Source organism: Arthrobacter phoenicis (assembly GCF_047238215.1).
Taxonomy (GTDB): domain Bacteria; phylum Actinomycetota; class Actinomycetes; order Actinomycetales; family Micrococcaceae; genus Arthrobacter.
The window spans coordinates 1-55,447 of the sequence record NZ_JBDFMK010000001.1 but is presented as its reverse complement, the minus strand read 5'-3'; the positions used below and the strand labels follow the sequence as shown (position 1 = coordinate 55,447).

Here is a 55,447-nt window from a genome sequence, read left to right as displayed (position 1 = left end):
CCGGGTCGATGTTCTTCAGCCGGTTGGCGAGGGTCAGCATGGTCGGGACCGAGGCGAGGCCGTCGTCGACGGTGAGGTTCTTGGTCATGGTGTCGGCAATGCTGAGCACCTTCTGCGGGTCGCTGAGCGTGCCGTCGGCCTTCAGCTTCCGGGTCAGGGAAGCCAGGAACGACTGCTGGGCCTTAATCCGGCCGAGGTCCCCGCCGTTGGCGAAGGCGTGCCGGGTGCGCAGGAAGGCCAGGGCCTGTTCGCCCTGGACCTGGGAGGTGCCCTTGGGCAGCTTCAGGCCGGAGTCGGGATCGTTGACGGCGGTGTCCACGCAGACGTCGACGCCGCCGACGGTGTTGGAGAGTTCTTTCACGGCGTTGAAGTCGGCCATCATGAAGTGGTCGATTTCCATGCCGGTGAGCTTGTTGACGGTGTCCACCGCGCAGCCGATGCCGGCCTCGGCCATGGCGGAGTTGATCATGACTCCGGAGCGGGCCGCGTGCTGTTCGTTGGTGGTGCTGTCCTTGCAGGCGGGGACGTCCACCAGGAGGTCGCGGGGGAAACTGACGACGTTGACGTGGCTGTTGTCCGCCGAGATGTCCAGCAGCATCATCACGTCCGACTGTCCGTAGCCGGAGGAGTCGGCCGTCGAGCCGTATTGGCCGTTCTTGCCGCTGCGGGTGTCGCTGCCCAGGACCAGGATCTGCAGCCGGTCCTTACTGTCGTTGACCGGGCCCTCGGTGCGGACCCCGCCGGCGCCGAGCGCAGAGGTGCTGATGTTGGACTGGAGCCGCCAGAGCCAGTAGCCGCCGAAGGCGATCACGCCCACCAGGAGCACGGCCGCGGTGATGCCGGTGATCTTGAGCCAGTGCGGCCGGCGGGCCCGACGGTAGTTGCTGCTGCCCTCCACCAGGGTGCCGTAGCCCGGGTAGGGCTCAGGGGTCCCCTTGCCCGGGGCGGACGATTCGTGACGCAATGGAGCAACCTCTCGACAGACTCTCGAACCCGGCCATGATACTGGCCGTCGCTGGAGATTTGCCCGGAAAACGCCAGCGGCACCGGCCGGGGCGAGATGTCCCTGCCGGTGCCGTTGTCAACGAGCGAGTGGTTTCTCAGTCCACCTGGGCGGTCAGGCCGGCCGCCCGGACGGCGGTTGCGGCTGCCGTCTCGTCGTTGTCCGAGGTGTCCCCGCTGATGCCCACGGCGCCCAGCAGTGCGCCGTCGCTGTCGCGGATCAGGACCCCGCCCGGGACCGGGATCAGCCGGCCGCCGATCGCCGCGGCGGCCGCGGCGATGAAGTACGCCTGCTGCTCGGCGCGCGCCATGATCGAGCGGGAGCCCATGCCCAGGGCCAGCGCCCCGTAGGCCTTGCCCTGGGCGATCTCGAAGCGGTTGTTCGACGCGCCGTCCTGGCGGGCGGCCGCGGTGACGTGGCCGCCGGCGTCCAGGACGACCACCGTAAGCGGCTTGAAGCCGTGTTCGGCGCCCGTGGCGAGGGCCTGGTCGATGATGGTGCGGGCGGTGTCCAGGGTCAGGGTCATGAGGCGTTCCTTGCGAGGTCGTTGGCGTGCTTGTGGGCGGCCCGGCGGCGGTGCAGCACGGGTTCGGTATAACCGGAGGGCTGGGCGGCCCCCTCGAGGACCAGTTCGCGGGCGGCGAGGAAGGCCTCGCCGTCGAACGCGGGGGACATCGGCCGGTAGCCGGGGTCGCCGTCGTTCTGCCCGTCGACGACGGCGGCCATCCGCCGCAGCGAGGCTTCCACCTCCTCCTGCGTCACGATGCCGTGGAGCAGCCAGTTGGCCACGTGCTGGGAACTGATCCGGCAGGTGGCGCGGTCCTCCATCAGGGCGGTGCCGTGGATGTCGGGGACCTTGGAGCAGCCCACGCCGTCGTTGACCCAGCGGACCACGTAGCCCAGGGTGCTTTGGATGTTGTTGTCCAGCTCGTTCCGGCGGTCCTCGGCGGACCAGCCGGCCGGGTCGCCCAGCGGGATGGTGAGCAGCTGGCGGAGGGTGGAACGGCGCTTGCCGGCGAGTTCGGCCTGCCGGGCGTCGACGTCCACCTGGTGGTAGTGGATGGCGTGCAGCGTCGCCGCGGTGGGGGACGGGACCCAGGCGCAGTCCGCGCCGGCCTGCGGGTGGCCGGCCTTCTGCGCCAGCATGTCCGCCATGTTGTCCGGGGCGGCCCACATGCCCTTGCCGATCTGGGCCCGTCCGGCGAAGCCGCAGGCCAGGCCCGTGTCCACGTTGGACTCCTCGTAGGCCTTGATCCAGCTGGAGTTGCGCATATCCGCCTTGCGGACCATGGGGCCGGCGAGCATGGAGGTGTGGATCTCGTCGCCGGTGCGGTCCAGGAAGCCGGTGTTGATGAAGGCCACGCGGTCCCGGGCCTCCTTGATGCAGGCCTTGAGGTTGGCCGAGGTGCGGCGTTCCTCGTCCATGATGCCGATCTTCAGGGTCAGCGGCTCGAGCTTCAGCACTTTCTCGGCGCCGGCCAGCAGCGCGCAGGCCACGGCGACCTCCTCGGGACCGTGCATCTTGGGCTTGACCACGTAGGCGGACCCGGCCCGGGAGTTCCGGCCGGCCGTAGCGCCGCGCAGGTCGTGCACCGAGCCCAGCCCGGTGAAGAGCGCGTCCAGGATCTCCTCGGGGACGGGCTGCCCGTCGGCGTCCAGGACGGCGTCGCTGGTCATTAGGTGGCCCACCTGGCGGATCAGCAGCAGGGAGCGGCCGGGCAGGACCAGCTCGGAACCGTCCGGGGCGGTGTAGCTGCGGTCCTCGTTCAGCCGGCGGGTGTAGCTGCGGCCGCCCTTGGACACCTCGGCGGTGAGCGTGCCCTGCATCAGCTTCAGCCAGTTGCGGTAGCCGTCCACCTTGTCGCCGCCGTCGACGGCGGCCACGGAGTCCTCGAGGTCCATGATGGTGGTCAACGCCGATTCGAGGACGATGTCCTTGACGCCGGCCGCGTCACCGGAGCCGATCGGGTGCCCGCGGTCCACCTGGATCTCGATGTGCAGCCCGTGGTGGACCAGCAGGATGGCTTCGGGCTGGTCTTCGCTGCCGCGGTAGCCGGCGAACTGGGCGGGATCGGCCAGGCCGGTGCTTCCGCCGGCGGTCTCGGCGGCGAGCGCGCCGTCGGTGATCCGGTAGGCCGTGACGTCGGCGTGGGAGCCGGAGGCCAAGGGCGTGTGCTCGTCCAGGAGCCGCCGGCCGAAGTCGACGACGGCGGCGCCGCGGACGGGGTTGTAGCCTTCCGTGTGCCCGCGGCCGTCGGCATCGTCGATGGCGTCGGTGCCGTAGAGCGCGTCGTAGAGCGAACCCCAGCGGGCGTTCGCGGCGTTGGCGGCGAACCGTGCGTTCAGCAGCGGGACCACCAGCTGCGGGCCGGAGACGCTGGCGATCTCGCTGTCCACGCCGTCGGTGCTGATGCTGAAGTCGGCCGGTTCCTCCACCAGGTAGCCGATCGAGCGCAGGAATTCCTCGTACGCCTCGGGATCGATCTCCGCGCCGGCCTGGGTGCGGTGGTACTCGTCGATCTGCTGCTGCAGCCGGTCGCGGACCTCGAGGAGTTCGCGGACGCGGGGGGAGAATTCGGCGATCAGGCCGGCCGCGCCGTCCCAGAACTCCCCGGCGTCGAGTCCGGTGCCGGGCAGCGCCTCGTCCCGTACGAAGGAGTACAGCTCCTCCGCGACGTGGAGTCCGTTGGTCTCCAGGTGATTCGACATTCCGGTCACGCTCCGTTCAGTTGCTGTGGTGCATTGCGGTGCCTCTGCGGTGTCCTTGCAGTTCCGTAATGCGGAAATAAAATATCAATAAGTAAAAACTATCCAGCCCCGCGGCGGGCTGTCAACGCCTGTCCGCGGACCGTCGGAGGTGGTCCGACCATTCTGCGGCAAGCTGTTGACTGTGATGTGGATCGCACATATGGTCTATCCACACAATAAGAGATTTATTTCGCCATGCGGAAAACTTTCTTGTCACCCGTGACGCCCGGGTCAGAGGCCCGCCACCACTCGTAAAACAAAGGAGTTTTTGTGAGTCCCAGGTTTGAGCCGTTTCAGCAGGTCGTAGACCCGATTGCCGGGTCCCTTGCTGTTTCCGCCGTGGTGGCCGCGCTGCCGCTGCTCCTCTTGTTCGTCCTCCTTGGCGTGTTCCGGGTCAGGGCGCCGAAGGCAGCCATCGCCAGCCTGCTGCTCTCGATTGTCCTGGCGATCGTGGGCTGGCATATGCCGATTGTCCAGGTCCTCAGCGCCACGGCCCAGGGCGCCTTCTACGCGATCTTCCCGATCCTCTGGATCCTCATCAACGCGCTGTGGGTCTACAAGCTGACCGTGGCCACCCCCTGGTTCGAGGCCCTGGGCCGGACCATCCGCTCCATCTCCAACGACCTGCGGATCCTGGCCATCCTGGTGGCGTTCTGCTTCGGCGCCCTGCTCGAGGCCCTCGCCGGCTTCGGCGCGCCGGTGGCCATCTCCGGCGCCATGCTGATGGCGGCCGGCATGAAGCCGCTGAAGTCGGCCATCGTCGCGCTGCTGGCCAATACCGCGCCCGTCGCGTTCGGGGCCATGGCCGCGCCGATCATCGCACTCAACGGCGTCACCAACATCCCGCTGCACGAGCTCAGCTCCATGGCCGGCCGGCAGACCCCGTTCGTCGCGGTCCTGGTCCCGCTGATCCTGGTCTTCATCGTCGACGGCAAGCGCGGCGTGCGCCAGACCTGGCCCGTCGCGCTGGTCTCGGGCGTCGTCTTCGGCGTGGCCCAGTTCCTGGCCTCGAACTTCCTGGTGGTGGAACTGACCGACGTGATCGCCGCGATCGCTACCGTGGCGGTCGTCCTGGTGATGCTCCGCTTCTGGCAGCCCGCCGAGATCGTCGGCATGCACAATGTCAAGGGCAGCGACGCCGCCGAAGCCGAGCTGGTGGGCGCCACGGCCACCGGCCGCACCGGCTACGGCACCTCCTCCGGCCTGGGCGGCGTCAGCCGCAACGGCCAGCCCGTTCCGGCTAACGCAGCCTCCTCCGGCGCCGCCGGATCGGACGCGGCAGGGACCGGCACGGACACGGTTGCCCGGCCGCCGGCCCGCGACGTGTGGATGGCGGTGGCCCCGTATCTGATCATCATGGCCGTCTTCTCCATCGCCCAGCTTCCCGGCGTCAAGAACTGGCTCACCGCCGTCGGCTCCGTCACCTTCGACTGGCCCGGCATCGACGCCGTCGACCCCTCCGGCCACCAGGTCTCCGCCCACAAGTTCAAGCTGGACCACCTCAAGGCCACCGGCACCCTGCTGCTGATCTCCGGCATCATCACCATGGTCCTGTACCGGCTCAAGCCGCTGCAGGGACTGCGGATCTACCGCGACACCCTCTTCCAGCTGCGCTGGACGATCGTCTCGGTGACCTCTGTCCTGGCCCTGGCGTTCGTCATGAACGTCTCCGGCCAGACCAACTCGCTCGGCTTCGCCCTCGCCTCCGCCGGCGGCTTCTTCGCCTTCCTCTCCCCGCTGCTGGGCTGGATCGGCGTGGCCCTCACCGGGTCCGACACCTCGTCCAACTCGCTCTTCGGCCAGCTCCAGGTCACCGCCGCGCAGCAGACCGGCCTCTCGCCGGTCCTGATGGCCGCGTCCAACTCCTCCGCCGGCGTGCTGGGCAAGATGCTCTCCCTCCAGAACCTCGCGGTGGCCTCCGCCGCCGTCGGCCTGGACGGGGCCGAGAGTGTCCTGTTCCGCAAGCTGCTCGGCTGGAGCCTCGGCCTGCTGGCCTTCATCACCATCCTCGTCCTGCTGCAGTCCACCCCGGTCCTGGGCTGGATGGTCCCCTAGGGACCCCGCCGCGCCGATCACCTCCTGCACCCGATAGAAAGCAGTCCCCGTGAGCACCACCGCCAATGACACCACCGCCATCCGTTCCGCCGCCGGCCTGATCGCCGCGGCACGGAACGGCTCCACCGAGGAGGCCGACCGCCGGAGCGTCAATACGGACCGCTCCGGCTACACGCCTGCGTCCCTGCCGGACGGCGTCGTGTACGCCACCGCCGTCGAGGACGTGGTGGACACCATGGTCCGGGCGACGGCGGACCGGATCCCCGTCGTCGCCCGGGGGGCGGGGACCGGCCTCGCCGCCGGCTCCTCCGCCCAGGCGGGGGAGATCGTCCTGGACCTCTCGCGGATGAACCGGATCCTGCGCATCGATCCGCTGGAGCAGCTGATCGTCGTCGAACCAGGGGTGCTCAACGCCGAGGTCAACGCCGCCGCGGCCGAGCACGGCCTCTTCTATGCGCCGGATCCGGCGAGCACGGCCATCTGCTCGATCGGCGGCAACATCGCCACCAACGCCGGCGGCATGCGCTGCGCCAAGTACGGGGTCACCCGCGAATCCGTGCTGGCGCTCAAGGTGGTGCTGCCGGACGGCCGGATCCTGGTCACCGGCCGCGAGACTATCAAGGGCGTCACCGGCTACGACCTGAACGCGCTGTTCATCGGCTCCGAGGGCACCCTGGGCGTGGTGGTGGAGGCGACGTTGCGGCTGCGGCCCATGCCGGTCTCCACCGCCACGGTGGCCGCCTACTTCCCGGACATCGTCGCCGCGGCCGAGGCGGCGTCGGCGATCATCGCCTCCCGCATCACGCCTTCGGTGCTGGAACTGATGGACGGGCCCACCCTCGCCGCCGTCGACGCCGCCCTCGGCACCGACTACCGCAGCCGGGGCGGAGCCTTCCTGCTCGCCCAGACCGACGGCTACGGCGCGTTCCTGGAACAGGACGTGCTGATCAAGGCGATCGAACCGTTCGCCACCTCGTACGAGAAGGCCACGGACCCGGACCACACCGCGGAGCTGCTCCGGGCCCGCCGCGAGGCCATCCCGTCCCTGGAACTGCTGGGCACCGTCTGCATCGGCGACGTCGGCGTTCCCCGCGGCCGGCTGGCCGAGATGGTCACCGGCATCGAGGAGATCTCCCGCCGCACCGGCGTGCGGATCTTCACGGTGGCGCACGCCGCCGACGGGAACCTGCACCCGATGATCGTCCTGGACGAGGGACAGCCCTCCACCGAGGGCCCGGCGAAGGCCGCGCTGGCTCAGATGTTCGAGCTGGCCCGGAGCCTGGGCGGAACCCTGACCGGAGAGCACGGGGTGGGACTGCTCAAGCGCGACTGGCTGGTGGACGAACTGGGCAACGATTCCCTCGGGCTGCAGCACGCCATCAAGGGCGTCTTCGATCCGCTGCGCATCCTCAACCCGGGCAAGGGCATCTAGGGGCATCGATACGGAGCTCCGGGGGCGGGCGCGTGGCCCTGCGGTATCGTGGGCATCGGAAACTTTCACGATGCGGATATTTCGCTCCGCGGGTGCATTCACGCGGCGCGACGGGTGTCCACTCAACGTAAGTACGGAGAAGGTGCCGGCCGGCGACGGCCGGCACCGTGGAGGAGGGGTGGCATGGCGGAACGGGCCGCGGGTGGCGTGCAGTCTGTGGAGCGCGTCTTCGAGCTGCTGGAGCTGATCGCCGACGCCGGGGGAGAGGTGATGCTCAGCGAGCTCTCCTCGGCCACCGAGTTGCCGTTGCCCACCATCCACCGGTTGCTGCGGACGCTGGTGACGCTGGGCTATGTCCGCCAGTTGCCCAACCGACGGTATTCCCTGGGGCCGCGGCTGATCCGGCTGGGCGAGGGGGCATCGAAGCAACTGGGTGTCCTCGCCCGGCCGCAGCTGAAGCCCCTGGTGGACCGGCTGGGTGAGACCGCCAACGTGGCCATGCTGGACGGGGACATGGTGGTCTATATCGGCCAGGTTCCCTCCCGGCATTCCATGCGGATGTTTACCGAGGTGGGCCGGCGCGCGCACCTGCACTCCACCGGTGTCGGCAAGGCGATCCTCGCCCAGCTCGACAACGAGCGCGTGCGGGCGATCGTGTCCCGGACCGGCATGCCGGCCGCGACGCCGAAGAGCATCGGCGACGTCGAGACCCTGCTGCAGGACCTGGACACCATCCGGCGCCGCGGCTACTCGATCGACGAGGAGGAACAGGAGCTCGGGGTGCGGTGCTTCGCCGCCGCGGTGACGGATGCCCCGACGCCGATGGCGATCTCCGTTTCCGGCCCGGTCTCCCGCGTGGATCAGGCGTTCGCCGACCGAGCCGTCCCCCTGCTGCAGGAGGCCGCCGCCGCGATCTCGGCGGAACTGAGCCTCGCCTAGGCCCCTCGCGGGCCTGCTTCCGGTCTACTCCGGACCGTCCCGACCTCCCGACTGACCTTCTACCTGCGGTCGGAGCGCCGCTGCGTAGGACTCGAGCCGGTGCTGCATGTCCCAGTACGGGGTGGCTGACGGGGCGGTGCGTCCGTCCCGCAGGGCCGCGACCGACGCGACGGCGGCGTCCACCGCCGCACGGTAGGGCAGTGACCCGGAACTGATGCGCCGCACCCCGAGCCTGCCAAGTTCCGCCACGGTCAGCGTGGGATGGGGCAGGACGTTCACCGGCAGCTCCAGGGCCCCGGTGATGGCCTCGATCTCGGCCGGGTCGGCCAGCCCCGGGACGAAGATGCAGTCCGCCCCGGCGTCGGCATAGCGCCTGGCCCGTGCCAGCACGGCATCCACGGTCGGGTCCTCCTTGAACCACAGGTTGTCCACCCGGGCGTTGATGAACACGCCGGGGCAACGCTGCCGGACGGCGGCGATCTTCGCGGCGGCGTCCTCCGGATCCACCAGATGCCCGTCGAGGCTGTCCTCCAGGTTGATGCCGGCCACGCCCGCCTCCACCAGGCCCGCGACGAAATCGGCCGCCTCGCCGGGATCCGTGGAGTAGCCGTCCTCGACGTCGGCCGTCACTAACACCGGCAGCCGGCACAGCAGCGGCACCAGCGCCGCCGTCGCCGCCTTGCTGGCCCGCCCGCCGTCGGGATACCCGGCGCTGGCCGCGACGCCGAAGCTGGTGGTGCCGATCGCCGGGTAGCCGTCCGCCACGAAAGCCACGGCGGAGCCCACGTCCCACGCGTTGGGCAGCAGCAACGGTGACCCGCCGTGGTGAAGCTCCCGAAAGGTGTCCATGTGTCCTCCCCGCCGTTGTCCCCGCCGGTGCCCGGCCCTGGTATGGGTCTACGCCGACGCCCGGAGTCCGTCAACGGCTGTCAGGGTGTGCGGCTAGCATGGCCGCATGAACGAGACGACGAAGAACACCACCCGCACCGTGGCCGTGCTCGGCCTGGGCATCATGGGCGCCGCGATGGCCCGCAACCTGCTCCGCGCCGGCCTCGACGTCCGGGTCTGGAACCGTGACCCGGCCAAGACCGGCCCCCTGGCCGAGGACGGTGCGCACGCGGCCGCGACCCCCGCCGAGGCTGTCGAGGGGGCCGACGTGGTCCTGACGATGCTCTACGACGCCGCTGCGGTGACGGAGGTGATCCGGCAGGCAGCCGCCGGCATCACGCCCGGCACGGCCTGGGTGCAGTCCACCACGGTGGGCGTCAACGACGCCGGTGCGCTGGCTGAGCTTGCCCGGGAGGTCGGGCTGGAGCTGGTGGAGGCGCCGGTCTCCGGCACCCGCGAACCCGCCGAGGCCGGCCAGTTGCTGGTCATCGCCGCCGGTGCGCCCACGGTCCGGGACACGGTGGCGCCGGTCCTGGACGCTATCGGGGCGCGCACCACCTGGACCGGCGAGGATGCCGCCGCCGGTACCGCCACCCGCCTGAAGCTGGTAGCCAACAGCTGGGTGATTGCGGCCTCCAACGCCACCGGCGAGATCCTGGCCTTGGCCGGGGCGCTCGGGGTGGAGCCGCAGCAGTTCCTCGACCTGATTGAGGGCGGCGGACTGGACCTGCCCTTCCTGCGGGGCAAGGCCGGCCTCATCCTCGGCGACAAGCTGGACCCGGCGTCGTTTGCCGTGGACACCTCGCTCAAGGACGCCCGGCTGATCCTCGCGGCGGCGGAGGAACAGGGTATCCGGCTCGACGGGACCGAGGCCGCGGCGGCCCGGCTGGAGCGGGTGGCCGCCCAAGGGCGGTCCAAGCAGGACATGGCCGCCGCGTACTACGCCAGCACGCCGGCGGACGGCGGGTCGGGGGACTGACGGTAACCGTCAGGACCTGCCGGCCCAGGGATCGTAGTCGGCCAGCAGTTCTTCCTGCGGCGGCCGCCGGTCTTCCGGGATGTGCTGGAGGTTGATCCGGACCCGGTACCAGAGCGAGCTGGAGCCGCGCATCCCGTCGACCATGACGTCGGCGGGGTGCAGGGCCGCCGCCGTCCCGGCATGGCCCGCCTTCCACACCTCGAGGGCCGCGAGCGCCTCCGCCTTGGTCTTGGTCCTCGCCACCTCGATCAGCGGCATCACGGACTGGCGCCGGCCGGAGCCGTCCTTTGCGGCGACTCGCGGCGCCTTCTCCGCAGGGCCCAGCGCCTCGGCCAGATCCAGCAGTGCCGCCAGGCTGCCGGCGGCCTCATCGATGCCCGCATGCGGGTCGCCGCCCCTCGCGTACCGGTCCGGAACGGTCAGCACGGTGAACTGTTCCGGACGGGCGGACGGCACCTCCTGCCATGTCAGCGGCGCTGACACCCGGGCGTCGGCCAGCGGCCGCACCGAGTAGGCGGAGGCCACGGTGCGGTCCTTGGCGTTCTGGTTGAAGTCGACGAAGACGCTCTCACCGCGTTCCTCCTTCCACCAGCGGGCGGTTGCCAGGCCCGGGGCCCGGTTCTCCACCTCCCGGGCCAGGGCCTCGGCGGCGAGGCGCACCTGCGGATAGGACCAGTCCGGCGTGATGCGAACCAGGATGTGCAGGCCGCGGGAGCCGCTGGTCTTCGGCCATCCCACCAGTCCGACGTCGTCGAGCACGCCCCGGGCGATCAGCGCGGTGTCGACGATCTGCTCCCACCCGACGCCCGGCATCGGGTCCAGGTCGATCCGCAGCTCGTCCGGGTGCTCGAGGTCCGTGGCCCGGACGGGGTGCGGGTTCAGGTCGAGGCAGCCGAGGTTGACCAGCCAGGCCAGCCCGGCGGCGTCCCGGATCACGGCCTCCTCCGCGGAGGTCCCGGAGGCGTAGTGCAGGGTGGCGGTATCGATGAAGTCCGGGTGGTTCTCCGGGACCCGCTTCTGGAAGAACGGCTCCGCGTCGATGCCCTTGGGGAACCGCTTGAGGACCATCGGCCGGCCGGCCGCGCCGCGGAGGGCGCCGTCGGCGACGGCGAGGTAATAGTGCACCAGGTCCAGCTTGGTCAGCCCCGGCCCGGGAAAGACCACCTTGTCCGGGCTGGAGATGCTCACCTCGTGCCCGGCCGCAGTGATGATCTCTGGCGGAGTCTTCGACGGGCTCATGCGGCCACGCTAGCAACGTTCCCGTGCCCCAACCAGAGGCCGCCGCGGCGGGCTGCCAGCCGGCCATCAGGTTCTGCCGGGATAATTCGCAGTCAGCAACGGTATACACCACGTCCGCCCGGTCCGCGGGCTGCGCCGGCGGTGACGAAGGAGGATTCCCCATGTCCGAGCAGGAAAACCCGAATCCGGCGCCGGAGCCCACCGCGCCCGCGAAGGGCCCGGCGGCCCTCTGGTCCGACGGGCTGGGCCGCGCCGGGACCCGGGCCGCCCAGGTGCTGCTGCTGGTGGGCCTGGCGTGGGTGGTGATCCGGGTCCTGACCCTGGTGCCGCTCGTGGTCATTCCGGTGCTCCTGGCGGTCATCCTGGCCGCCGCCATCTCCCCGTTGGTGCGCTGGCTCGCCGGCCACGGCTGGCCGCGGGCCCTGGCGGTCCTGACCTCCTTTGTCGCGGTCCTGGCCGTGTTCGGCGGCGTGGTCACCGCCGTCGTCGCCCTGGTACGGATGCAGTTCAAGGAGCTGGTGACCCGCGCACTGGCCGGAATCGACCAGCTGCACGCCTTCCTGAATAACGGGCCGGTCCCGGTCTCGGACCAGGAGCTCGCCAACGCCAAGGAGTCGGTGCAGAAGTTCTTCAGCAGCGGCAACCTGGGCTCCGACGCCCTCACCGGCCTGCGCACCGGTGGGGAGATCCTCGCGGGCATGGTCCTGATGGCCGTCATCCTGTTCTTCTTCCTCAAGGACGGCGCCGTGATCCGCGGCTTCCTCTTCGGATTCCTCCCGGCCCGGCACCGTGACCGGGCGCACCGCGCTGCCGCGGCCAGCACCCGCGTCCTCGGCGGCTACGTGCGGGGGACAGCGCTGATCGCCGCGATCGACGCCGCCATTGTCGCCGTCGCGCTGTTGATCCTCGGCGTCCCCCTGGCGGTGCCCCTGGCGGTCTTCGTCTTCATCGGCGGATTCATCCCGATCATCGGCGCCACCGCCGCCGGCAGCCTGGCCGTGCTGGTAGCCCTGGTCTCCAACGGCCCTGTGCCCGCCGTCGTGGTCCTCGCCGTGCTGGTGGGCGCCAACCAGCTCGAACACCACGTGCTGCAGCCGCTGCTGATGGGCAAGGTACTGAACATCCACGGGCTGGTGATCCTGCTGTCCCTGGCCGCCGGGACCATGCTCGCCGGGGTCATCGGGGCCCTGCTGGCGGTGCCGCTGGCCGCCGTCGGCTGGACCATCATCAAGGTCTGGACCGGCCGCGACGCAGTCGACCAGCGGGCAACCGGCCAGTTGTCACCCGGCCAGGCGGCGGCCGTTCAGTAGACCAGCCGTCCAGCGGGCCCGTTCAGGGACACTCCTCCGAACGCGCGTCAGTACGTCGCGGCGTTCGAGAGGATCAGCGGCGGCTGCGGTGCCTGGTTGAAGTCGAACGCCTTGGTCAGGTCGCCCAGCAGGGGGCTGTTCTCCCGCACGCTGGGCCTGCCGTCGGGGCGCCCGTCGGTGGCGGGGTCGATGCGCTGGCCGTGCAGGAAGTCGTCCTCGATGAACTTGATGTAGGCGTCGTGGCTGGCGGTCTGGTGGTCGATGTAACCCTTCCGGGCGTACGGGCTGATGATCAGCCCGGGCACCCGGAGCCCGTAGCCGTTCACGTCCGCCACGGGCGGAGCCACATGGTCGTAGAAGCCGCCCCAGTCGTCCCAGGTCAGGAAGATCGCGGTGCTGTCCCAGTCCGGGCCGGACATGACGGCGTTGATTAGGCCGGCCACGTAGGCCTGGCCGGCGGCGATGCTGTTGGGGGCGTGCTCGCTGACCTTGTCGGTCGGCGCCACCCAGCTGACGGCCGGCAGGGTGCCCTTCTTGGCGGCGTCGTAGAAGTTCCCCAGAGCCTGGATGTTCCCCAGCTCGCCGTCCTGCTTCACCGTGTCGAAGTACAGCAGTGGATTCCAGAGGCCCGGCGTCTTGGCGTCCTGTTTCACCGGGGCGCAGGTCGCGGCGTCGTCCCGGCAGTCCGGTTCGGTGCCGTTGAAAACGTAGTAGGCCCAGGGGACGTGCTGCTGGTGCAGCAGGTAGGTCAGGTCCGTCCAGGCGTAATCGGGGAGTTCGAGCTTCTTGGCGGCGTCGCTGAGTTTTTTCTTCAGCGCGTCCGGGACCTGGGCGGCGTCCACGGCGGCCTGGCAGCTGGGGTAGGAGTCGGTGGGCTTGCAGCTGGCGCTGATCAGCTGGTCGATTTCGGTGGCCAGGTCAGGGCTGATCCCGGCCGCCTTGAGCGCATCCTGGCACGGCTGCAGGTCCAGACCGGTCTGGCACTTGCCGATCAGGGTGTTGCGGATGATCTCCGGGTCGGGTCCGCTGTCCGGGTTTTGGAGTTCGTTGACGCACGACGACGGGTCCCCGGCCTTGCTGCACTTCGCTGACCACTCCGAGACCAGGTAGAGGTGGGCGGGCAGGCTCCAGGCGGACGCCGCGGCGAAGAGGTGGTCCTGCAGGGTGAAGTTCTGGGCGTAGGCCCAATAGTTCGGCAGGTCGCTGCCGTCGTGGTACCCCATGACGTCGGTGGCCTTGGAGTTGTACTGGCAGGCCGTGGCCGTGGCGGCGCAGCCGGAGAGCCCCTTCTCCGCCTGGGCCACGAAGCCGTCCATCGCGCCGCCGTTGACGTCGGCGAGCTCGTCGGAGTGGCTGTGCGGCGCCCCAGCGTTGTTGACCTCAGGGTTGTGGTACGGCCGGATGCAGCCGCCGCGGCCCGGATCCGGCAGGCAGACCGACGGCCTCCCGTCCTGCATGGGGATCCCGTCCGCCCCGGGGTAGGTGCCGAAGTAGCTGTCGAAGGACCGGTTCTCCTGGGTGATGATCACCACGTGCTTGATCTTGGCGATGCCCTGGGGCGGTGCCTGCAGCAGTTGAAGTCCGCCCACGACGTTTCCGATCAGCCCGGTGCCGCCCATTCCGGCGCCGGCGAGCACCGCTACCAGCACCAGCAGGGCCACGGTCGAGCCGGCGGCGATCACCAGGCGGCGCCGCCCGAACCGGCCGAGAGGGCCGTGGAGGGTGCGCCGGCTCATGGCTGCCCCTGGGATCCGGAGCGGTAGACGTCGCTGCCGAAGGCGTTGACCCCGGGCTCGGCCGCGCCGGCCAGGCGGGGCAGGCCGAAGATGTCTTCCATGCTGGCCAGCAGGCTGTAGTGGTTGTACGCCCGGTCCGAGCTGGCGCCCGGGACCGTGAACGGCGAGAGCACCAGGGCCCCGACCTTGCCTCCCGCCGTGCCGCCGGTGACGCCCGACGACGGTCCGACGGCGCCGCCGTCGGCCTCGTCGAATGTGATCACCAGCATCCCGTCCTGCTGGTAGGCGGGGGAGGCGAGGATGGCCGGGACCTGGCTCTTCAGCCAGGCGTCTGCGGTGCCGAGGCCGCCCGCGGTGCCGTCCACGCAGGGGCTGTCGTGGCCGTCGTGGCAGAGGTTTGGCGTGATGTAGGACAGGTTCGGGGTGGTGGCGGCGGAGGTGAGGTCATGCGCCAGCGACGAGTAGTTGACGACGTTCCGGCCGCAGCTGGAGCCGTCCGTGATGGAGCGGAAGTAGACGAACGGGTTGTGCCGGGTGGCGTACTGGTCGCCGGCGGAGGCGGCGACGTGGGTGTCCACGGCGCCCGTTTCAGGGTGTTCGCACGGGGAGGTCATGTCCTCCATGTAGCCGCGCCAGGTCTTGTGCGCCGCGTCCAGTTGGCCGGCGAGGGTGGGAACGTCGGCCGGGAAGAGGCACCCGTCGCCCAGCAGTTGGCCCTGGGAGTCCAGCCCCGTGCCGCTGAAGGGCGTGTAGGTGTGGCAGTCATGTTCGGTGCTGGTGTTTGGCGGCTGGCCGGAGATCTGGGCCAGGTAATTCGGCAGCGAGTTGTGGGAGATGCCGTAGTAGCTGTCCAGCAGGACGCCCTGGGAGCGCAGGGTACCGGCCAGGTAGGGGGCGGGGGAACCGCTGTCCCAGACCCGGTCGAAGCCCTTGTTCTCAAGGTTGATCACGAAGATGTGCCCGGGCGTCCCGGTCCGTTGCGGCGCGGCGGCGGGGGACTGGCAGGCCGTGACCGCGGTGAGGAGCAGGGCGAGCAGGAAGGCGGCCCGTGCAGTGCGGCGGTGCGCGCTCCGGTGCGGAAGCAGGGTCACGGTCAGCTCCTCTCGGGACCGCCGGGGAAGACGTTTCCGCGCCTCCGGGTGGAGGAGCAACGGGGTACCCGGTTCAAAAACTGTGCCATGCCGCGGAGGCTCCGCTCCCGCGTGAAGCCTGTGAGTTCCCCTTGAATTTCGGTAGCCCGAAAATTCCGGGTGCCTTCCCGGCTACTCGGCGCTGGGCCGGCGGCGCTGCTGCTTCGTCGCGGAGCGCAGTTTCTTCCCGGCCAGCCGCCGCCGGGTGGAGCCGCGGGTGGGGGAGGTTTTGCGCCGGGCAGCGGGCCCGGGCGCCAGCGCCTCCGCCAGCAGGTGCGCCAAGCGGGCCGCGGCGGCCTCCCGGTTGCGGAGCTGGGACCGGCGCTCGGAGGCGGCGACGGTCAGGACACCGCCGGTCAGCCGGCCCTCCAGCCGGCGCGCCAGCAGCTCCCGCTGGTCTTCCCGCAGCGAGGGCGATCCGGTGATATCCCAGGACAGTTCCACCCGGCTGTCCGAGGTGTTCACGTGCTGGCCGCCGGGGCCGGAGGAACGCGAGAACCGCCAGCGCAGTTCCGACGCCGGGATTGTCAGGGAATGGTTCACCTCCAGGTCCATGCCACCAGCGTGTCACAGAACAGCGGGCCGTCGGCGAAACGATTGGCGGGCGACCCGGAGCCGCACCCGCCGCCGTCGGGCTACTCAACCGGCCGTCCGCCCTGCGGTGCGGCGTGGCGCGGGGCCGGGTGCGGCGTGTAATCTCTGAACACGGCGATGGATCCCGCCGGAACGGCCTGCACTCCGCACCCCGTTCGAACCGCCTCCTGGCTGATGGTTCCTGCCTTTGCACCAACGAAGGTGGGTGACCCGTGCTGACAGCCGCGTCGCCGCGACGCCTCACACAGACGCCACAGGACAGGAGCATCATGACACCTACAGGACCCGTCCCCGGTCCGGCGGACCCCGCCGCCGGGCAGCATTCCGCTTCCGAACACACCTCCGGCCCCGTCGATCGCATCGCCGGGCCCGTCGTCATGGGCGCGGTCCCGGGACAGCCCCAGGCCGTCGCCCACCGGGCCGCCGAGCTTGCCCTCAGCCTGGGTGTTCCCCTGATCTGCGCCTACGTGGATGTCAGCAGCTACCTCGCCGACGACCAGGCCGGCCACGACGGGACCCGGCCGATCGATCCCGACGGCATCGACGACGACGTCGAGGGGATCGCCGCGGCGCTGAAGGACCGGCTGGGGGAGACCCTGGACGCCGGCGGCGTGCCCTGGTCCTTTGTCGCCCTGGCCGGGGACCCAGCGCGGGCACTCGGCCGGCTCGCCGAGGCCAGCGGCGCCTCGATCATCGTTGTCGGGACGCGGGAGCGCGGCCTCGGCGCCCGTTTCGAGGAGCTGTTGGTCGGCTCGGTGGCGGTGCACCTGACCCACCGCCAGCACCGCCCTGTCCTGGTGGTCCCGCTCGCCCCGCAGCCCCGGCACCACGCGCGGGAGGACCGGTAATGGAACCCCGCACCCCGGACACCGTTCCCGGCGCCCGGCCGGACGGCACCCACGCCGTCGCCCCCGGCACCGGACACTCCGCGCAGGAGCCGGCACGCAGCCGGCGCCCGCTGCACCTGCACCCGGGCTTCCTGCTGCTGGTGGTGGCCGGCGGGATCGCCGGAACGCTGGCCCGCTACGGGCTCGGTTCCATCCTGCCCGCCCCCGGCGGCTGGCCGCTGCCCACGCTCGTGATCAACCTGGCGGGGGCATTCCTGCTGGGCCTGCTGCTGGAGGCCCTGATCCGCCGGGGCCCCGACGCCGGACGGCTGCGCGTCATGCGGCTGCTCCTGGGTACCGGGTTCATGGGCGCCTTCACCACTTACAGCACCCTGGCCCTGGAAAGCAACGGACTGCTCGCCGCCGGCCGCTCCCTCGACGCGCTGGCGTACGTGGGAGCCTCCCTGGTGGGCGGTTTCCTCGCCACCTTCGCCGGCATCCGGCTGGCCTCCGCGCGGCAGGGGGCACCCGAATGAGCCTGGTCACCGTCGCCCTGCTGGGCCTGGCCGGCGGCCTCGGCGCAGCCTCCCGGTTCCTGCTGGACGGACTGATCCGCAGCCGGGTCCGCGCCGCCCTCCCCGTGGCCACCATCGTCGTCAACGTCACCGGCTCCTTCCTCCTCGGCCTGATCGCCGGGGCCGTCGGAGCCCACGCCGCACCGGCGGAACTCCAGCTGATCGCCGGGACCGGGTTCCTGGGCGGCTACACCACCTTCAGCACCGCCAGCTTCGAGACGGTGCGCCTGGTCCAGTCCGGCCGGTCCGGGCTGGCGCTGGTCAACGGCCTCGGCACGGCCCTCGCCGCGGTCGGTGCGGCCGCCGCCGGCCTTATCCTGGGCGGGCTGCTGTGAGCTCCTCCGACCAGCCGGCACAGGCCGCGCCGGCAACGGCCGCGCGCCGGGAAAACCGGTTCGGCCCGATGGGCTTCGTCCTGTCCTTTGGTGTGGTCAGCATGCTGGCCGACGTCGTCTACGAGGGCGCCCGCGCCATCACCGGACCGTATCTGGCCACCCTCGGCGCCAGCGCCGTGATGGTCGGCTTCATCACCGGCGTCGGCGAGGCCGTGGCGCTGGTCCTCCGGCTCGGAACCGGGCCGCTGGCGGACCGCACGCGCAAGTACTGGCCGCTGACCATCACCGGGTACGCCCTGACCGCCGTCGCCGTCCCGCTGCTGGCCCTCGCCGGGTCCCTCTGGCAGGCCTCCGCCCTGGTGATCACCGAACGCTTCGGCAAGGCCGTCCGGACCCCGGCGCGCGACACCATGCTCTCCCACGCCGGGGCGACGCTGGGCCGCGGCCGGGCCTTCGCGATCCACGAGGCGCTGGACCAGTCCGGCGCGCTGGTGGGCCCGCTCCTGGTAAGCCTGATGATCGCGGTTTCCGGCTACCAGCTCGGCTTCGGCATCCTGGCCATCCCGGGCGCGCTGGCCATCGCCGCGGTCGTCCTGCTCCGGCGCTTCGTCCCGGCCCCCGAGCGGTTCGACGCCGGCCTGGCCGGCGACGGCGAGGCCGCCAATGCAGCCGCCCGCGTGATAGTGCCCGCGGCATCGGCTGGCCGAACGCCGCTGCCGGCCCGGTTCTGGTGGTACAGCGGCTTCACTGCCGTGTCCATGTTCGGGTTCTCCACCTTCGGCGTGGTCTCCTACCACCTGGAGGTGGCGAAGGTGCTGGCGCCGGCGCTGATCCCCGTGACCTACGCCGTGTCGATGGGCGCGGCGGCCCTGGCGGCGCTGGCCTCGGGCGCGCTGTATGACCGGATCGGGTTGCGCGGGCTGCTGGTGGCCCTGCCGCTCACCGCCGCCGTGCCGTTCCTGTCCTTTTCGGACTCGCCAGCCCTGGTGTGGGCGGGGGCGGCGGTCTGGGGCGCGGCGCTCGGCATCCACGAATCCACGCTGCGCGCCGCCGTCGCGGACCTGGTCCCGGCCGCCCGGCGCGGCACCGGGTACGGGATTTTCACCGCCGTCTATGGCCTCGCCTGGCTCGCGGGCTCGACGATCATCGGCGCCCTGTACGCGACGTCCCCTGCGGGGCTGGCGTTCTTCACGATCGCCACCCAGGTGGCCGCCCTGCTGGTCTTCATCCCGCTGTTGCGTTCCGGCGCGGGACGGCCCGCCGCGCCGGCGTAGGCGCCTACCCTGCCGGGTCGGCGGCGAGTTCGCGCTTGAGGATCTTGCCGCTGGGACCCAGCGGCAGTTCATTCAGCAGCCGGATGATGCGCGGGTACTTGTAAGCGGCCAGCTGCGAGCTGGCGAACTCGACCAGTTCCGCCTCCGTCACCGTGGCCCCGGCGTCGAGCACGATCGCCGCGGCGACCTCCTGGCCGTGGACCTCGTGCGGGACACCGTAGACGGCGGCGCTGACAACCTGCGGGTGGGTCAGCAGCAGCTCCTCGACCTCCCGCGGGTAGACGTTGTAGCCGTTGCGGATGATCATGTCCTTTTTGCGGTCCACGATGGTGAGGTAGCCGTCGTCGTCCTTGGTGCCCAGGTCGCCGGTGCGGAACCAGCCGTCGACGACGGCGTCCGCGGTGGCCTCGGGACGGTTCAGGTAGCCCTTCATCAGCAGGTGGCCGCGGACCACCAGTTCGCCGAGCTCGCCGTTGGGCAGCAGCTCGATGCTCTCCACGGTCTCGGCCCGGGCGATTTCGATGTCCACGCCCCAGATCGGGATGCCGATGGTGCCCGGCCGCGGCGTCATGCCGACGTGGTTGAACGCCGCTACCGGGGAGGTCTCGGTCAGGCCGTAGCCCTCGTGGATCTCGATGCCGAACACGTCGCGGAACCGGTCCATCACCGCCAGCGGCAGCGACGCGCCGCCGGAGATGCCGTAGCGCAGGTCCGCCGGCCGCACCGACGTCGACTTCGCGGCCTCCAGCAGCGCCACGTACATGGTGGGCACCCCGACGAAGACGTTGACCTTGTGCTTGGCCACGAGCTCCAGGGCGCCCTGGCCGGTGAACCGCGGCAGCAGCACCACGGTGGCGCCGGCGCGCAGTCCGGCGTTGAGGACCACTGTCTGGCCGAAGGTGTGGAAGAGCGGCAGGCCGCCGAACAGCACGTCCCCGGGCTTGAAGTCCATCACGCTGGTCAGGATCACGGAGGTCTGCTCCACCAGTGCGAAGTGTGTCCCCAGCGCACCCTTGGGCTTGCCCGTGGTGCCGGAGGTGTAGAGGATCGTGGCGGTGTCCGAGGGGCGGCTGGGTTCGTAGCTGCGGATCGGTTCCGCCGCGGCGGCTTCCGCCTCGAGCCGGGGCAGGTCGCCGCCCTCGGGCGACATGACCGTCAGGACGTCGACGCCGCTGGCCGCGGCCCCGGCGGCGCCCTCGGCCAGGAGGGCATCGGCGCAGATCATCAGCCGCGCGCCGCTGTCCTGGAGGACGTACTCGATTTCGCGGGCCTTGAGCAGGGCGTGCACCGGCACCACGATCGCGCCGAGGGCCAGCACCGCGTAGTAGACGCGGGCGAAGTCCGGCACGTTCGGGATCAGCACGGCGACGGCGTCGCCCGGGCCGATGCCGCGGGCGCGCAGGGCGCCGGCGTACTCGCGGGTCTGCCGCCAGAGATCGCCGTAGCTGGTCCGGTCCTCCCCGACGATCAGGGCCGTGCGGTCCGGGGAGCGGCGGGCGGATTCCGCCAGGATCGCCGCGACGGAAATGGTGGCGAAACCGTCGCCGCTGGTGGTGTTGGTCATGTCCTGCTTCTTCGTCTGAGGGGGTGGTTAGGCTTTGAGGACCAGGGCGTCGCCCTGGCCGCCGCCGCCGCAGAGGGCGACGACGCCGGTGCCGCCGCCGCGGCGCTTTAGGGCGAGTGCCTGGTGCAGGACCAGGCGGGCCCCGGAGGCGCCGACGGGGTGGCCGAGGGCGATCGCGCCGCCTTCGGCGTTGACGACGTCGGTGTCGATGCCCAGGTCGTTGGCGGACTGGATCAGCACGGAGGCGAAGGCCTCGTTGATTTCCACCAGGTCCAGGTCCTTGGCGTGCAGCCCCTCCTGGGCGAGGGCGCGGTCGATGGCCCGGGCCGGCTGGGAGTGCAGGGAGCCGTCCGGACCGGCGGTCTGGCCGTGGGCGCCGATCTCGGCGATCCACTCGAGGCCGGCGGCGATCGCGGCTTCCTTGCTGGCGATGACGAGGGCCGCGGCACCGTCGGAGAGCGGCGAGGCGGAGCCGGCGGTGATGGTGGCGGCGGCGTCCTTGGAGAACGCCGGGCGCAGCTGCGCGAGGGACTCGGCGGTGGTGTCGGCGCGGATGCCCTCGTCGTGCTCCAGGGTCAGGGCCGGGCCCTTCCGCTGGGGTACCTCGATGGGGGCGATTTCCTCGGCGAGGATCCCGGCGGCGCGGGCGGCCTCGGCGCGCTGGTGCGAGCGGGCCGCGACGGCGTCCTGTTCCTCGCGGCTGATCTGCCGTTCGACGTTGCCGGCATCCGTGGCCTCGCCCATCAGCTTTCCGCTGACCGGGTCCTGCAGGCCGTCGTGGTTCAGGGAATCGAGCATGGGCGCGTCGCCGATCACGACGCCGGCGCGCAGTCCGGGGACCAGGTGCGGGGCGTTGGTCATGGATTCCTGGCCGGCGGCGACGATGAAATCGGCCTCCCCGGCGCGGATCATCCGGGCGGCGTCGATCACGGCCGTGAGGCCGGAGAGGCAGAGCTTGTTGATGGTGACGGTGGGGACGTCCCAGCCGATGCCGGCGGCGAGGCTTGCCTGCCGGGCGGGGCCCTGGCCTGCGCCGGCCTGGATGACCTGGCCGACGATCACGGCGCCGACCTGTTCGGGAGCGACGCCGGTGCGCTCCAGTGCGGCGCGGATGGCGTGGGAACCCAGTTCGCTGGAGGAGAAGGCGGACAGGCCGCCGCGGAAGCGGCCGAAGGGGGTGCGGGCGCCTCCGAGGATGACCGGGGTGATGGCGTTCTGGTTCATGGGTGGGTCCTTTGGTGGGTGGCGTCTGTCAGGGGACGGCGGATCAAGCGAAGAAATGGGCGGGTCAGGCGAACGCGGAGGTGCCGGTGATGCCGCGCCCGATGATGAGCGCCTGCATGGTCTCGGTGCCTTCGTAGGTGTGGATGGCCTCGATATCGGCCAGGTGCCGGGCGACGCGGTTGGCCAGCAGGATGCCGTTGCCGCCGAGCAGGTCGCGGGCGTTGGAGGCGATGCCGCGGGCCAGCCGGGTGCAGGTGTACTTGGCCAGCGCGGCCTGTTCGGCGGTCAGGGTGCCGGCCTCGTCCAGCCGGGTCATCTGCATGACCATCAGCTGCATGGTGGAGAGCTCGCTGAGCATGCGGGCCAGCCGTTCCTGCACGATCTGGGAGGAGGCCAGCGGCCGGCCGAACTGCTTGCGCTGCTTGGCGTACTGGACGGCGGTCTCGTAGCAGGCGGTGGCGTGGCCGACGGCGGACCAGGCGACACTCAGCCGGGTGGCCAGCAGGACGCGGGCGGTGTCCTTGAAGGTGCGGGCGCCGGGCAGGATGTTCTCCTCCGGAACGAAGACGTCCTCCAAGCGGATGTGGGCCTGCCAGATGGCGCGCAGGGCAAGCTTGCCCTCAATGGTGGTGCCGGTGTAGCCGGGGGAGTCCTGCGGGACGAGGTAGCCGTGGACCTGCCCGTCCTCGCCGCGGGCCCACACCACGCTGAGACCGCCGATGGAGCCGTTGCCGATCCACTTCTTCTCGCCGTTGAGCAGGACGCCGCCGTCGGTGGGGGTGGCGGTGGATTCCAGGCCCACGGAGTCGGAGCCGTGGGTGGGTTCGGTGAGGGCGAAGGCGGCGTACTCGGTGCCCTCGGCGATCGGGGCCAGCCAGCGCCGCTTCTGCTCCTCGGAGCCGCATTCGGCGACCGAGCGGAGGGCCAGGCCGCCCTGAACGGCGATCATCGTGGCCACAGAGCCGTCGCCGCGGCTGATCTCCATGGTGACCAGGCCCGCGGCCATGCTGCTCATCGGGGCGTGGCCCTCGACGTCGATGCCGTCGCGCAGGAGGTCCAGTTCGCCGAGGCGGCGCAGCAGGTGCACGGGGTATTCGGCGCGTTCCCAGTAACCGTCGATCACCGGGAGGACCTCGTCCTGGACGAAGCCGCGGGCGCGGTCCCAGTAGGCGCGGTCCTCATCCCTGATGCCGGTGAAGAGGGCGGCCGGGTCGGTTCCCAGCGCCTCGGTCAGGAGATAGTCCGGCTCCACGGTGCCGGCGGGGAAGCCGGCCGGGACGGTGCTGGAGTTTTCGGTGGCCGCGGAGGCGGGCGACGTCGTCGTCATGTGCGTGGTGGTCCTCGTCGATAGCGTCGGCGGCTGAGCGCCGCCCGTGGCGTGGCTCACACCACGTCGATCAAGGATGCAATGAAACGCAGTTCCACGTCAAGAAACTCCGTTCCAAGGATCCGGTACGTCCGGGGGGAACTCCTCAGGGGAGCGCGTCGCGGACCGCGCGGGCCACGGCGTCCTTGTCTGCGGCTCCTGCCAGCACGGTCACCACCACGGTGCTGGCGGTCGCTGCCGGGGCGGTGCCGAGCAGGACCGGCCGGAACAGGGCGGACAGGCCGCGGAGTTCCGCGGCGAGTTCGCGCATCCGCCGGGCGTCGGCGTCCTCCCGTTGGCCGGCGTCCTCGGTCGCTGGCGAGCGCAGCCATTGGCGGAGAAAAGCGTTGTGGACGGCGACGACGGCGGCCGCGTAGGCGACGGCGGTGTGCTCGCGGTGCTCCGCGGCCGGCCGGTCACCCGTTCCGGGGGCGGAGGCGAGGGTGGGCAGACGATCGAGCAGGTGCACCAGGAAAGCGCGTTCGTACCGGTGCGAGGTGACCAGTTCCCGGTCGCGGAGCGAGGGCACGGCCTGCATCAGTTCGTAGCGTGCCCGGGACGTTTCGCGGTGGCGCAGGTGGTGCTCGAACACCAGCAGGGCGGCGTCCTCGACGGCGGCGAGCGGATCCTGCCGGGAGTCGGCCAGCCGGCCGGTGACCTGCGCCAGGATCCGTTCGTGGTCGGCGAAGACCACATCCTCCTTCGACCCGAACTTGCGGAAGAAGGTGCTCCGGCTCATCCCGGCGGCCTCGGCGAGTTCCTCCACGGAGGTGGCGTCGAAGCCCTGCCGGGCCAGAAGCCCGATGGCGGCGGCCGCCGGGCTGTCGGCGTCGTGGGTCACGGGCTGGCTGGTCATGGCCCGAAAGTAGCACACCGCCGCGCACGGGAGCGGCCTAACGCTGCGTCAGCCGCGCTCCGCGGGGGCGCCGGATTCCTGGCTGTCCGCCTTTAGGCACTCCCCGGGACAAGGCGCCCCATCCTGGACCCGGCCCCGCTGCCCGGTGCCGGCGTGTAGACCACCAGGTGAAGGTCCGGCCGGTCCGAGGGGGAGAGCTGATGGTGCTCCAACTGCAGGATGCCGACGCCTGGGTGGTGGAAGACCCTCTCCCGCGATTCGAAGCCGAGAATGTCGTACCGGTCCCAGCCTTCCTTGAACTCCGGGCTGGCGGACTTGAGCCGTTCCACCAGGTTCCTGACGTCCACGTCGCCCAGGCGCTGCCCGGTTTCGGCACGGAACTCGGCCAGGAACCGCTGGCTGGTCACCTCCCAGTCCGGCAGGAGGTCCCGGACGTAGGGGTCGGTGAAGACGAGCCACAGCAGGTTGCGGTCGGCGGCGGGCACGGTGGCGATGTTGGGGAACAGGGCCGCGTAGGCGCTGTTCCAGCCCGCGATGCCCCAGTCCGGGAACAGGGCGAACGACGGGTTCGGGTCCAGGGCGTCGAGCAGGCGCTGGAGATGGGCGGGGGCGGTGGCCGCCGCGGCGGCTCCCGGCCCGACGGCGGCGTAGCCCCCGAGGGACAGGACGTAGTCCAGCCCGGCGTCCGAAAGATGCAGGGCCCGGCCGACCGCTTCGAGGACCTGGCGGGACGGATTGATGTCCCGTCCCTGTTCCAGCCAGGTGTACCAGGTCACGCTGACGCCGGAGAGGAAGGCTACCTCTTCGCGGCGCAGGCCCCGCTCGCGGGTGCGGGACAGGGGTGGGAGGCCGTAATCCACCCGGACGGCCTGGTTCCGGCGGGCGCGGAGGAAGAGCCCCAGTTCTTTGCGACGATCGGCGTGCTGCACCCGAAAATACTATTACTCTGGTACTCCTACTACTAGTATCAAGGCCGTCTTCACCCCGGCCGCGGCACGGTGCAGGATGATAGACATGCCTGCACTTCGCTCTAAAACAGTCACCCACGGCCGGAACATGGCCGGAGCCCGCGCACTGCTGCGCGCCTCCGGCGTCGCCAACTCGGACATCGGAAAGCCGATCATTGCCGTGGCCAACTCCTTCACCGAGTTCGTTCCCGGCCACACCCATCTTGCCCCCGTCGGGCGGATCGTCTCCGACGCGATCCTGGCCGCCGGAGCGGTTCCCCGCGAGTTCAACACCATCGCGGTGGATGACGGTATCGCCATGGGCCACGGCGGCATGCTGTACTCGCTGCCCTCCCGCGACCTGATCGCCGACTCGGTGGAGTACATGGTGAACGCCCACTGCGCCGACGCCCTGGTCTGCATCTCCAACTGCGACAAGATCACCCCCGGCATGCTGATGGCCGCGCTCCGCCTGAACATCCCCGTGGTGTTCGTCTCCGGCGGCCCCATGGAGGCCGGGCGCGTGACCCTGACCGATGGGTCTGTCCGCTCCCTGGACCTGGTGAACGCTATCTCCGACGCCGTCGACGAGTCCATTTCCGACGCCGACATCAACCTCATCGAAGAGAACGCCTGCCCCACCTGCGGATCCTGCTCCGGCATGTTCACCGCCAACTCGATGAACTGCCTCACCGAGGCCATCGGCCTGTCGCTGCCCGGCAACGGCTCCGTGCTCGCCACCCACACCGCGCGCAAGGCGCTGTACGAGAAGGCCGGGACCACCGTCGTCGAGCTCGTGAAGCGTTACTACGACGGCGACGACGAGTCGGTGCTGCCGCGCTCGATCGCCACCGCCAAGGCCTTCGACAACGCCATGGCGCTGGACATCTCCATGGGCGGATCCACCAACACCATCCTCCACCTGCTGGCCGCGGCCCAGGAGGCGGGCGTGGACTATGGCCTGGCCGAGATGGACGCCAAGTCCCGCCAGGTACCCTGCCTGGCCAAGGTGGCCCCGAACGTGGCCAAGGACCGGACCTACTACATGGAGGATGTGCACCGCGCCGGCGGCATCCCCGCGCTGCTGGGCGAGCTGAACCGCGGCGGCCTCCTGCACAAGGACGTCCACTCGGTGCACTCGGCAGACCTGGACGGCTGGCTGGACGACTGGGACATCCGCGGCGGCAAGGCCACGGAGGAAGCCAGCGCCCTGTGGCACGCGGCCCCCGGCGGTGTCCGGTCCTCCACGGCGTTTTCCCAGTCGAACGAGTGGACCTCGCTGGACACCGACGCCGCCGAAGGCTGCATCCGCTCCGTGGAGCACGCCTACTCCAAGGACGGCGGGCTGGCCGTGCTCCGCGGCAACGTGGCCGTGGACGGCGCCGTGGTGAAGACCGCCGGTGTGGATGAATCCATCTGGACCTTCTCCGGCCCGGCCGTGGTGTGCGAGTCCCAGGATGAGGCCGTGGAGAAGATCCTGAACAAGACCATCAAGGAAGGCGACGTGGTGGTCATCAGGTACGAGGGGCCCAAGGGCGGTCCGGGCATGCAGGAAATGCTGTACCCAACGTCGTTCCTCAAGGGCCGCGGCCTGGGCAAGAAGTGCGCCCTGATCACCGACGGCCGTTTCTCCGGCGGCACCTCCGGCCTGTCCATCGGGCACATCTCCCCGGAGGCTGCCTCCGGCGGGACCATCGCCCTGGTCGAAGACGGGGACATCATCAGCATCAACATCAGCCAGCGGTCCCTGCAGCTGGAAGTCAGCGAAGAACTGCTGGCCGAGCGGCGGGAGAAGCTGCTGATCAACGGCGGCTACAAGCCCAAGGACCGGGAGCGCCAGGTCTCGGCCGCACTGCGCGCGTACGCCGCCATGGCCACCTCCGCGGACAAGGGCGCCGTCCGCGACGTCACGCTCCTGGGAGGCTAGGCCCGGCCGGCCGCCTGTCCGCGCACGACAACGGCGGCCCGTTGCCCTATTACCTATGGTGCCTATGACCCCCTGGCACCCGGAAGTGATAGGGCAACGGGCCGTTCGTGTGCCAGCATGGGCGGACGAACGACGCCAGGGAGGGAATGGAATGAAATCCAACGAACTGCTGCTCGATGCCTTCGGTCGGATCCGCGAGACGGTGGAGGCCGTGCTGGACGGAGCGGACGAACGCACCCTGACCCGGCGCCCGGGAGGGACCGGGAACTCCATCGCCTGGCTTCTCTGGCACCTGGCCCGGGTGGAGGATGCCCAGGTCTCCTCCGCCGCCGGCCTCCCGCAGGTCTGGACCAGCCAGGGCTTTGCCGGCAGGTTCGGGCTCCCGCTGCCCGAGGGGGACACCGGCTACGGCCACTCCTCCGACCAAGTGGATGCCGTGACCGCCGGGCCGGACCTGCTGCTGGAGTACTACGACGCCGTCCACCGCCAGACCGCCGGCTTCATCGAAGGCCTGGACGACGGCGGGCTGGACCGGGTGGTGGATGAGCGGTGGGATCCGCCCGTGACCCTGGGCATGCGCCTGGTCAGCACCGTGGCGGACTGCCTCCAGCACGTGGGCCAGGCCGCCTACGCCAAGGGCCTGGGCGGCTGATCCGCCCAGGCCCTTGGTCAGGCTGGTTGCTGCGTGTGAAACCGCCGGCGGTTACCTGCCGGCGCTGAGCACCATGGCCGAGCCGCCGCCGCGTCGGACCGGTTCGGCGGCGGCGGTCAGCCGTCCGCCCGGTCCGAACTCGATGGCCGTCGCGGCGCCGATCTCCGCCGCGGACGTGAAGGCGTCGCCCGAGGGCGTGAACTGGTGCCCGAACGGGGTGAGCTGATCGCCGTAGGCCGCAATGAACGCCGGCTCGGCGGTGACCTTCGCCGTGTTCCGCTGCGAGGCGCGGGGCGCGGCGATGGCCTCCGAGATGGTCATGCCCAGGTCCACCCGGTTCAGGATGGTCTGCAGCACGGTGGTGATGATCGTGGACCCGCCGGGCGAGCCCAGGGCGACGAACGGGGCGCCGTCCTTGAGGATGATGGTCGGGGACATCGAGGAACGGGGACGCTTCCCGGGTTCGATCCGGTTCGGGTCCTGCGCGTCATAGACCGTGGAGAAGTCGGTCAGCTCGTTGTTGAGCAGGAAGCCGCGGCCGGGAACCACCATGCCGGAACCGCCGGTCTGCTCGATCGTGAGCGTGTACTCGGCCACGTTGCCCCACTTGTCCGCCACCGTGAGGTTGGTGGTGGAGATGTTCTCAGTGTCCTTGTCGCTGGCCGCCGGCGCCGTGGAGGCGGGGCACACGCCGTCGTAGTTGGCGACGTCGCCCGGCGCCACCGGCTTGGTGGCCGCATGCAGGGGATCGATTAGGCAGGCGCGCTCCTTGCCGAAAAGCGGATCGGTCAGGGCCGCCGTCGGGACCTTGACCTTGGCCGGGTCGCCGACATACTTGCCGCGGTCGGCGAAGGCCAGGGCGCTGGCCTCCAGGTAGTGGTGCAGCGCGCCGGCGGTGGACAGGCCGGAGAGGTTGGTGGGGGCCAGGATGTTCAGGGCCTCGCCCACGGTGGTGCCGCCGCTGCTCGAGGGAGCCATGCCGAAGACATCCAGTCCGCGGTAGCCCACCCGGGTGGGGTCCTGGTCGGCGGCCCGGTAGCCGGCCAGGTCCGCCGTCGTCATCGATCCCGCGGGCACTGGCAGCGTGGTGCCGGGCGCCTTGGCGGGGTTCTGGACGGTGGCCGCGATGTCGGCGGCCAGCGGCCCGGTGTAGAAGCCCTCGGTGCCCTGCTTGGCCAGGAGACGGTAGGTCGCGGCGAGGTCGTGGTTCTGGAAGATGCTGCCGACGGCGGGGGCGTCGCCGCCGGGAAGGAACAGCTCGCTGGTGGCCGGGAAGGCGGCGAACCGGGCCTTGTTGTCCAGGGTCTGCTGGCGGAAGGTGGGGTCGACGACGAAGCCGCGGTCGGCCACCTTGATGGCCGGTTTCAGGGCCTCGCCCAATCCCAGGCTGCCCCACCGTTCCAAGGCGCGCTGCCAGGTGGCCGGGGTGCCCGGAACACCGACGGCGACGCCGCTGGTGACCAGTTCCGGGGTGAACCGGTAGGGCTTCCCCGTGGATTTGTCGATGAAGGCGTCGGGGGTGATGCCGGCCGGCGCGGTTTCCCGGCCGTCGATGGTGCCCACGGACTTGCTCTTGGCGTCGTAGTACACGAAGTACCCGCCGCCGCCGACGCCGGCGCTGTACGGTTCGGTGACACCCAGGGTGGCGGCCGCCGCGACCGCGGCGTCTGCCGCGTTGCCGCCCTTGCGGAGGACCTCGATCGCCGCGGCGGACGCCTCCGGATCGACGGTACTCACGGCGCCGCCGTACCCGGTGGCGGTGGGGGTCTTCTCCGTCTCGCGGGGATCGGCGACGGCGGGGCCCGCGACGGCGCCGCCGGCCACGGTGAGTGCCAGCGCCGCCGTCAGGGCGGAGAGCCTGCGTCCTGGTGTTTTCATGAATGCTCCCGGTGAAGAGGTCTGTCGATTCATGTCACACTACGTGTCGATTTTGTGACATTCAATGACAAGACGTTCTGCGTCGGGGGGCGTCAGGCCGGTTTCCCGCCTAGGTGCCGGACGAGGGCGTCGAGCATGGGGAGCTGGCCGCGGACCAACCGGACCCTGGCCTCGTCCTCGCCAACCCATTCGGCGGCATCGATCTCGGGGAATTCCCGGATGGTGCCGGAGCCCTTGGGCCACTCCAGTGGGAAGGTGTTGCTGACGATCCGCTCCGGGGCGAAGTCCGTCTCCGCGGCGAAGACGGTGACCACCTTCCCGGATGACTGCCGGAAGCTGCCCAGCGGAACGTAGTCGGCCTCGGGCGGCGGGGTGCCGATCTCCTCGGTGAACTCACGCCGGGCCGCGGCCAGCGGATCCTCCTGGTCCGTGTGGATGCCCTTCGGGATGGACCAGGACGCGGTCTTCTTCCGCGCCCAGAACGGACCGCCCATGTGGGCGATCCAGACCTCCAGCCCGGCGTCGGTCCGGCGGTAGAGCAGCAGGCCGGCGCTGTGGACGGTCATGGGGCTGCCGGGTCCGCTTAGTTGCCGGTCCCGTGTTCCGGGCTGGTGTCCTTGAGTGCGGCGACCGCCGAGCGCACCGCGTCGGGCATGGTGGTGGCCGGCCGCCCGATCAGGGATGCGAGCTGGCCGGAGGTGACAAGGAGGTCGCCGCGGGCAATTCCGACGTCGGAGTCGGCGAGGATGCCGGCGAAGTCCGCGGGGACGCCGAATCCGGCGAGCATCGCGGCGTAGTCCGCGGCGGGGAGGTCCTGGTAGGCGACGGGCTGTCCGGCCGCCGCGCTGATCTCGGCCGCCAGTTCCGCCATGGTGAAGGCCTGGTCGCCGCCGAATTCGTAGACCTTGCCGGCCTGGTCATCGGCCAGCAGCACGGCTGCGGCCGCGTCCGCGTAGTCGGCGCGGGCGGCGGCGCTGACCTTGCCGTCACTGGCGCTGCCGGCGAAGCCGCCCTGTGCCAGGGTGCCCGGCAGCTGTTCGGTGTAGTTCTCCAGGTACCAGCCGTTGCGCAGGAGGACGTGGGGCAGCCCGGATTCGGCGAGGAGCTTCTCGGTGGACTGGTGTTCGGCGGCGAGCTTCATCCCCGTGCTGTCCGCGTTGGCGATGCTGGTGTAGGCGATGAGTTCCACGCCCTCGGCCCGGGCGGCGTCGATGACGGTCCGGTGCTGTTCCAGGCGCTGCCCGACGGCGCTGCCGGAAATCAGCAGCACCTTCGACGCACCCTTGAGGGCCGCGGCGACCGACCCGGCGTCGTCGTAGTCCATGGCCCGGACCTGCACGCCGCGGCCGGCGAAATCATCCAGCTTGTCGACGGCGCGGCCGACGGCGACCAGCTCGCCGGCGGGGGCGCCGCGGCGGAGCAGGGATTCCAGGACGAGGCGGCCCAGGTGGCCGGTGGCGCCGGTGACAACGATGCTCATGATGGTTCCTCTCGGGTGTGGTGTGCTCTTCCGAGGGCTTCAACGCGCGGGCGGCACCGGATCATCCCGGCGGATCATGCAGTCCAACCATCCGTCTCCGACGAGCGCCGGGGCCGGGCTCCCGGCGCGCGGCCGCTACCAGTTCTGCGGGTCGTTGAGCCGGCACAGCTGCGAACTGCACTGCCGGTCGCTGACCTGCCAGTCGGGCTGCCGGGCGGACGCCTGGCGCCGGTCGGTCCAGTTCGGAACCACGCGGGATCCGCAGGCCGGACAGGGCGGCTCCATGTGGGCGCGTCGCTGTGCCTTATTCATATTTCCCCCAAGAAATGTTGAAACGTACCCGCCACGGTAGCAATAACTCCAGTGACGTTACAAAACCCGGGGCGGGTGGGTCCTAGGCGTCGTCGTCGGTGAGGCGGCGGAAGTCGCGGGAGAGGTAGAAGGCCAGGGCGGCGAAGTTTCCGCTGTCCACCGTGACCGCCACCGTTGAGCGGCCCTGTATCTGGAGGGTGTCGAGGCAGTGGCTGAGCAGTTCGTCGGCCAGGCCCTGGCGGCGGAAGTCGGGATGGGTGAAGAGTTCGGCGATCACGGCGTCCCATTCCCCGTCGCTGCCGGGCGCAGGTTCGGTGACGATGATGGCCGCCGTCAGCTGGCCCTCGGGTCCGGTCAGGACGGCGGAGGCCTCGGGGAGGTGGGCGCCCTCCGCTCCGCCGAGGAGCGCGTCGATCCAGCCGGTGGCCCGCTCGGGCGGCTGGGGCAGGCTCTCCGCGTACGACTCGTGGTACATCCGCGAGAGTTCGTCGACGTCGTCGGGCTTGATGGGGCGGAGGGGAACGCCGCGGCGGGTGGAGCCGCCGGCGGCCGTTTCAGCGGTGAGGACGAACAGGGGATTCACGGCGACCTGCACTCTCTCCTGGGCGGAGTCCGGGGATGCCCGGGCCGGGGCGGTGCGCACCGGCCTTCCATCCAGACTGTACCGCCAATATTGCGCCCAGGTTTCGGGCCGGTGATATTTGTGGAGATCTTTCGGTTGCCCTGCAGCCCGGACACAGGAACGGCTCGGCGGCACAGGGAATTCCTGCGCCGCCGGGCCGTCTGCCGGTACCGGGGACGGGTCGCACAGTGCGGTCCGTCCCGGGTGGCGGACGTGTCTAGCTGAGCGTGGCCGTGTCGATGACGAAGCGGTAGCGAACGTCGGAGGCCAGGACGCGCTCGTAGGCCTCGTTGATCTTCTCGGCCGGGATGACCTCGATCTCGGCGCCCAGGTGGTGCTCGGCGCAGAAGTCCAGCATCTCCTGGGTCTGGCGGATGCCGCCGATCATGGAGCCGGCGAAGGAGCGCCGGCCGCCGATCAGGGCGAACGCGTTGACCGGGAGCGGCTCGGCGGGGGCGCCGACGTTGACCATGGTGCCGTCGAGGCGCAACAGCTGCAGGTAGGAGCTGATGTCGATCGAGGCGCTGACCGTGTTGATGATCAGGTCGAAGCTGCCGGCGAGCTCGCTGAAGGTGTTCTCGTCGCTCGTGGCGTAGTAGTGGTCGGCGCCCAGCTTCAGGCCGTCTTCCTGCTTCTTGAGCGACTGCGAGAGCACGGTCACCTCGGCGCCCATGGCGTGGGCGAGCTTGACGGCCATGTGGCCGAGACCGCCCAGGCCGACGACGGCGACCTTCTTGCCGGGGCCGGCGTTCCAGTGCCGCAGCGGCGAGTAGGTGGTGATGCCGGCGCACAGCAGGGGAGCGGCGACGTCGAGCTCGATGCCCTCCGGGATCCGCACCACGAAGTCTTCGGTGACGACGACGTGGGTGGAGTAGCCGCCCTGGGTGATGGTGCCGTCACGGTCGACGGCGCCATAGGTGCCGGTGTTGCCTTTCAGGCAGTACTGCTCTTCGCCGGCCTTGCAGTTCACGCACTCGCCGCAGGAGTTGACCATGCAGCCGACGCCGACGCGGTCGCCGACGGCGTGCTTGGTGACGGCGGAGCCGACCTCGGTGACGATGCCGGCGATCTCGTGGCCGGGAGCGAGCGGGTAGGACTGGGGGCCCCAGTCGCCGCGGACGGTGTGGATATCCGAGTGGCAGATGCCGGCGAACTTGATTTCGATCAGGACGTCATGGGGTCCGACGTCGCGGCGTTCGATCTTGGTGGGGACCAGGTCGCCGGTGGCGGACGGTGCGGCATAAGCGTTAACGGTAAGCATGTATCTCCAGTGTGTATCTGTGATTCGTTAGCGGTCTGGGGAGAATCAGCAACAGCTGCCGGCGGGGGATCAGCCAAGGCTGCGCCGGAGTGCGACCCCGGCCGGCGAACCGATCGGAGCCACAGTGGGAGACAACAGCACGCCCGGCGGGATTGTTCCGCAGTTTGCTGATTAATTTTCTTAGACGTCCGACGCCGGGGCCGCGGGGTCAGGTGCGTGGAAGGCGGGTCAGGCGCGTCCGCGGGCCATGTCCGGGTGGACGCGGACGAACTCGATCCGGTTGCCGGAGTTGGTCCGTGCTTTGGGTGTCCGGGAGAAGCCCTTGGCGTCCAGGTTGTTGCCGGCACGGAACTCGGCCAGCGACCGGTCGTAGGCGGCGTTGAGGTCGCGTCCGGTGAACTCCCCGGTGGAGCCGTCGCTGAAGGTGATGGTGACGGCGGTGCCGGCCGGAAGGTGCCGCGGCATCCGGATGAAGCCCTCGTCGTCCTGCTGGAAGTGCATCAGGGGATCTGCTCTCTGTGGGGGACCGGCTCAGCGCCAGCCCAGTTGCGGGGCGACGTGCTTGAGTACGGACTCGATAACGTGGGCGTTGTAGTCGACGCCCAGCTGGTTGGGGACGGTCAGCAGCAGGGTGTCGGACGCCGCGATCGCCTCGTCCTCGGCCAGTTTGGCGGCGAGTTCGTCCGGGGCTCCGGCGTAGGAGCGGCCGAAGATGGCCCGGGTCTTCTCGTCGATGTTGCCGATCTGGTCCGAGCTGCGCCGGTCGCGGCCGAAGTAGTGCCAGTCCCGCTCGTCCGTCAGGGCGAAGATGCTGCGGCTGACCGACACGCGGGGCTCGCGCTCGTGGCCGGCTTCCTTCCAGGCCTGCCGGTAGAGCTCGATCTGTTCGGCCTGCTGGATGTGGAAGGGCTTGCCGCTCTCGTCGTCCTTGAGCGTGGAACTCTGCAGGTTCATGCCGAGTTTCGCGGCCCAGACCGCGGTGGCGTTGGAGCCGGAACCCCACCAGATGCGCTCACGGAGCCCCGCCGAGTACGGCTCAATCCGCAGCAGTCCCGGCGGGTTCGGGAACATCGGCCGCGGGCTCGGCGCGGCGAAGCCCTCGCCCTTCAGTACCTCGAGCAGCCGTTCGGTGTGGCGGCGGCCCATGTCGGCGTCGGATTCGCCGTCCGCCGGGGTGTAGCCGAAGTGCCGCCAGCCGTCGATGACCTGCTCGGGTGACCCGCGGCTGATGCCGAGCTGCAGCCGTCCGCCGCTAATCAGGTCCGCCGCCCCGGCGTCTTCGGCCATGTAGAGCGGGTTCTCGTAGCGCATGTCGATGACGCCGGTGCCGATCTCGATGCGGCTGGTCCTGGCCCCGACCGCCGCCAGCAGCGGGAAGGGAGAGGCGTACTGCTGGGCGAAGTGGTGGACCCGGAAGTACGCTCCGTCCGCGCCCAGCTCCTCGGCCGCGACGGCGAGGTCGATCGCCTGCAGGAGCGCGTCCGAGGCGCTGCGGGTGCCGGACTCCGGGTGGTCGGTCCAGTGGCCAAAGGACAGGAAGCCAATGTCTTTCACACCAGCCCCAACGCGCCGCCGGGGGTTCCTATTCCGTCCGCCGGGCCGTTCTGGGGGTGGGGAACGTCGGCGTGCGGCCCGGTGCACCGTGGCGGGGAGAATGGAAGCGTGACTGCCCCCGCCCGGAATCCCCGCCCCCATCGCCGTCCCTTTGACATGGGAGCCATCGGCACGGGCCTGGTGTTCGCCGGGTCCCTCGGAGAGCTGACCGGTGCTCTGGCGGCCGGTGGCCCCGGTGCTGCCGCGGTGGTAGAGGCGCCGCCGGGGACCGGAAAGACCACGCTGGTGCCCCCGTTGCTGGCGAACCTGGCACTGGCCGGCGCTGCGGCCGCCGACATGAACGGGGCGCCCGCCCGGATCGTGGTCACCCAGCCCCGCCGGGTCGCCGCCCGCGCCTCCGCCCGCCGCCTCGCCGCCCTGGACGGCAGCCCGCTGGGGGAGCGGGTGGGCTACGTCGTGCGCGGCGAGCGGCGGACTGGGCCGGGAACCCTCGTGGAATTCGTCACCCCCGGGATCCTGCTGCGTCGCCTGCTCGCCGACCCGGGACTGGAGGGGACCGCCGCCGTCGTGCTGGATGAGGTGCACGAACGCGGGCTGGAGACGGATTTGCTGCTGGGCATGCTGGCCGAGGTGCGCCAGCTCCGCGGCGACCTGGCCCTCGTCGCGATGTCCGCCACCCTGGATGCGCGCCGCTTCGCCGAACTGCTGGGCGACACCGACGGCGGCCCGACAGGCACGCCGGCGCCCGTCGTCGGCTGCCCCAGCGCGCTCCATCCGCTGGAGGTGCAGTGGGCGCCCGCGCCGGGACCGCGGCTGGATGCCCTCGGCCTGACCCGCTCCTTCCTGGACCACGTCGCGGACACGGCGGCCGCCGCGCACGCCGCCGCCGTCGCCGCCGGGGACGATCTCGACGCGCTCGTCTTCATGCCGGGCGCCCGGGAAGTCACGCACGTGGCGTCACGGCTGCGGGGACGGACGACGGCGGAGGTGCTGGAGCTGCACGGCCAGGCCGACCCCGCGACCCAGGACCGGGCGGTGTCCGGGCGCGTCCCCGGCGGGCAGCCGCGGATCATCGTCAGCACCGCGCTCGCCGAATCATCCCTCACCGTCCCGGGCGTCCGCCTGGTGATCGACTCGGGCCTGGCCCGCGAACCGCGCCGCGACGCCGCCCGCGGCATGACCGGCCTGGTCACCGTGTCCTGTTCCCGGGCGTCCGCGGGCCAGCGGGCCGGCCGTGCAGCGCGCCTGGGCCCGGGCCGGGTGGTGCGCTGCTACGACGAGCGCAGTTTCGGTGCCGCCCCCGCGCATGTCACCCCGGAAATCACCGTCGTGGATCTCACCGGGGCCGCCCTGGTGCTCGCCTGCTGGGGTTCCCCCGAGGGCCGCGGCATGGCGTTGCCGGATGCCTCGCCGGCCGCGGCGATGGCCGACGCCGTCGCGGTCCTGCGGGAACTGGGCGCCGTCGGACCCGACGGCCACGCCACCGGCCTCGGCCGCACCCTGGCACGCATCCCCGCCGACCCGCGGCTGGGCCGCGCGCTCCTGGAGGGCGGTACCGCGGTGGGCCCCCGAGCGGCCGCCGAGACCGTCGCCGCCGTGTCCGGCGGCCAGCGCGCCCCCGGGGCGGACCTGCCCGGGCTGCTGGCGGCACTGCGCTCGGGCAGGGATCCCGGCGCGCGCAGTTGGGCCGACGAGGTGCGGCGGCTGGAGTCGATCGCCCGTACCGCGGGCGCGGGTGGCCGAATTGCGCCCGAACCGGCGCCCTCCGCCGCCGCGGAGAGCGGGAAGAAACCGGCCGGCCCGGGGGCGCCCGGTGAGGAGGCCGGCCACGTCGTCGCCCTCGCCTTCCCCGACCGGGTGGCGCGCCGGGTGCCCGGCCCCGGCGACCGTTACCTGCTCGCCTCCGGCACCCGCGCCGCCCTTCCCGGCAGCAGCCGCCTCTCCGGGCAGGACTGGCTCGCCGTCGCGGAGGTCAGCCGCGCCGACGGTCACGAGGCCGCGGGCACCGGCGCCGTCATCCGCGCCGCGGCGCCGCTTGTCCCGGCAGATGCCGAAACCGCCGCCGCGCACCTGCTCACCGACACGGTGGTCGCGGCCTTCGACGGCGGCCGGGTGACCGCCCGCCAGGAACGCCGGCTGGGTGCGATCGTGCTGTCCTCCACCCCGGTGCGTCCGACGCCGGAAACGGGCCGCGCGGCCGTGGGCCGCGCCCTCGCCGGGGCGGGGCTGGGCGCCATCGGCTGGTCACCGGCCGCCGACGCGCTCCGCCGCCGGTTGGCCCTGCTCCACCGGGAGCTCGGCGCGCCGTGGCCGGACGTTTCGGAGGAGGCCCTGTTGGCCCGGCTGGAGGACTGGCTGGCGCCCGAACTCGAGGCGCTGGCCGCGGGCGGCCGCACTGCCGGTGTCGACCTCCTGGCCCCGCTGCGGCGACTGCTGCCCTGGCCCGAAGCGTCCCGCTTGGCCGAGCTGGCGCCCGAATCCCTGAAGGTTCCCAGCGGCTCGATGGTCCGCATCGACTACCCCGCGGCGGACGACGACGGCGGCCGGCCCGTCGTCGCGGTCAAACTGCAGGAGTGCTTCGGCTGGGACCGGACGCCCCGGCTGGTGGAGGGCCGGGTGCCGGTGCTTTTCCATCTGCTGTCCCCGGCGCGGCGGCCGCTGGCGGTCACGGACGACCTTGCCTCGTTCTGGTCCGGGCCGTACGCCCAGGTCCGCGCGGAGATGCGCGGACGCTACCCGAAGCACCCGTGGCCGGAGGACCCGTGGACGGCCCCGGCCACCGCGAAGGTCAAGAACCGGATGTAGGCGCCTAGTGGGGCAGGTGCTCCTGGTCCCGGTGGGCCGCCGGTTCGAGCTGGAAGGTGGAGTGCTCCACGGAGATGTCGAAGTGTTCGGCAACGCAGCGCTGCAGGTCGGCCAGGATGGTCGCGGCGTGGCCGTCGGTGAGGCACTCGTCCTCGAGGGTGACGTGCCCGGTAATGACCGGGGTGCCGGACCCCACCAGCGAGGCGTGCAGGTCGTGGACGTCGATCACGTGCGGCAGCGCCAGGATGTGGGTCCGCACCTGGCCCAGGTCGAGGCCCTTAGGGGTGCTCTCGAGCAGGACGTGCACGGTCTCCATCAGCAGTTTGAGGGTCCGCGGGATGATCAGCGCACCGATCAGCAGGGACACCAGCGCGTCGGCCCGGGTCCAGCCGGTCCAGGCGATCACCAGGGCAGCGACGATCACCGCCACGGAGCCCAGAGCGTCATTGAGCACCTCGAGGAACGCGGCGCGCATGTTGAAGTTGTGCTTCCGGCCGGCGGCCAGGACCAGCAGGCCCACGGCGTTGCCGGCCAGGCCGATCACGCCGAACCAGAGCATCAGCGAGGATCCCACCTCGGGGGGCTCGAACAGGCGCCGGATGCCTTCGACGATCACGAACGCGCCCACGATCAGCAGAAGCCCCGCCTGCAGGGCCGCGGCCAGGATCTCGGCGCGCTTGAAACCCCAGGTCCGCTTCATGGTGGCGGGCCTGAGCGCCAGGGACGCCGCGATCAGCGCGATCAGCAGGCCGGCCGCGTCCGTGAACATGTGTCCGGCGTCGGCCAGCAGGGCCAGGCTGCCCGAGAGCACCGTGCCGGTGATCTCCGCAACCATGACCAGGACCGTGATGCCGAAGACCAGCAGCAGCCGGGTGCGGTTGCCGTCGGCGTCGACGGCGTGCGAGTGGTCGTGGTGCCCGCTCACGGCGCGCAGTCCTCGTCCGGGCAGGTGCAGATGGGCTCCACGGTGAGGATGACCTCCAGCAGGTCCCCGAGGGCGTGGGCGAGCTTGGCGTCCGAGAGTTCGTAGCGGACCTTGCGCCCGGCCGGTTCGGCGACGACGAGGCCGCAGTCCCGCAGGCAGGCCAGGTGGTTGGAGAGCATCTGCCGGCTCACGCCGAGGGACTCGGCCAGCTCGCCCGGGAACGCCGGCCCGTCCTTGAGCCTCAGCAGGATCGAGGACCGGGTGGGGTCCGCGAGCGCCTTGCCGAACCGGGCCAGGACGCCCGTACTGGTCAGTGTCTGCATGCGAAAATACTACAGCGATTTCTGTACTGTCGCAGCGGTCGGTGCCCGTGCAGCGTCCGGTGTCGGGGGCTAGCCGGCCTCGGCGCCGTCCCAGGCGACGTGCACCCAGCGCTGTCCCTCGTCGTCCCAGGATTCCGAGTGGCCCAGCAACGCCAGGTCCTGAAAACTGACCTCGATGCCGTCGCGCTGCAGGGTGTCACGGAGTTCGTTGGTGGCCTCGCGGACGGCGGACGTCACCGCCTCCGGGTTGTCGGACTCGATGGGGCGGGACGCTTCATAGGGTTTCGTCATGGGACCCATCATTCAGGCTCGGCGCGGATAAGGGAACAGCTGAAGGACCAGCGCCGTCCCCGATCAGCCGGGCGCCGTTGTCCCAGCACACGGCCCGCAGCCAGGCGTCGTCGAGCCGCGGCTCCCGGTCCCGCAGCCGTTCCAGCGCCTCCAGCTGGTGGGCGTAGGGATAGGGGATGTTGGGGAAGTCGCTGCCCAGCACCACCCGGTCACCGAGGTCCGCCAGCCGGGGGAGCAGGCCCGCCGGGAACGGGGTCACGGACTCGAAGAAGTCGGTGAAGGCCATGGTGGTGTCCAGGTGGACGCGGGGATAGCGGTCGGCCAGGTCCAGGAACTCGGCGTACTCCGGGGCGCCGAGGTGGGCGACGACGGCGGTCAGGTCCGGGTGGCGGCGCAGCACCCCCTCGAGTTTGTCGGGGCCGGTGAACCCTTGCCGGGGAACGGGGCCGGAGCCGACGTGGATGACGACGGGGATGCCGGCGTCGGCCAGGAGTCCCCAGGCCGGGTCCAGGATGGGCTCGCGCAGGTCGAAGCCGCCCACCTGGGCATGGATCTTGAAGACCCTGGCACCGCGGGAGCGGGCCCGCTCCACCTGCCCGAGCACGCCCTCCTCCGGGTAGAAGGTCGCGCTGGGGACGCAGTCCGGCTCGGCGGCGGCGAGGTCCAGGGCGAAGTCGGTGAGGTCAACCGCCATGTCCGGCCGGTGCGCGTAGGTCAGGGCGGTGAAGCGCCGGACGCCGAGGGCGCGGAGGGTGGCGAGCCGCTGGTCCTGCGCGGTGCGGTAGGTGATCGGCCAGGGCCGGCCGACCAGGGGGCCGGCCTCGTCGAAGTGGGCCCAGACCCGGCGGAGCATCCGTTCCGGGAGGAAATGCGTGTGGATGTCGATCAGGCCGGGCAGGCCCAGCCGCTGCCACCAGGCGGGGACGTCGGCGTCGGTCAGCGCGGCACGACCGTGCCCGCCGCTCACTTCCCGGCTCCTTCCGGGGCATGGGACCGGAGGAAACGGGCCACCGGTTCCGCCAGCCCCGCACCGATCTGGTCCGCGGGGCGCTTCCTGCCGGCCACGGCGAACGAGTGGTCCCCGCCCTCAACCCACTGCACCTCGGCGGAGGGCCCGATCCGGGCGGCAACCGTGTCCAGCAGGTTCCCGGTGGCGAAGGTGTCCCGGGTGCCCTGCAGGAACAGCATCGGCACGCTCACGCCGTAGAGGTGTTCGTCCCGGAGCTTCTCCGGCTTGCCCGGCGGGTGGAGCGGGTAGCCGAGGTAGACCAGGCCCGCCGCCGGCATCCCCTCGGCCACCGCCATGGACGCCATCCGGCCGCCAAAGGATTTCCCGGCCGCCCAGACCGGCTCGCCGGTGGAGCGGTCGCGTGCGGCAGCCATCGCGGCCCGCCACGTCGCGATGGCGACCGGCGGGCGGTCCGGGAACTTCCGGCCGGCCTCCCGGTAGGGGAAGTTGAAACGCAGGGTGGCGACGCCGTCGTCGTTCAGGGCGGCGGTGAAGCCGGCCAGGAAGGGATGGCCCATCCCGGCGCCGGCCCCGTGTGCCACCACCAGCGTGGCCACCGGGTGCTCGGGCCGGGCGTAGAGGGCGGACACCGCGGTGCCGTCCACGTCGATGCTCAGCGTTTCCTCAACCACGGGCACCTGCCGCGCGCGTTCCGGGGACGAGTGCCCTCAGCGCCCAGCCCGCGGCGCACACCAGGGGCACCGCGGCGGCCATCAGGACCACCGGGTTGGGCCGGAATACGCTCCGGCCGTTCGGGCCGCCCGCATACACTCCCAGCGGCAGGACAAACCCGCCCCCTCCGCCGCCGGCCCCGCCGGGTTCCTCCCCGGATGCCGGTGCGCTGCCGCCGCCGAACCCGAAGGACACCAGCGCCACGGGCACCACCCGCTCTCCGGCGAGTTCGATCGACTCGCCGTACGCCCGGGAGACCCCCACCGTCTTGAATGCGTCCGCCAGGGACGCCAATGCCTCAGCCATGCAAGCCACCCTAGCCAGCGGCGGCAGCCGGAGCCAGACGCCGGGCCGCGGCTACCATGGCGATCGGACCGGCGACGAGTTCCGGGCGGGTGTCGCCGGGACCGGGCGCGGGGTAGCCTGCCCTCATGGCAAGGGAAGAGACGATGGTGACGGTTCCGGGTCCGCACGGCGAGCGGGAGGTCCGGATTTCCAGCCCGTCCCGGCTGGTCTGGCCCGCCGCGGGGGTGACCAAGCTGGACCTGGCGCGGTTCATGATCGACGTCGGCGAGGCATTCCTGGCCGCGAACGGGGACCGGCCTATCACCCTGCAACGCTTCTCCGGCGACGTCGACGGCGAACAGTTCTTCTCCAAGAATCCGCCCAAGGGGGCGCCGGACTTCGTCAGGTCGGTGCCGGTGGTCTATCCGAGCGGACGGTCCCACCCGCAGCTGGTGATCGACGAAGCAGCGGCCGCGGTCTGGGCGGTGCAGATGAACACCGTGGTCTTCCACCCCTGGGCGTCGCGGGCCGGGAACCCGGACAACCCGGACCAGCTCCGCATCGACCTGGACCCGCAGCCCGGCACCTCCTTCAGGGATGCCGTCCCCGCCGCGCGGGAGCTGCGGAAGGTCCTCGCCGACATCGGCCTGGAGGCCTTCATCAAAACTTCCGGCAACCGCGGGTTGCACGTGTTCGCGCCGATCGAGCCGGACCACGAGTTCCTGGACGTCCGGCATGCCGTGATCGCCGCGGCCCGTGAACTGGAGCGCCGGATGCCCGAGCAGGTGACCACCGCCTGGTGGAAAGAGGAACGCGGTGAACGGGTCTTCATCGACTTCAATCAGGCCAACCGGGACCGCACCATGGCCGGGGCCTACAGCCCGCGGGCGCTGCCCGGGGCCACTGTGTCCTGCCCCCTGACGTGGGAGGAACTCGACGATGCCGATCCGGCTGCCCTCACCGTCGCGACGGTGCCGGATCGGCTGCGGTCCACCGGCGACCCCTGGGCCGGGATGCACGCCAACCCCGGCTCGATCGAGGGCCTGCTCGGCTGGTGGGAACGGGACGCCGCGGCCGGCCTCGGCGAGCTGCCGTTCCCGCCGGACTTCCCCAAGATGCCGGGCGAACCTCCGCGGGTACAGCCCAGCCGCGCCAAAGCCAAGGACTAACCGGCGCCCGGCCGTCCCCGCTCCAGGACCACGACGTCGCGGCCGAAGGACAGCACCAGCAGGGCGAGTGCGGCCGCAACCGCCGCCGGCGCCGCAGCCCCCGGGACGCCGGGGACCATGGCGAACAGCAGGGCCGCCGGCTGCAGCGCGCCGATCACCTTCCGAGCGGCCGACGGCGGCAAAGGTGCGCGCAGCGACGGCCGGAACCGGCCCGCGGCCTGGAACACGTAATAGAGAAGTCCGGATCCGAGCACCCAGAGGCCAAGGGTGCCCGCCACGGCGCAGGCCAGCACCAACGTCAGCGCCGCGTCGGTGGAGGTGTCCAGGCGGGCGCCGTCGGCCGAGGCAGTCCCGGTTCGGCGCGCCACCGGCCCGTCCACGGCGTCTAGGGCGAAGGCCGCCGTCCCGACGGCGAGCAGCGGCAACCCCGACGGGCCGCCGGTCAGCAGCCCCGACATGGTGAGCGCGGCGGCACAGGCCACCAGCACCGCCCGGGCAAGCGTGACCCGGTCCGCGGGGGTGCAGGATGGGACGGCCCGGCCCAGGAGGTTTGCGCCAGCTCCGGCCAGCACCGCGGCGCCGGCGCCCACCGCGAGGAAGGCGCCCCCGCCGTCGGGAAGTGACGGGCCGGCAATCACGACGACGGCGCCAAGGTACGCCACGGCGGCCACGGAAAGGTCGGCCACCGCCGGGTGCGGGGCGGTCCGGAGTTCAGTCATGATGCGGCCATGCTATCGCCGCGACCGGGTGCGGACCGCTGCTGTGATGCCTTGAAGTCCGGACTCCCTGAGCTCCCGACACTGTGAGATCCCTGCGCCCTGAGGCCCCTGCGCCCCGAAATTGCTGAGCCCCGCGTCAGGCTCGGGCCGCCGTCGTCGTCCGTCCCCGACCGGCCCGGACGAACCCCGCGGCCGCCGCAACGGCGCCTAGGGCTTCCGCGGCGGCGCTGATCGACTTCTCCCAGAACCACACCGGGTCGTACATCGCGGGGAAGGGACCGAACGCGGGGATATCGACGTACCGGTAGAGCACCACGGCGGCGAAGGCGCTCAGGGAAACGAGGAACGCGAAGGCAAAGGCCGCCCGGGAACCCCGCCAGAGGACGGCGACGGCGGCGAGCGCGGCGGCTGCCGCCTCCAGGACAAAGAGCGTGCCCTGTCCGAGTCCCTGCGGCGAGCCGGCCTGGTAGCCGGGCGCGAGGTGAAGATGGACCCCGGCATCGACGGCTAGGCAGCCGGCCGTTAGCAGGCGCAGGGCAAAGCCCCGGCTCCGGTGGCCGGCAACGCCCCGGTGTGCGGTGGCGCTCATTTGACCACCAGCGTTCCGTGCATGTTGGGGTGGTAGGTGCAGTGATAGGTGTAGGTGCCCGGCGTCGCCGGCGCGGTGAAGGTGGCCGTGCCGCCGCTGCCCTTGACAGTGACATCAAAGGCGCCGCCCTGATCGGCGGTGACCGTGTGCGCGGCGCTGTCCGCGTTGGTGACCGTGACGGTACTGCCGGCCGGCACCTCAAGGGCCGGGCCGTAGGCGAAGTTCTTGATGGTGATGGCGGCCCCGGCGGACCACGCCGTCGACGCGCCGGCAGAGGCCGTGGTGGTCGAAGCGCCCGTGCTTGTTGAGGCGCCCGTCGTGTCCATCGGCATGGCGGCGCTCGCGGACGTGCCGGACGGGGGAGCCGTACCCCCTCCCGAGCCGCAACCGGCCACACCCAGCACCAGGGCCGCGAGCGCAGCGAGGACGCTACATTTTCCGGTGACCATGACCCACCTCCGGCGAAACAGTTGACCTAGCAACCTGCCTTAATTCTGCTCCTCATCGGTGCGGAAGGCGCCGGGCCTTTTGGCGGGTATTGCGGTGCGGGCGGCCGGGGCCGCCGGCGAGGGGCCCGCCGTCCTAGCCAGACCCCGGGCGGGCAGCGTCCCACTCCTCGCGAAGGATCGAGAAGACCTCCTTGTCGTAGCGGGAACCGTCGAACACCCAGCTGCTGCGGAGCACGCCCTCCGAACGCATGCCGAGCCGCCGGGCGATGGCGACGCTGCGGAGGTTATCGGTCCGGCACCGCCACTCCACCCGGCACATGCCGCGTTCCTCGAAGGCCCATTCCATCAGCAGCGCGACCGAGCGGGTGACGAGTCCGCGGCCCACCGCGCCGGGTTCCAGCCAGCAGCCGACCTCACAGATGCCCGAGCCCGCGTCGAAGGCCACGAACATGACGCCGCCAATGATGCTGTCCCCGTCCCAGAGGCCGTAGATGCGGGCGCCGTCGCCGGCGGTGGCCGTGGCGTAGCGCTGCAGGGTGGCGCGGGCGCCCTCGACGGTGTCGGTGACGAAGGCCGGTCCCACCCAAGGGCGGATGTGGTCCCGGGCCCGGTCCATGTGTTCGGCGAAGGCCGGGGCGTGCCACGGCTCCAGGGGTTTCAGGACGACGCCGTCCCGGACGGCCGTTTCAAACAGTGAAGAAGGCATGCCGGGAGCTTAGCGGATGGGCCGGTGCGGTCAGGCGGCCTTGACCAGGGGGAGTTCGTCCCAGTGGGTGGTGTAGCGGGGGGAGAGCATGTCCCGCTTCATGCTCCAGTCCGGTCCGCCCCGGATACCGCCGAAGCCCAACCCGATGGAACCGCGGCCGTAGCGGCGCGTGATGTCCTCCACCAGGCTCCCAATGTGGCGTTCCTCGTGCGGATTCTCGAACAGGGATAGCGGTGCCTGGTTCCCGGTGGGCCTTAGGTCGGTGACCATGATGCCGGCCTTCGCGTACTTCACGCCGTCCACGATGCGGGGCAGCAGGGCATGTGCCGCCCGCGTCAGGATCACCGGATCCGCCGTCGGCATCGGCAGGACCACGCTGACCGTGGGGAACGAGACGTCCCGGGCGTTGAAGTGCGAGGTGCCAGCGAACGCGGTGAGGAGCTTCGCCTGCAGTCCGTGCCGGGCGAGGCGGGCGGAGGCCTGCTGCCCGTAGACGCTCAGGACCTGCCGGAACCCGGCGGCCGAGGTCAGCGGGGTGGAGAAGGAGCGGGAGAAGATCAGCTGATCGCGTCCGATGCGTTCCTCTTCCATCGGGATGCACGGGATGCCCTGCAGTTCCAGGACGGTGCGCATCATGACCACGGAGAACCGGTCGCGGATCATCACCGGGTCCGCGCGGGCCAGATCCAGGATCGAGTGGATGCCCAGGGCGTTGAGCCGCTTGGTCAGCCGGGTGGCGACGCCCCAGATTTCGATCACCGACAGGCTTCGCATCAGGCGCTCGCGGGCGGCGGCGGGCACGGACTCCCAGTGGCAGACGCCGTCGAAGGCAGGATTGTTCTTGGCCCACTTGTTGGCCAGCTTCGCCAGCGTCTTGGTGGGGGCGATGCCGACGCAGACGGGCACGCCGACGTTGCGCCGCACCGCCGCCTTCATCTGTCCGCCCAGCTCCAGCAGGTCCGCGGGCGTGCCCTTGACCCCCAGGAACGCCTCGTCGATGCTGTACACCTCCAGCCAGGCGGAGAAGCGGCCCAGCAGCTCCATCACGCGGGCGCTGATGTCGCCGTAGAGTTCGTAATTGCTGGACAGCGCCACCAGTCCCCACTCCCTGGCCCGTGGGGCGAGCTTGAACCACGGCTCGCCGAGGGCAATCCCCAGCTGCTTCGCCTCGGGTGACCGTGTGACGGCGCAGCCATCGTTGTTGGACAGCACGACGACGGGACGGCCCTCCAGGGCGGGGTTGAATGCCCGCTCGGCGGACGCGTAGAAGCAGTTGACGTCCACGTGGGCGATCTGGGGCAGCTGCCGCATCGGAGCGGGCCTGGCCATGACGGCCGCCTAGACCACGTGGAGGCAGCGCGTGGCGACGCCCCAGACCACGAGTTCGGACAGGGACGGAACCCTGATGTCCGGGTAGGCCGGGTTCTCGGCCTGCAGCACCACGCCGTTGCGGGTGATCCTCAGCCGCTTGATGGTCAGCTCGCCGTCCAGGACCGCGACGACGACGGATCCGTCCACGGGTGTCAGCGCCCGGTTGACGATCAGTTCGTCCCCGTCACTGATCCCGGCGCCCTCCATGGAGTCCCCGGAGACCCGGACCACGTAGGTGCTGGTGATGTCCTTGATCAGGTGCTCGTTCAGGTCGATGCGGCCGTCGAAGTAGTCCTGCGCGGGCGAGGGATAGCCGGCCGCCACCGGGACCGGCGAGATCAGCACCGAGAGGAGGGAAGTGCCCGCGTCTATCACGCGGGGTCCGATAATTGCGCCCACAACACACCTTAGTTCGAATATATGTTCGAATCTAAGTGTAAGCCCGGGGGCGGACATTGGCCCGGGGGAAACCCTTCGGTAGTAGGCTTCGGGGGTTGGCCGCGCCGGGCGGCCCACTGTTTGGGGGTAGTGGTGGCACGAGGACGTTGGCTGGCGGTTGTGGCTGTGGGAGCTGCCCTGTGCGGCGGGGCAGGGCAGGCCGTTGCGGCGCAGGATGCCGCGGCGCCGGCTGCCTTGGCGCCGGCGGAGGTGGTATCGACGGGCGGGACGCCGGTCGACGTCATCGTTGGCCCGGACGGAACCGCGTACATCGGCGGCTACAACGGCGGCTACAACGGCTTCGGCGGGGTCCTGGTGATTCCGCCGGGCGAGCCGGGCCCTACGCGCCGGATCACGACCGGCCCCAACGTGGCCGGACTGGCCCTGGCGCCGGACGGAACGCTCTACGTGGCCCAGCAGCAGGGTGGCTCCGTCGGCGGGGCCGAGATCGGCGTCGTGCCTCCCGGTGCCGCGGCCGTCGCCCGGACCATCCCGGTGTGGAGGGGCAACCACTTCATCGCCGTCGGACCCGACGGAAAAGTGTACGTGCCGAACCCGGATAACAAGACGGTGCTTGTCCTGGCCCCCGGCGGCACGGCGGTGGACCATGTCATCGGCGTCGGGGTGGGGCCCGTGGAAGTCGCTGTCGGCGCGGACGGCACCGCCTACGTGGTCAACCAGATCGAGGGCACGGTCTCGATCGTTCCCGCCGGCCAGGCCGCGGCATCCCACACGATTCCCACCGGGGCAGTGGCCGGTACGACGGAGAATCCCCACGGCATCGCCGTCGCCCCGGACGGCACGGTCTACGTCACGAACATCAGCACGAACAAGGTGGCGGTCATCGGGACGGGGGCGGACCGGGTGGGCTACACCATCTATGTCCCGGGCGGCCCCAGCGAGGCGGCCCTCGGACCCGACGGGACGCTTTACGTCTCGAGTGTGCTCGCAGAAGGAATATCCGTGATCAAGCCCGGTTCGCGGACCGTCGACTCGACCATCCCGACCGAGGGACGCCCCGGGCACCTCGCGGTGGCCCCGGACGGCAGCATCATCGCGGCGACGCCGGGCACCGGCGTGGGCAACGGGTCGGTCTCCCGCTACGCGCCGCCGGCGCCGGTACCGGCCTCCGCTCCTGCGGGCCCGGCCGGTGCCGGGGTAGGGAACGGCACAGGAGTCGGGAACGACGCCGGGCCCTCACCGTGGAGTTCGCCCGGCGCCGTAGCGGGTGCAGGCGGCGCGGCGGTGATCGTCGTCGCCGCCCTGGTGCTGTTGCTGGGCCGACGCCGTTCTCTCAGAGCCGACGGACGCGTCGGCGACGTCACCGCCGAACAGGCGTAGCGCTAGGCCGTCTCGATCCAGTAGCGGCGCTTGCCGTTCCGGGTGTCCTCGTAGGCGCCGCCGTTCCTTTCGATCGTGGCGCGGGAGCCAGCGTTCTCCTCGTCGCAGGTCAAGAGTGCCCGCTCGATTCCCAGGCCGCGGGCGATCGGCAGCGCCTCCGCCAGGGCGCCCGCGGCATGACCGCGCCGCCGCGCCGACGGACGAACGCTGTAGCCGATGTGCCCCACCTCGTTGAGGAGGAACTCGTTCAGGTGGTGGCGGACCGCGAGTGAACCGACGAAGTCGCCGCCCTCCACAATCCAGAGATACGTGCAGGGCACATAGCCGGGCTTCCGCGGAGTCTCCGGTCGCGCGTCCCGGCGCAGAGCCTCAACAAAAGCGGCGAACGCGGCGGAACCCGCCAGGTCCGCGTCCGGCCGATGCTCTATCCCGCCGCCATCCTGGTGCGCGCCGTCGAACTCCGCAAAGGCCTCCAGCCAGGAGGCGTGATAGATGGTGTCGGGTGCGGTAAGCCTGGCCATGCCCCGATCCTAGCCGGGCCGGGGTCGAACGCTGTGAACCCGTGCGGCTACTCGAACCGGGACGGGTCGCCCATGCCGCGTCGGACCACCTCGGCGGCACCGCCGGAGAAGTCGATCACGGTGGTCGGTTCCGCGCCGCACTCGCCGGAGTCGATGACGGCATCGACCACGTGGTCCAGCCGCTCCTTGATCTCCCAGCCCTGCGTCAGCGGCTCCTCCTCGTCCGGCAGCAGTAGGGTGCTGGAGAGCAGCGGTTCGCCCAGTTCCGCCAGGATCGCCTGGACCACGGTGTGGTCCGGGATGCGCACCCCCACGGTCTTCTTCTTCGGGTGCAGCAGCCGCTTGGGGACCTCCTTGGTGGCCGGCAGGATGAAGGTGTAGCTGCCGGGGGTCACCGCCTTGATGCTCCGGAAGACGTCGTTGTCGATCTGGACGAACTGTCCCAGCTGCGCGAAGTCCTTGCAGACCAGGGTGAAGTGGTGCTTGTCGTTCAGGTGCCGGATGGCCCGGATGCGGTCCAGCGCCTCCCGGTTGCCCAGCTGCGCGCCGAGGGCGTAGCAGGAGTCCGTCGGGTAGGCGATCAGGCCCCCGGACTTGAGCAGCTCCACCACCTGGGTGATGGAGCGCGGCTGCGGGTTGTCGGGGTGGACATCGAAGAATCTCGCCATGGCATGAGCTTACGCCCGGGCACGCGGGGCACATCCATTCCGGCGCGGGGGCTGTGTCGCGTTTCATTTGCGCCCTGATCGGTGCTACCCCTTGAGGGACACCGCACGACGGACGCACCGATGCAGCACCGACGAAGAGGAGTAATACATGACTTTGCCCCGGGATGAAGACAGCTCACTGCGGCACTGGAGCGCGCGCCTGATCCAGGCCCTCCAAATCCTCGACCTGGAGGTGGACCACGAGAAGCTGGTGCAACTCGCCGACGAATCGGTCAAGGCCGTGGGTCCGCACGCCGACGCCGTCAGCGCCTTCGTCGTCGGCTTCGCCGCCGGGACGGCGTCCACCCACGGGCGCAAGAGCGTCGACGAGGCTGTCACGGCGGCCGCGGATAAGGTGATCGAGCTGTGCGAGCACGGCGAAGAGGGCGGCCCGGACGAAAAGGGCTGGACCAAGCGGGCCCAGTAGCCCGCACCCAACGCACCCACACACAACAGCCGGCAGGCCGCATCCCCGAAGGGACGCGGCCTGCCGGCTTTTCCGGAGGGGTGCTAGGCGGACACCGTCGCACCGGGAGCGGCGTGCAGGCGGCCCGGGCCGTCAGCTTCCTGGTCCGCGCTGGCCTCGAGCCGCACGATCACAGCCTTCGAGATGGGCGTGTTGCTCCCCTCAGCGGTGTGGTTCAGCGGCACCAGGACATTGGCCTCCGGGTAGTACGCGGCGGCACAGCCGCGCGACGTCGGGTACGAGACCACGCGGAACTTGCGCAGCACCCGCTCCTCGCCGTCGTCGTGCACGCCGTGGATGTCCACGTACAGACCGTCCGCGAGCCCCAGTTCGGCGATGTCGTCCGGGTTGACGAACACCACGTGGCGGCCCTTCTTGATGCCGCGGTACCGGTCGTTGTGCCCGTAGATGGTGGTGTTGAACTGGTCGTGGGAGCGCATGGTCTGCAGGATCAGCGTGCCCTCGGGGCGTTCGACGTGTTCGAGGTAGTTCACCGTCAGCACAGCCTTGCCCGTGGGCGTGGCGAAGGTGCGCGAATCGCGGGGACCGTTCTCGAGGATGAAGCCGCCTTCCTGGCGGATCCGCTCGTTGTAGTCCTGGCAGCCGCCCACCACGCGGGAGATGTGGTCCCGGATCAGGTCGTAGTTCTTCTCGAAGCCGTCCCAGTCCGCCGCGATCCTATCGCCCACCAGCGCCTTGCCCAGGCGGCTGAGGATCGCGGGTTCGGAGAGCAGGTGGTGGGAGACCGGTTCCACGCTGCCCCACGAGGGGTGCACGGCACAGACGGTGTCTTCCACGGAGACGAACTGTTCGCCGGATTCCTGGATGTCGATCTCGGTCCGGCCCATCGTGGGCAGGATCAGCGCCTCGGCGCCGGTCACCACGTGGGAGCGGTTGAGTTTGGTGGAGACCTGCACGGTCATCTCCGTGCCGGCCATGGCGGCCTCCGCGGCGTTGGTGTCCGAGACGGCGGCGACGAAGTTGCCGCCCATCGCCATGAAGAACTTGATCTCGCCTTCGCGCATCTTGTTGATGGTTTCGACGGCGTCCACGCCGTGTTCGCGCGGCGGCTCGAAGTCGAACTCCTTGCCCAGGGCCTCCATGAAGGACTGCGGCATCTGCTCCCAGATGCCCATGGTCCGGTCACCCTGGACGTTGCTGTGGCCGCGGATCGGCGAGGCGCCGGCCCCGGGCTTGCCCATGTTGCCGCGCAGCAGCAGGAGGTTGATGATCTCCTTGATGGTGGCCACGCCCTTCTTCTGCTGCGTGACGCCCATGGCCCAGGTGATGATGACCTTGTCCGCCTTCAGGTACCGGGCGGCCAGCTCGTCGATCTCCTCGGAGCGCAGCCCGGTGGCCTCCAGGACCTCCCGCTCGTCCAGCTGCGCGAGGTGTTCCTTCAGTTCGTCCAGGCCCTCGCAGTGCTCGGCCAGGAACGCGTGGTCCAGAACCGTCCCAGGGTTGCGGTCCTCGGCGTCGAGGACGCGCTTGGAGACGGCCTGCAGCAGGGCCATGTCCCCGCCGATCCGGATGTGCATGAACTGGTCCGCGATGGAGGTTCCGTGGCCGATCACGCCGCGGACCTTCTGCGGGTTCTTGTAGCGGTGCAGCCCGGCCTCGGGGAGCGGGTTCACGGCCACGATCTCGCCGCCGTTGTGCTTGCAGTTCTCCAGCTCGGTCAGCATGCGCGGGTGGTTGGTGCCCGGGTTCTGGCCCATGATGATGATCAGGTCGGCGTCGGCGTAGTCGTCGAAGTTCACGGTCGCCTTGCCGATGCCGATGGTCTGGCCCATCGCCCAGCCGGAGGACTCGTGGCACATGTTGGAGCAGTCCGGGAGGTTGTTCGTGCCGTAGCCGCGCACCAGCAGCTGGTAGAGGAAGGCCGCCTCGTTGGAGGTGCGGCCGCTGGTGTAGAAGGACGCCTCGTCCGGGGACGCCAGGCCGTGGAGCTTGTCCGTGACGATCCGGATTGCCTCATCCCAGGACACGGGCGTGTAGTGGTCCTCGCCGGCGGCTTTGAACACCGGTTCGGTGAGGCGGCCCTGCATGCCGAGCCAGTAATCGGACCGGTCGCGCAGTTCGCTGACCGAGTGTTCGGCCCAGAACGACGACGGAATCACCAGCGGCGTCGCCTCCCAGGTGACGGCCTTGGCGCCGTTCTCGCAGAACTCGAACGCCTTGCGGTGGTGCGGGTCCGGCCAGGCGCAGCTGGGGCAGTCGAAGCCGTCCTTCTGGTTCATCTTCAGGACCGTTTTGCGGGTCCGGTTGGGACCCATCCGCTTGATCGCCGGCTCCATGGAGTGGTAGACGCCGGGAACTCCGGCCGCCCAGTGCTTGGGCCGGTCGCCGACCTCCAGGTCCTTTTCGTTCGGTTCCTGTACCTCAGGTGTCTTGCGAGCCACGACAACTTCCCTTCTGCAGACGCCGCCGTAAGCCCGGCGGCGGGCACAACTCCTCTACGCACCCTACCCGCCCACGTGAGACTCGACTCTCAGCCGGACCGGAGCGCCGCAGGTAATCGAAGGGGGCGGGCTATTCGGCCGCGCGTTCGGCGAGGGCTGCCTGGATCTCCCGGCGCAGGACCTTACCGATCAGCGAGCGCGGCAGTCGCTCCATGACCACCACCCGCCGCGGCACCTTGTACGCTGCCAGGTGTTCCCGCGCGAAGTCCCGCAGGGCGCCGGGGTCCACCGTGCCGCCGGCGTCGGGCACGACGGCGGCCACCACGTCCTCGCCGCCGCCGGGCCGGGGCACGCCCACCACGGAGACCTCCGCGACGCCGGGGAACCTGGCCAGGACGTCCTCGACCTCGGTGGGTGAGACGTTGAAGCCGCCGGTGATAATCAGTTCCTTGATCCGGTCCCGGATGGTCACGAAGTGGTCCTTGTCGACGGAGACGATGTCACCGGTCCGGAACCAGCCGCCCTCCAGCAGGGCCTCCTCGGTGTCCTGCGGGCGGTTCCAGTACCCGGCGAAGACCTGCGGCCCGCGGATCAGCAGTTCGCCCCGTTCGCCGGGCGCCCGGTTGACGGCGACGTTCCGGGGATCGACGACGCGGATGTCGGTGAGCGGAAAGGGGACGCCCACGGTGCCGGGCTTGCGGCTCGGGCCGAAGGGGTTGCCTATGGAGATCGGCGAGGTCTCGGTCAGGCCGTAGCCTTCGATCAGGTTCCCGCCGGTTGCCTTTTCCCAGGTCTCCACCGTGGCCACCGGGAGGTTCATGGCCCCGGAGATGGAGTACCTGATGCCCCGCAGGCTCACGCCCCGGCGGGCGGCCTCCGCGGCGAGCCGGTCGTAGATCGGCGGGACGGCGGGCAGGAACGTCGCCGGCGAGCGCCGGTGCGCCTTCAGGACCAGGCCGGCGTCGAACTTCGGGAAGAGGACCAGCCGCGCCCCGATGCTCAGCGAAAAGGTCATGCAGAGCGTGAGCCCGTAGGCATGGAACATCGGCAGGACGGCGTAGACGGTTTCCTTGCCGTCCTGGAGGCCGGGTACCCACGCGCGGCCTTGCGCGGCGTTGGCCTGCAGGTTCGCGTGCGTGAGCATGGCACCCTTCGGCGCGCCGGTGGTGCCGCTGGTGTATTGCAGGACCGCCAGGTCCCCGGGCGCGGGCCGCTGGTGGCGCCGCTTGAGCCGCCCGGCGTCCAGCAGCCGGTGCCATGGCAGTACCTGCCGTTGAACGACGGCGGCCCGGGTTCCGCGCGCCGGCTTCCCGGCGGCCAGGGCGGCGCGTGCCTTCCGTGCGGAGGGCAGCGGAAGCCGCAGCGCCAGCCGTTTGCCCAGCGGCATGGCCGGGATCAGCTCGACCGACACCACGGTGCGGAGGCCAATGTCCGCCGGCAGCCGCAGCACCCGGTCCACGGCCTTGTCCCAGACGATTGCGACGGTGGCGCCGTGGTCCTCGAACTGGTGGCGCAGCTCGCGGTCCGTGTACAGGGGGTTGTGTTCGACGACGACGGCCCCCAGGCGCAACACCGCGTAGAAGGCAATGACGTGCTGCGGGCAGTTGGGCAGGACCAGGGCCACCCGGTCCCCGGCGGCCACTCCCAGCTTCTGCAACCCGGCGGCCACGCGGTTGATCTGCGCGCCGAGCTCCCGGTAGCTGGTCCGCGCCCCGAAGAACTCCAGCGCCGTCCGGCTGCCGTAGCGCCGGACGGACGCCTCCACCATGTCCACCAGCGACCCGGTGGGCAGCACCAGGTCGGCCGGAACGCCGTCGCTGTAGTGGGCGGTCCAGGGCCGGTCCGCCCACGGGAGGCCCGGCACCTGTGGTTCCGGAAGAGATTTCTGCTTCATGCCTGGTCCTTGCCGTGGGGAGGGGGTCCGGCCGCTGACGGGTCCGGGGGCAGTGGTTTGCGGCGGCTGCGGGACAAGTCGGCCACCCCAAAAAAGCCTACTGCCCGGTATCGGGTCCCGGGGACGGCGGTGCCCGATTGGCGATGCCAGTCGGTGGTCCCATTGGGCTGTCTGCACGGGGGCCAGGGCTCCGCTGCGCCGTGACTTTCGGCCCTACGGAGCGTGGGCGATTGCGCGGAAGGTGGGGGTGACGGACTCGGGAACGGAACGCACCATGACACACGACCGGCCTTCCCTGCGGTTCTTCGGTGCGACAGACACCGTGACCGGTTCCCGGTACCTGCTCGAATCCGGCGGCCGCCGCGTCCTGGTGGACTGTGGATTGTTCCAGGGCTACAAGCGCAGTCGGGAACGCAACCGGGCCCCGTTTCCCGTACCGCCGCACTCCATCGACGCCGTCGTCCTCACCCACGCCCACTTGGACCACACGGGCTATGTCCCGGCCCTGGTCCGGGACGGCTTCAAGGGTCCCGTCTACGCCACCGACGGCACCGCGGAACTGTGCAAGCTGATCCTGCCGGACAGCGGGTACCTCCAGGAGGAGGAGGCCAAGAACGCCACCCACCGCGGCTCGGCCAGCCACTCGCCGGCCCTCCCGCTCTACACGGCGGCAGACGCGGTCCGCTCGCTGAACAGCTTCAAGGTCCGGGAGTTCGATGACCCGCTGGACCTCGGCGGCGGCATGGAACTGACGTTCGTGCCGGCCGGCCACATCCTCGGCGCCGCCCAGGTGCACGTCCGCTTCGGCTCGCAGTCGGTCCATTTCACCGGGGACCTTGGCCGGAGCGATGATCCGTTCATGTATCCGCCCCGGCCGCTGGGAGAGGTGGACGTCCTGGTCACCGAATCCACCTACGGGAACCGGAAGCACGCGGAGGCGGACCCGGAACTACAGCTGGGGGAGATCGTTCGGCGGGTGGCCAAACGCGGGGGCGTGGTCCTGTTCGCCGCGTTCGCCGTCGGTCGCGCCGAGACCCTGATGCTGTACCTCTCCAGGCTGCGGCGGAAGAACGCCATCCCGGACATCCCCATCTATCTCAACAGCCCCATGGCCATCGACGCCTCGGACATGTACCAGCGCCACCCGGAGGAACACCGGCTCCGGCCCGAGGAGTACCGGGGCATGTACACCGTGGCAACGTTCACCCGCAGCGTCGACGACTCGAAGCTGCTGAACCTGCGCGGCGGACCGATGATCATCATCTCCGCCAGCGGTATGCTCACCGGTGGTCGGGTGCTGCACCACCTCGCGGCGTACGGGACGGACCCGAAGAACGCCGTCGTCCTCAGCGGCTACCAGGCCGGCGGGACGCGGGGAGCGGCGCTCGCCGCCGGCGAGCGCAACGTGCGGGTCTACGGCGAGGACCTGACCATCCGGGCCGAGGTCATCCAGATGGAGAACCTCTCCGCCCACGCGGACACCGACGGGCTGATCGCCTGGATGAAGGCCGCACCGAGTGCCCCGCGCATCGCCTACGTCACGCACGGAGAGCCGGACGCCGCGGACGCCCTGCGGCTGCGGATCAAACGGGAGCTGGGCTGGCGCGCCCGGGTTCCGGAGTACCTGGAACGGGTCGACCTGGGGAACCCGCGGTGAG

The 55,447-nt window shown here is 70.8% G+C and carries 53 protein-coding genes and 1 riboswitch (1 of these 54 cut by a window edge); of the genes, 16 read left to right on the top strand and 37 right to left on the bottom strand.

Annotated elements, in window-relative coordinates; genetic code table 11:
* The 3 genes from ABC337_RS00260 to ABC337_RS00250 all read right to left on the bottom strand — a co-directional run.
* Positions 1-964, bottom strand: partial view of an LCP family protein gene (locus ABC337_RS00260; RefSeq protein ID WP_412882829.1) — the 5' portion only. Its footprint begins 545 nt before the window's first position; only the first 964 of its 1,509 coding nucleotides appear in the window; the start codon lies at positions 962-964; its stop codon lies off the left edge, out of view.
* Positions 965-1,100: 136 nt separating this feature from the next.
* On the bottom strand, positions 1,101-1,529 hold the full coding sequence (locus ABC337_RS00255) for a GlcG/HbpS family heme-binding protein (protein WP_364137571.1): 429 nt from the start codon (positions 1,527-1,529) through the stop codon (positions 1,101-1,103).
* Complete coding sequence (locus ABC337_RS00250) at positions 1,526-3,712, bottom strand: malate synthase G (RefSeq protein WP_412882830.1); 2,187 nt, start codon at positions 3,710-3,712, stop codon at positions 1,526-1,528. The genes ABC337_RS00255 and ABC337_RS00250 overlap by 4 nt, the downstream gene beginning before the upstream one ends.
* Before the next feature lie 309 nt (positions 3,713-4,021).
* On the opposite strand from ABC337_RS00250, the gene ABC337_RS00245 reads away from it, so the two are divergent.
* From ABC337_RS00245 to ABC337_RS00235, 3 genes are all read left to right on the top strand, one after another.
* Positions 4,022-5,806, top strand: a complete 1,785-nt coding sequence (locus ABC337_RS00245) for an L-lactate permease (RefSeq protein ID WP_412882831.1) — start codon at positions 4,022-4,024, stop codon at positions 5,804-5,806.
* 49 nt (positions 5,807-5,855) lie between these two features.
* Positions 5,856-7,238 carry an FAD-binding oxidoreductase gene (locus tag ABC337_RS00240; protein WP_412882832.1) on the top strand — a complete coding sequence of 461 codons (1,383 nt, stop codon included), beginning with the start codon at positions 5,856-5,858 and terminating at the stop codon, positions 7,236-7,238.
* Positions 7,239-7,421: 183 nt separating this feature from the next.
* Complete coding sequence (locus tag ABC337_RS00235; RefSeq protein WP_412882833.1) at positions 7,422-8,177, top strand: IclR family transcriptional regulator; 756 nt, start codon at positions 7,422-7,424, stop codon at positions 8,175-8,177.
* A gap of 24 nt (positions 8,178-8,201) precedes the next feature.
* Here ABC337_RS00235 and ABC337_RS00230 read toward each other — a convergent pair whose 3' ends face one another.
* Positions 8,202-9,026, bottom strand: coding sequence for an isocitrate lyase/PEP mutase family protein (locus tag ABC337_RS00230; RefSeq protein ID WP_412882834.1), 825 nt, complete (start codon positions 9,024-9,026; stop codon positions 8,202-8,204).
* A gap of 106 nt (positions 9,027-9,132) precedes the next feature.
* Here ABC337_RS00230 and ABC337_RS00225 point away from each other — a divergent pair, with 106 nt between their 5' ends.
* Positions 9,133-10,044, top strand: a complete 912-nt coding sequence (locus tag ABC337_RS00225) for an NAD(P)-dependent oxidoreductase (RefSeq protein WP_412882835.1) — start codon at positions 9,133-9,135, stop codon at positions 10,042-10,044.
* Between the two features lie 9 nt (positions 10,045-10,053).
* On the opposite strand, the gene ligD (ABC337_RS00220) is transcribed toward ABC337_RS00225, so the two are convergent.
* Positions 10,054-11,283 carry a non-homologous end-joining DNA ligase gene (gene ligD, locus ABC337_RS00220; protein ID WP_412882836.1) on the bottom strand — a complete coding sequence of 410 codons (1,230 nt, stop codon included), beginning with the start codon at positions 11,281-11,283 and terminating at the stop codon, positions 10,054-10,056.
* 161 nt (positions 11,284-11,444) lie between these two features.
* Between ligD (ABC337_RS00220) and ABC337_RS00215 the strand changes: the two genes are divergently transcribed.
* The gene (locus ABC337_RS00215; protein WP_412882837.1) at positions 11,445-12,593 is read left to right on the top strand and encodes an AI-2E family transporter; all 1,149 of its coding nucleotides are present in this window, start codon (positions 11,445-11,447) and stop codon (positions 12,591-12,593) included.
* Positions 12,594-12,640: 47 nt separating this feature from the next.
* Here the strand turns inward: ABC337_RS00215 and ABC337_RS00210 are convergent, their stop codons facing one another.
* The 3 genes from ABC337_RS00210 to arfB form a co-directional block, all read right to left on the bottom strand.
* On the bottom strand, positions 12,641-14,329 hold the full coding sequence (locus ABC337_RS00210) for a phospholipase C (protein ID WP_412882838.1): 1,689 nt from the start codon (positions 14,327-14,329) through the stop codon (positions 12,641-12,643).
* On the bottom strand, positions 14,326-15,420 hold the full coding sequence (locus ABC337_RS00205; RefSeq protein WP_412882839.1) for an alkaline phosphatase family protein: 1,095 nt from the start codon (positions 15,418-15,420) through the stop codon (positions 14,326-14,328). Before ABC337_RS00205 ends, ABC337_RS00210 begins: the two co-directional genes overlap by 4 nt.
* A gap of 171 nt (positions 15,421-15,591) precedes the next feature.
* Positions 15,592-16,014: an alternative ribosome rescue aminoacyl-tRNA hydrolase ArfB gene (arfB, locus tag ABC337_RS00200; RefSeq protein WP_412882840.1), complete on the bottom strand. Its 423-nt coding sequence runs from the start codon at positions 16,012-16,014 to the stop codon at positions 15,592-15,594.
* Between the two features lie 143 nt (positions 16,015-16,157).
* A riboswitch (Fluoride riboswitch) is annotated at positions 16,158-16,244 on the top strand.
* Positions 16,245-16,322: 78 nt separating this feature from the next.
* Between arfB and ABC337_RS00195 the strand changes: the two genes are divergently transcribed.
* From ABC337_RS00195 to ABC337_RS00180, 4 genes are read left to right on the top strand one after another with little or no spacing between them, the layout of a single operon-like run.
* Complete coding sequence (locus tag ABC337_RS00195) at positions 16,323-16,901, top strand: universal stress protein (RefSeq protein WP_412882841.1); 579 nt, start codon at positions 16,323-16,325, stop codon at positions 16,899-16,901.
* Positions 16,901-17,416 (top strand): fluoride efflux transporter FluC, encoded by a 516-nt coding sequence (locus ABC337_RS00190; protein WP_412882842.1) that lies wholly within the window; start codon positions 16,901-16,903, stop codon positions 17,414-17,416. The genes ABC337_RS00195 and ABC337_RS00190 overlap by 1 nt, the downstream gene beginning before the upstream one ends.
* Complete coding sequence (gene crcB, locus ABC337_RS00185; RefSeq protein WP_412882843.1) at positions 17,413-17,790, top strand: fluoride efflux transporter CrcB; 378 nt, start codon at positions 17,413-17,415, stop codon at positions 17,788-17,790. The genes ABC337_RS00190 and crcB overlap by 4 nt, the downstream gene beginning before the upstream one ends.
* Positions 17,787-19,064, top strand: a complete 1,278-nt coding sequence (locus tag ABC337_RS00180; protein ID WP_412882844.1) for an MFS transporter — start codon at positions 17,787-17,789, stop codon at positions 19,062-19,064. The genes crcB and ABC337_RS00180 overlap by 4 nt, the downstream gene beginning before the upstream one ends.
* 4 nt (positions 19,065-19,068) lie before the next feature.
* On the opposite strand, the gene ABC337_RS00175 is transcribed toward ABC337_RS00180, so the two are convergent.
* From ABC337_RS00175 to ABC337_RS00155, 5 genes are all read right to left on the bottom strand, one after another.
* Positions 19,069-20,628: a long-chain-fatty-acid--CoA ligase gene (locus ABC337_RS00175; RefSeq protein ID WP_412882845.1), complete on the bottom strand. Its 1,560-nt coding sequence runs from the start codon at positions 20,626-20,628 to the stop codon at positions 19,069-19,071.
* Between the two features lie 27 nt (positions 20,629-20,655).
* Positions 20,656-21,852, bottom strand: coding sequence for an acetyl-CoA C-acetyltransferase (locus ABC337_RS00170; protein ID WP_412882846.1), 1,197 nt, complete (start codon positions 21,850-21,852; stop codon positions 20,656-20,658).
* A gap of 64 nt (positions 21,853-21,916) precedes the next feature.
* Positions 21,917-23,179 carry an acyl-CoA dehydrogenase family protein gene (locus tag ABC337_RS00165; protein WP_412882847.1) on the bottom strand — a complete coding sequence of 421 codons (1,263 nt, stop codon included), beginning with the start codon at positions 23,177-23,179 and terminating at the stop codon, positions 21,917-21,919.
* Between the two features lie 145 nt (positions 23,180-23,324).
* Entirely contained in the window at positions 23,325-24,074 is a 750-nt protein-coding gene (locus tag ABC337_RS00160; protein ID WP_412882848.1) for a TetR family transcriptional regulator, read from the bottom strand.
* 92 nt (positions 24,075-24,166) lie between these two features.
* Complete coding sequence (locus ABC337_RS00155; RefSeq protein WP_412882849.1) at positions 24,167-25,003, bottom strand: helix-turn-helix transcriptional regulator; 837 nt, start codon at positions 25,001-25,003, stop codon at positions 24,167-24,169.
* Positions 25,004-25,088: 85 nt separating this feature from the next.
* Between ABC337_RS00155 and ilvD the strand changes: the two genes are divergently transcribed.
* Together ilvD and ABC337_RS00145 are read left to right on the top strand one after the other, a co-directional pair.
* Positions 25,089-26,948: a dihydroxy-acid dehydratase gene (gene ilvD / locus ABC337_RS00150; RefSeq protein ID WP_412882850.1), complete on the top strand. Its 1,860-nt coding sequence runs from the start codon at positions 25,089-25,091 to the stop codon at positions 26,946-26,948.
* Between the two features lie 151 nt (positions 26,949-27,099).
* The gene (locus ABC337_RS00145) at positions 27,100-27,600 is read left to right on the top strand and encodes a mycothiol transferase (RefSeq protein WP_412882851.1); all 501 of its coding nucleotides are present in this window, start codon (positions 27,100-27,102) and stop codon (positions 27,598-27,600) included.
* Positions 27,601-27,651: 51 nt separating this feature from the next.
* Here the strand turns inward: ABC337_RS00145 and ggt are convergent, their stop codons facing one another.
* The 8 genes from ggt to ABC337_RS00110 all read right to left on the bottom strand — a co-directional run bounded on the left by ggt (position 27,652) and on the right by ABC337_RS00110 (position 34,707).
* Positions 27,652-29,478 (bottom strand): gamma-glutamyltransferase, encoded by a 1,827-nt coding sequence (gene ggt, locus ABC337_RS00140; protein ID WP_412882852.1) that lies wholly within the window; start codon positions 29,476-29,478, stop codon positions 27,652-27,654.
* Between the two features lie 92 nt (positions 29,479-29,570).
* On the bottom strand, positions 29,571-30,044 hold the full coding sequence (locus ABC337_RS00135; protein ID WP_412882853.1) for an NUDIX hydrolase: 474 nt from the start codon (positions 30,042-30,044) through the stop codon (positions 29,571-29,573).
* Between the two features lie 17 nt (positions 30,045-30,061).
* Positions 30,062-30,958 carry an SDR family oxidoreductase gene (locus tag ABC337_RS00130; protein ID WP_412882854.1) on the bottom strand — a complete coding sequence of 299 codons (897 nt, stop codon included), beginning with the start codon at positions 30,956-30,958 and terminating at the stop codon, positions 30,062-30,064.
* A 135-nt stretch (positions 30,959-31,093) separates the two neighbouring features.
* Positions 31,094-31,243: a DUF7340 domain-containing protein gene (locus ABC337_RS18535; protein WP_459562736.1), complete on the bottom strand. Its 150-nt coding sequence runs from the start codon at positions 31,241-31,243 to the stop codon at positions 31,094-31,096.
* A 109-nt stretch (positions 31,244-31,352) separates the two neighbouring features.
* A complete protein-coding gene (locus ABC337_RS00125; RefSeq protein ID WP_412882855.1) occupies positions 31,353-31,913 on the bottom strand; it encodes a GNAT family N-acetyltransferase in 561 nt (186 codons plus the stop codon).
* Between the two features lie 196 nt (positions 31,914-32,109).
* A complete protein-coding gene (locus ABC337_RS00120) occupies positions 32,110-33,153 on the bottom strand; it encodes an NAD(P)-dependent alcohol dehydrogenase (protein WP_412882856.1) in 1,044 nt (347 codons plus the stop codon).
* Between the two features lie 228 nt (positions 33,154-33,381).
* Positions 33,382-33,654 carry a hypothetical protein gene (locus ABC337_RS00115; protein ID WP_412882857.1) on the bottom strand — a complete coding sequence of 91 codons (273 nt, stop codon included), beginning with the start codon at positions 33,652-33,654 and terminating at the stop codon, positions 33,382-33,384.
* A gap of 30 nt (positions 33,655-33,684) precedes the next feature.
* A complete protein-coding gene (locus ABC337_RS00110) occupies positions 33,685-34,707 on the bottom strand; it encodes an LLM class flavin-dependent oxidoreductase (RefSeq protein ID WP_412882858.1) in 1,023 nt (340 codons plus the stop codon).
* 156 nt (positions 34,708-34,863) lie between these two features.
* On the opposite strand from ABC337_RS00110, the gene hrpB reads away from it, so the two are divergent.
* The gene (hrpB, locus tag ABC337_RS00105) at positions 34,864-37,512 is read left to right on the top strand and encodes an ATP-dependent helicase HrpB (RefSeq protein ID WP_412883256.1); all 2,649 of its coding nucleotides are present in this window, start codon (positions 34,864-34,866) and stop codon (positions 37,510-37,512) included.
* Between the two features lie 4 nt (positions 37,513-37,516).
* On the opposite strand, the gene ABC337_RS00100 is transcribed toward hrpB, so the two are convergent.
* From ABC337_RS00100 to ABC337_RS00075, 6 genes are all read right to left on the bottom strand, one after another.
* Positions 37,517-38,437: a cation diffusion facilitator family transporter gene (locus ABC337_RS00100; protein WP_364137515.1), complete on the bottom strand. Its 921-nt coding sequence runs from the start codon at positions 38,435-38,437 to the stop codon at positions 37,517-37,519.
* Positions 38,434-38,760 carry an ArsR/SmtB family transcription factor gene (locus ABC337_RS00095; protein ID WP_364137513.1) on the bottom strand — a complete coding sequence of 109 codons (327 nt, stop codon included), beginning with the start codon at positions 38,758-38,760 and terminating at the stop codon, positions 38,434-38,436. Before ABC337_RS00095 ends, ABC337_RS00100 begins: the two co-directional genes overlap by 4 nt.
* A 69-nt stretch (positions 38,761-38,829) precedes the next feature.
* On the bottom strand, positions 38,830-39,051 hold the full coding sequence (locus tag ABC337_RS00090; RefSeq protein ID WP_290257971.1) for a hypothetical protein: 222 nt from the start codon (positions 39,049-39,051) through the stop codon (positions 38,830-38,832).
* Positions 39,035-40,018 carry an amidohydrolase family protein gene (locus ABC337_RS00085; RefSeq protein ID WP_412882859.1) on the bottom strand — a complete coding sequence of 328 codons (984 nt, stop codon included), beginning with the start codon at positions 40,016-40,018 and terminating at the stop codon, positions 39,035-39,037. Before ABC337_RS00085 ends, ABC337_RS00090 begins: the two co-directional genes overlap by 17 nt.
* A complete protein-coding gene (locus ABC337_RS00080) occupies positions 40,015-40,698 on the bottom strand; it encodes an alpha/beta hydrolase family protein (RefSeq protein WP_412882860.1) in 684 nt (227 codons plus the stop codon). The genes ABC337_RS00085 and ABC337_RS00080 overlap by 4 nt, the downstream gene beginning before the upstream one ends.
* The gene (locus ABC337_RS00075; RefSeq protein WP_412882861.1) at positions 40,685-41,038 is read right to left on the bottom strand and encodes a hypothetical protein; all 354 of its coding nucleotides are present in this window, start codon (positions 41,036-41,038) and stop codon (positions 40,685-40,687) included. Before ABC337_RS00075 ends, ABC337_RS00080 begins: the two co-directional genes overlap by 14 nt.
* Before the next feature lie 125 nt (positions 41,039-41,163).
* Between ABC337_RS00075 and ligD (ABC337_RS00070) the strand changes: the two genes are divergently transcribed.
* The gene (gene ligD, locus ABC337_RS00070; RefSeq protein WP_412882862.1) at positions 41,164-42,186 is read left to right on the top strand and encodes a non-homologous end-joining DNA ligase; all 1,023 of its coding nucleotides are present in this window, start codon (positions 41,164-41,166) and stop codon (positions 42,184-42,186) included.
* On the opposite strand, the gene ABC337_RS00065 is transcribed toward ligD (ABC337_RS00070), so the two are convergent.
* The 6 genes from ABC337_RS00065 to ABC337_RS00040 form a co-directional block, all read right to left on the bottom strand.
* A complete protein-coding gene (locus ABC337_RS00065; RefSeq protein ID WP_412882863.1) occupies positions 42,183-42,905 on the bottom strand; it encodes a CDP-alcohol phosphatidyltransferase family protein in 723 nt (240 codons plus the stop codon). The genes ligD (ABC337_RS00070) and ABC337_RS00065 overlap by 4 nt on opposite strands.
* Before the next feature lie 136 nt (positions 42,906-43,041).
* Entirely contained in the window at positions 43,042-43,494 is a 453-nt protein-coding gene (locus tag ABC337_RS00060) for a hypothetical protein (RefSeq protein WP_412882864.1), read from the bottom strand.
* Entirely contained in the window at positions 43,491-43,943 is a 453-nt protein-coding gene (locus ABC337_RS00055; protein ID WP_412882865.1) for a cupredoxin domain-containing protein, read from the bottom strand. Before ABC337_RS00055 ends, ABC337_RS00060 begins: the two co-directional genes overlap by 4 nt.
* Positions 43,944-44,076: 133 nt before the next feature.
* Complete coding sequence (locus ABC337_RS00050; RefSeq protein ID WP_412882866.1) at positions 44,077-44,649, bottom strand: GNAT family N-acetyltransferase; 573 nt, start codon at positions 44,647-44,649, stop codon at positions 44,077-44,079.
* Positions 44,650-44,679: 30 nt separating this feature from the next.
* Positions 44,680-45,978, bottom strand: coding sequence for a Y-family DNA polymerase (locus tag ABC337_RS00045; RefSeq protein WP_412882867.1), 1,299 nt, complete (start codon positions 45,976-45,978; stop codon positions 44,680-44,682).
* A 9-nt stretch (positions 45,979-45,987) separates the two neighbouring features.
* The gene (locus ABC337_RS00040; RefSeq protein WP_364137493.1) at positions 45,988-46,419 is read right to left on the bottom strand and encodes a LexA family protein; all 432 of its coding nucleotides are present in this window, start codon (positions 46,417-46,419) and stop codon (positions 45,988-45,990) included.
* Positions 46,420-46,578: 159 nt separating this feature from the next.
* Here ABC337_RS00040 and ABC337_RS00035 point away from each other — a divergent pair, with 159 nt between their 5' ends.
* Positions 46,579-47,799, top strand: coding sequence for a Vgb family protein (locus ABC337_RS00035; RefSeq protein WP_412882868.1), 1,221 nt, complete (start codon positions 46,579-46,581; stop codon positions 47,797-47,799).
* Between the two features lie 2 nt (positions 47,800-47,801).
* On the opposite strand, the gene ABC337_RS00030 is transcribed toward ABC337_RS00035, so the two are convergent.
* Positions 47,802-48,320 carry a GNAT family N-acetyltransferase gene (locus ABC337_RS00030; RefSeq protein WP_412882869.1) on the bottom strand — a complete coding sequence of 173 codons (519 nt, stop codon included), beginning with the start codon at positions 48,318-48,320 and terminating at the stop codon, positions 47,802-47,804.
* 47 nt (positions 48,321-48,367) lie between these two features.
* On the bottom strand, positions 48,368-48,988 hold the full coding sequence (locus ABC337_RS00025) for an L-threonylcarbamoyladenylate synthase (protein ID WP_364137490.1): 621 nt from the start codon (positions 48,986-48,988) through the stop codon (positions 48,368-48,370).
* A 148-nt stretch (positions 48,989-49,136) separates the two neighbouring features.
* Between ABC337_RS00025 and ABC337_RS00020 the strand changes: the two genes are divergently transcribed.
* Complete coding sequence (locus ABC337_RS00020; protein WP_412882870.1) at positions 49,137-49,454, top strand: DUF6457 domain-containing protein; 318 nt, start codon at positions 49,137-49,139, stop codon at positions 49,452-49,454.
* A gap of 83 nt (positions 49,455-49,537) precedes the next feature.
* Here the strand turns inward: ABC337_RS00020 and ABC337_RS00015 are convergent, their stop codons facing one another.
* Together ABC337_RS00015 and ABC337_RS00010 are read right to left on the bottom strand one after the other, a co-directional pair.
* Positions 49,538-51,895 (bottom strand): FdhF/YdeP family oxidoreductase, encoded by a 2,358-nt coding sequence (locus ABC337_RS00015; RefSeq protein ID WP_412882871.1) that lies wholly within the window; start codon positions 51,893-51,895, stop codon positions 49,538-49,540.
* Positions 51,896-52,025: 130 nt separating this feature from the next.
* Positions 52,026-53,789: a long-chain-fatty-acid--CoA ligase gene (locus ABC337_RS00010; protein ID WP_412882872.1), complete on the bottom strand. Its 1,764-nt coding sequence runs from the start codon at positions 53,787-53,789 to the stop codon at positions 52,026-52,028.
* Positions 53,790-54,063: 274 nt separating this feature from the next.
* Here ABC337_RS00010 and ABC337_RS00005 point away from each other — a divergent pair, with 274 nt between their 5' ends.
* Positions 54,064-55,446 carry an MBL fold metallo-hydrolase gene (locus ABC337_RS00005; RefSeq protein ID WP_412882873.1) on the top strand — a complete coding sequence of 461 codons (1,383 nt, stop codon included), beginning with the start codon at positions 54,064-54,066 and terminating at the stop codon, positions 55,444-55,446.
* Position 55,447: the final 1 nt, after the last annotated feature.

Bases quoted from the DNA above. Each gene is read 5' to 3' on its own strand.
- ABC337_RS00255 (WP_364137571.1), bottom strand. From the start codon at position 1,529: ATGACCCTGACCCTGGACACCGCCCGCACCATCATCGACCAGGCCCTC.
- ABC337_RS00250 (WP_412882830.1), bottom strand. From the start codon at position 3,712: ATGTCGAATCACCTGGAGACCAACGGACTCCACGTCGCGGAGGAGCTG.
- ABC337_RS00235 (WP_412882833.1), top strand. From the start codon at position 7,422: ATGGCGGAACGGGCCGCGGGTGGCGTGCAGTCTGTGGAGCGCGTCTTC.
- ABC337_RS00230 (WP_412882834.1), bottom strand. From the start codon at position 9,026: ATGGACACCTTTCGGGAGCTTCACCACGGCGGGTCACCGTTGCTGCTG.
- ABC337_RS00225 (WP_412882835.1), top strand. From the start codon at position 9,133: ATGAACGAGACGACGAAGAACACCACCCGCACCGTGGCCGTGCTCGGC.
- ligD (WP_412882836.1), bottom strand. From the start codon at position 11,283: ATGAGCCCGTCGAAGACTCCGCCAGAGATCATCACTGCGGCCGGGCAC.
- ABC337_RS00215 (WP_412882837.1), top strand. From the start codon at position 11,445: ATGTCCGAGCAGGAAAACCCGAATCCGGCGCCGGAGCCCACCGCGCCC.
- ABC337_RS00210 (WP_412882838.1), bottom strand. From the start codon at position 14,329: ATGAGCCGGCGCACCCTCCACGGCCCTCTCGGCCGGTTCGGGCGGCGC.
- arfB (WP_412882840.1), bottom strand. From the start codon at position 16,014: ATGGACCTGGAGGTGAACCATTCCCTGACAATCCCGGCGTCGGAACTG.
- ABC337_RS00195 (WP_412882841.1), top strand. From the start codon at position 16,323: ATGACACCTACAGGACCCGTCCCCGGTCCGGCGGACCCCGCCGCCGGG.
- ABC337_RS00190 (WP_412882842.1), top strand. From the start codon at position 16,901: ATGGAACCCCGCACCCCGGACACCGTTCCCGGCGCCCGGCCGGACGGC.
- crcB (WP_412882843.1), top strand. From the start codon at position 17,413: ATGAGCCTGGTCACCGTCGCCCTGCTGGGCCTGGCCGGCGGCCTCGGC.
- ABC337_RS00175 (WP_412882845.1), bottom strand. From the start codon at position 20,628: ATGACCAACACCACCAGCGGCGACGGTTTCGCCACCATTTCCGTCGCG.
- ABC337_RS00170 (WP_412882846.1), bottom strand. From the start codon at position 21,852: ATGAACCAGAACGCCATCACCCCGGTCATCCTCGGAGGCGCCCGCACC.
- ABC337_RS00165 (WP_412882847.1), bottom strand. From the start codon at position 23,179: ATGACGACGACGTCGCCCGCCTCCGCGGCCACCGAAAACTCCAGCACC.
- ABC337_RS00160 (WP_412882848.1), bottom strand. From the start codon at position 24,074: ATGACCAGCCAGCCCGTGACCCACGACGCCGACAGCCCGGCGGCCGCC.
- ilvD (WP_412882850.1), top strand. From the start codon at position 25,089: ATGCCTGCACTTCGCTCTAAAACAGTCACCCACGGCCGGAACATGGCC.
- ABC337_RS00145 (WP_412882851.1), top strand. From the start codon at position 27,100: ATGAAATCCAACGAACTGCTGCTCGATGCCTTCGGTCGGATCCGCGAG.
- ggt (WP_412882852.1), bottom strand. From the start codon at position 29,478: ATGAAAACACCAGGACGCAGGCTCTCCGCCCTGACGGCGGCGCTGGCA.
- ABC337_RS00135 (WP_412882853.1), bottom strand. From the start codon at position 30,044: ATGACCGTCCACAGCGCCGGCCTGCTGCTCTACCGCCGGACCGACGCC.
- ABC337_RS00130 (WP_412882854.1), bottom strand. From the start codon at position 30,958: ATGAGCATCGTTGTCACCGGCGCCACCGGCCACCTGGGCCGCCTCGTC.
- ABC337_RS18535 (WP_459562736.1), bottom strand. From the start codon at position 31,243: ATGGAGCCGCCCTGTCCGGCCTGCGGATCCCGCGTGGTTCCGAACTGG.
- ABC337_RS00120 (WP_412882856.1), bottom strand. From the start codon at position 33,153: ATGCTTACCGTTAACGCTTATGCCGCACCGTCCGCCACCGGCGACCTG.
- ABC337_RS00115 (WP_412882857.1), bottom strand. From the start codon at position 33,654: ATGCACTTCCAGCAGGACGACGAGGGCTTCATCCGGATGCCGCGGCAC.
- hrpB (WP_412883256.1), top strand. From the start codon at position 34,864: ATGGGAGCCATCGGCACGGGCCTGGTGTTCGCCGGGTCCCTCGGAGAG.
- ABC337_RS00095 (WP_364137513.1), bottom strand. From the start codon at position 38,760: ATGCAGACACTGACCAGTACGGGCGTCCTGGCCCGGTTCGGCAAGGCG.
- ABC337_RS00090 (WP_290257971.1), bottom strand. From the start codon at position 39,051: ATGACGAAACCCTATGAAGCGTCCCGCCCCATCGAGTCCGACAACCCG.
- ABC337_RS00075 (WP_412882861.1), bottom strand. From the start codon at position 41,038: ATGGCTGAGGCATTGGCGTCCCTGGCGGACGCATTCAAGACGGTGGGG.
- ligD (WP_412882862.1), top strand. From the start codon at position 41,164: ATGGCAAGGGAAGAGACGATGGTGACGGTTCCGGGTCCGCACGGCGAG.
- ABC337_RS00065 (WP_412882863.1), bottom strand. From the start codon at position 42,905: ATGACTGAACTCCGGACCGCCCCGCACCCGGCGGTGGCCGACCTTTCC.
- ABC337_RS00060 (WP_412882864.1), bottom strand. From the start codon at position 43,494: ATGAGCGCCACCGCACACCGGGGCGTTGCCGGCCACCGGAGCCGGGGC.
- ABC337_RS00055 (WP_412882865.1), bottom strand. From the start codon at position 43,943: ATGGTCACCGGAAAATGTAGCGTCCTCGCTGCGCTCGCGGCCCTGGTG.
- ABC337_RS00050 (WP_412882866.1), bottom strand. From the start codon at position 44,649: ATGCCTTCTTCACTGTTTGAAACGGCCGTCCGGGACGGCGTCGTCCTG.
- ABC337_RS00045 (WP_412882867.1), bottom strand. From the start codon at position 45,978: ATGGCCAGGCCCGCTCCGATGCGGCAGCTGCCCCAGATCGCCCACGTG.
- ABC337_RS00030 (WP_412882869.1), bottom strand. From the start codon at position 48,320: ATGGCCAGGCTTACCGCACCCGACACCATCTATCACGCCTCCTGGCTG.
- ABC337_RS00025 (WP_364137490.1), bottom strand. From the start codon at position 48,988: ATGGCGAGATTCTTCGATGTCCACCCCGACAACCCGCAGCCGCGCTCC.
- ABC337_RS00020 (WP_412882870.1), top strand. From the start codon at position 49,137: ATGACTTTGCCCCGGGATGAAGACAGCTCACTGCGGCACTGGAGCGCG.
- ABC337_RS00010 (WP_412882872.1), bottom strand. From the start codon at position 53,789: ATGAAGCAGAAATCTCTTCCGGAACCACAGGTGCCGGGCCTCCCGTGG.
- ABC337_RS00005 (WP_412882873.1), top strand. From the start codon at position 54,064: ATGACACACGACCGGCCTTCCCTGCGGTTCTTCGGTGCGACAGACACC.